Source organism: Flavonifractor sp. An52 (genome assembly GCF_002159385.1).
GTDB classification, from domain to species: Bacteria; Bacillota; Clostridia; order Oscillospirales; family Oscillospiraceae; genus Flavonifractor; species Flavonifractor avicola.
This window is the reverse complement of sequence record NZ_NFIB01000018.1, coordinates 1-57,671: the sequence shown is the minus strand read 5'-3', so window position 1 is coordinate 57,671 and position 57,671 is coordinate 1. Positions and strand designations below refer to the sequence as shown.

At 60.2% G+C, this 57,671-nt stretch carries 48 protein-coding genes, 1 tRNA gene and 1 pseudogene (1 of these 50 running past the window's edge); 25 read left to right on the top strand and 25 right to left on the bottom strand.

Annotated elements, in window-relative coordinates; genetic code table 11:
• Together B5G06_RS08625 and rlmB are read right to left on the bottom strand one after the other, a co-directional pair.
• Positions 1-1,157, bottom strand: partial view of a hypothetical protein gene (locus B5G06_RS08625; protein ID WP_087188674.1) — the 5' portion only. It extends 1,042 nt beyond the left edge of the window; the window shows 1,157 of its 2,199 coding nt (coding positions 1-1,157); the start codon lies at positions 1,155-1,157; its stop codon lies off the left edge, out of view.
• A 35-nt stretch (positions 1,158-1,192) separates the two neighbouring features.
• On the bottom strand, positions 1,193-1,960 hold the full coding sequence (gene rlmB, locus B5G06_RS08620; RefSeq protein WP_087188673.1) for a 23S rRNA (guanosine(2251)-2'-O)-methyltransferase RlmB: 768 nt from the start codon (positions 1,958-1,960) through the stop codon (positions 1,193-1,195).
• A 205-nt stretch (positions 1,961-2,165) separates the two neighbouring features.
• Here rlmB and ftsH point away from each other — a divergent pair, with 205 nt between their 5' ends.
• The 4 genes from ftsH (at position 2,166) to B5G06_RS08600 (ending at position 9,258) form a co-directional block, all read left to right on the top strand.
• A complete protein-coding gene (gene ftsH / locus B5G06_RS08615) occupies positions 2,166-4,295 on the top strand; it encodes an ATP-dependent zinc metalloprotease FtsH (RefSeq protein WP_242955417.1) in 2,130 nt (709 codons plus the stop codon).
• 262 nt (positions 4,296-4,557) lie between these two features.
• Positions 4,558-4,633 (top strand) — tRNA-Ala (locus B5G06_RS08610).
• A gap of 417 nt (positions 4,634-5,050) precedes the next feature.
• Positions 5,051-8,857, top strand: a complete 3,807-nt coding sequence (locus tag B5G06_RS08605) for an S-layer homology domain-containing protein (protein WP_087188671.1) — start codon at positions 5,051-5,053, stop codon at positions 8,855-8,857.
• A gap of 194 nt (positions 8,858-9,051) precedes the next feature.
• Positions 9,052-9,258, top strand: coding sequence for an alpha/beta-type small acid-soluble spore protein (locus B5G06_RS08600; protein ID WP_087188670.1), 207 nt, complete (start codon positions 9,052-9,054; stop codon positions 9,256-9,258).
• A 48-nt stretch (positions 9,259-9,306) separates the two neighbouring features.
• Here B5G06_RS08600 and B5G06_RS08595 read toward each other — a convergent pair whose 3' ends face one another.
• Positions 9,307-9,762 carry a hypothetical protein gene (locus B5G06_RS08595; RefSeq protein WP_087188669.1) on the bottom strand — a complete coding sequence of 152 codons (456 nt, stop codon included), beginning with the start codon at positions 9,760-9,762 and terminating at the stop codon, positions 9,307-9,309.
• A 312-nt stretch (positions 9,763-10,074) separates the two neighbouring features.
• Between B5G06_RS08595 and B5G06_RS08590 the strand changes: the two genes are divergently transcribed.
• The 13 genes from B5G06_RS08590 (at position 10,075) to B5G06_RS08525 (ending at position 21,338) form a co-directional block, all read left to right on the top strand.
• Complete coding sequence (locus tag B5G06_RS08590) at positions 10,075-11,160, top strand: iron-containing alcohol dehydrogenase (RefSeq protein WP_087188668.1); 1,086 nt, start codon at positions 10,075-10,077, stop codon at positions 11,158-11,160.
• On the top strand, positions 11,160-12,572 hold the full coding sequence (gene eutA, locus B5G06_RS08585; protein ID WP_087188667.1) for an ethanolamine ammonia-lyase reactivating factor EutA: 1,413 nt from the start codon (positions 11,160-11,162) through the stop codon (positions 12,570-12,572). The genes B5G06_RS08590 and eutA overlap by 1 nt, the downstream gene beginning before the upstream one ends.
• A 268-nt stretch (positions 12,573-12,840) precedes the next feature.
• Complete coding sequence (locus B5G06_RS08580) at positions 12,841-14,205, top strand: ethanolamine ammonia-lyase subunit EutB (protein ID WP_087188666.1); 1,365 nt, start codon at positions 12,841-12,843, stop codon at positions 14,203-14,205.
• A gap of 13 nt (positions 14,206-14,218) precedes the next feature.
• On the top strand, positions 14,219-15,091 hold the full coding sequence (eutC, locus tag B5G06_RS08575; RefSeq protein ID WP_087188665.1) for an ethanolamine ammonia-lyase subunit EutC: 873 nt from the start codon (positions 14,219-14,221) through the stop codon (positions 15,089-15,091).
• A 174-nt stretch (positions 15,092-15,265) separates the two neighbouring features.
• On the top strand, positions 15,266-15,919 hold the full coding sequence (eutL, locus tag B5G06_RS08565; RefSeq protein WP_087188663.1) for an ethanolamine utilization microcompartment protein EutL: 654 nt from the start codon (positions 15,266-15,268) through the stop codon (positions 15,917-15,919).
• 4 nt (positions 15,920-15,923) lie between these two features.
• Positions 15,924-17,378: an acetaldehyde dehydrogenase (acetylating) gene (locus B5G06_RS08560; RefSeq protein WP_087188662.1), complete on the top strand. Its 1,455-nt coding sequence runs from the start codon at positions 15,924-15,926 to the stop codon at positions 17,376-17,378.
• A gap of 313 nt (positions 17,379-17,691) precedes the next feature.
• Positions 17,692-17,988: a BMC domain-containing protein gene (locus B5G06_RS08555; RefSeq protein ID WP_087188677.1), complete on the top strand. Its 297-nt coding sequence runs from the start codon at positions 17,692-17,694 to the stop codon at positions 17,986-17,988.
• Positions 17,989-18,711 (top strand): ATP-binding protein, encoded by a 723-nt coding sequence (locus tag B5G06_RS08550; RefSeq protein ID WP_087188661.1) that lies wholly within the window; start codon positions 17,989-17,991, stop codon positions 18,709-18,711.
• Complete coding sequence (locus tag B5G06_RS08545) at positions 18,698-19,321, top strand: phosphate propanoyltransferase (protein WP_087188660.1); 624 nt, start codon at positions 18,698-18,700, stop codon at positions 19,319-19,321. Before B5G06_RS08550 ends, B5G06_RS08545 begins: the two co-directional genes overlap by 14 nt.
• On the top strand, positions 19,318-19,590 hold the full coding sequence (locus B5G06_RS08540; protein WP_087188659.1) for a hypothetical protein: 273 nt from the start codon (positions 19,318-19,320) through the stop codon (positions 19,588-19,590). The genes B5G06_RS08545 and B5G06_RS08540 overlap by 4 nt, the downstream gene beginning before the upstream one ends.
• A complete protein-coding gene (locus B5G06_RS08535) occupies positions 19,565-19,795 on the top strand; it encodes a EutN/CcmL family microcompartment protein (protein WP_087188658.1) in 231 nt (76 codons plus the stop codon). The genes B5G06_RS08540 and B5G06_RS08535 overlap by 26 nt, the downstream gene beginning before the upstream one ends.
• A gap of 48 nt (positions 19,796-19,843) precedes the next feature.
• The gene (eutH, locus tag B5G06_RS08530) at positions 19,844-20,935 is read left to right on the top strand and encodes an ethanolamine utilization protein EutH (RefSeq protein ID WP_087188657.1); all 1,092 of its coding nucleotides are present in this window, start codon (positions 19,844-19,846) and stop codon (positions 20,933-20,935) included.
• Positions 20,922-21,338: a cupin domain-containing protein gene (locus B5G06_RS08525; protein WP_087188656.1), complete on the top strand. Its 417-nt coding sequence runs from the start codon at positions 20,922-20,924 to the stop codon at positions 21,336-21,338. Before eutH ends, B5G06_RS08525 begins: the two co-directional genes overlap by 14 nt.
• A 37-nt stretch (positions 21,339-21,375) precedes the next feature.
• Here the strand turns inward: B5G06_RS08525 and B5G06_RS08520 are convergent, their stop codons facing one another.
• Positions 21,376-21,648, bottom strand: coding sequence for a hypothetical protein (locus B5G06_RS08520; RefSeq protein ID WP_087188655.1), 273 nt, complete (start codon positions 21,646-21,648; stop codon positions 21,376-21,378).
• Positions 21,649-21,788: 140 nt separating this feature from the next.
• On the opposite strand from B5G06_RS08520, the gene B5G06_RS08515 reads away from it, so the two are divergent.
• Positions 21,789-22,400: a single-stranded DNA-binding protein gene (locus B5G06_RS08515; protein WP_242955416.1), complete on the top strand. Its 612-nt coding sequence runs from the start codon at positions 21,789-21,791 to the stop codon at positions 22,398-22,400.
• Positions 22,401-22,477: 77 nt separating this feature from the next.
• Positions 22,478-23,158, top strand: coding sequence for a TIGR00266 family protein (locus B5G06_RS08510; RefSeq protein ID WP_087188653.1), 681 nt, complete (start codon positions 22,478-22,480; stop codon positions 23,156-23,158).
• Positions 23,159-23,766: 608 nt separating this feature from the next.
• Here B5G06_RS08510 and B5G06_RS08505 read toward each other — a convergent pair.
• The 9 genes from B5G06_RS08505 to B5G06_RS08455 form a co-directional block, all read right to left on the bottom strand.
• The gene (locus B5G06_RS08505; protein WP_242955415.1) at positions 23,767-25,134 is read right to left on the bottom strand and encodes a zinc ribbon domain-containing protein; all 1,368 of its coding nucleotides are present in this window, start codon (positions 25,132-25,134) and stop codon (positions 23,767-23,769) included.
• 49 nt (positions 25,135-25,183) lie between these two features.
• Positions 25,184-25,537 carry a leucine-rich repeat domain-containing protein gene (locus B5G06_RS08500; RefSeq protein WP_158094681.1) on the bottom strand — a complete coding sequence of 118 codons (354 nt, stop codon included), beginning with the start codon at positions 25,535-25,537 and terminating at the stop codon, positions 25,184-25,186.
• 537 nt (positions 25,538-26,074) lie between these two features.
• The gene (locus B5G06_RS08485; RefSeq protein ID WP_087188648.1) at positions 26,075-29,851 is read right to left on the bottom strand and encodes a UvrD-helicase domain-containing protein; all 3,777 of its coding nucleotides are present in this window, start codon (positions 29,849-29,851) and stop codon (positions 26,075-26,077) included.
• On the bottom strand, positions 29,848-32,493 hold the full coding sequence (locus B5G06_RS08480; RefSeq protein ID WP_087188647.1) for a PD-(D/E)XK nuclease family protein: 2,646 nt from the start codon (positions 32,491-32,493) through the stop codon (positions 29,848-29,850). Before B5G06_RS08480 ends, B5G06_RS08485 begins: the two co-directional genes overlap by 4 nt.
• A gap of 21 nt (positions 32,494-32,514) precedes the next feature.
• Positions 32,515-33,957 carry a dGTP triphosphohydrolase gene (gene dgt / locus B5G06_RS08475; RefSeq protein WP_087188646.1) on the bottom strand — a complete coding sequence of 481 codons (1,443 nt, stop codon included), beginning with the start codon at positions 33,955-33,957 and terminating at the stop codon, positions 32,515-32,517.
• A 154-nt stretch (positions 33,958-34,111) separates the two neighbouring features.
• The gene (locus B5G06_RS08470; RefSeq protein WP_143382726.1) at positions 34,112-34,888 is read right to left on the bottom strand and encodes a hypothetical protein; all 777 of its coding nucleotides are present in this window, start codon (positions 34,886-34,888) and stop codon (positions 34,112-34,114) included.
• 78 nt (positions 34,889-34,966) lie between these two features.
• Positions 34,967-36,364 (bottom strand): hypothetical protein, encoded by a 1,398-nt coding sequence (locus B5G06_RS08465; RefSeq protein ID WP_087188644.1) that lies wholly within the window; start codon positions 36,362-36,364, stop codon positions 34,967-34,969.
• Between the two features lie 28 nt (positions 36,365-36,392).
• Complete coding sequence (locus B5G06_RS08460) at positions 36,393-37,814, bottom strand: AAA family ATPase (protein WP_158094679.1); 1,422 nt, start codon at positions 37,812-37,814, stop codon at positions 36,393-36,395.
• 2 nt (positions 37,815-37,816) lie between these two features.
• Positions 37,817-39,121 (bottom strand): VWA-like domain-containing protein, encoded by a 1,305-nt coding sequence (locus B5G06_RS08455; protein WP_087188642.1) that lies wholly within the window; start codon positions 39,119-39,121, stop codon positions 37,817-37,819.
• A gap of 136 nt (positions 39,122-39,257) precedes the next feature.
• Between B5G06_RS08455 and B5G06_RS08450 the strand changes: the two genes are divergently transcribed.
• Positions 39,258-40,421 (top strand): helix-turn-helix transcriptional regulator, encoded by a 1,164-nt coding sequence (locus tag B5G06_RS08450; RefSeq protein WP_158094678.1) that lies wholly within the window; start codon positions 39,258-39,260, stop codon positions 40,419-40,421.
• A gap of 12 nt (positions 40,422-40,433) precedes the next feature.
• Here B5G06_RS08450 and B5G06_RS08445 read toward each other — a convergent pair whose 3' ends face one another.
• A complete protein-coding gene (locus B5G06_RS08445; RefSeq protein ID WP_087188640.1) occupies positions 40,434-42,209 on the bottom strand; it encodes an AAA family ATPase in 1,776 nt (591 codons plus the stop codon).
• 289 nt (positions 42,210-42,498) lie between these two features.
• Between B5G06_RS08445 and B5G06_RS08440 the strand changes: the two genes are divergently transcribed.
• From B5G06_RS08440 to B5G06_RS08430, 3 genes are read left to right on the top strand one after another with little or no spacing between them, the layout of a single operon-like run.
• Entirely contained in the window at positions 42,499-44,100 is a 1,602-nt protein-coding gene (locus tag B5G06_RS08440; RefSeq protein ID WP_087188639.1) for an AAA family ATPase, read from the top strand.
• A gap of 21 nt (positions 44,101-44,121) precedes the next feature.
• Positions 44,122-45,474: an McrB family protein gene (locus B5G06_RS08435; protein WP_087188638.1), complete on the top strand. Its 1,353-nt coding sequence runs from the start codon at positions 44,122-44,124 to the stop codon at positions 45,472-45,474.
• A 15-nt stretch (positions 45,475-45,489) separates the two neighbouring features.
• Positions 45,490-46,866: an McrC family protein gene (locus B5G06_RS08430; RefSeq protein WP_242955413.1), complete on the top strand. Its 1,377-nt coding sequence runs from the start codon at positions 45,490-45,492 to the stop codon at positions 46,864-46,866.
• A gap of 90 nt (positions 46,867-46,956) precedes the next feature.
• Here the strand turns inward: B5G06_RS08430 and B5G06_RS08425 are convergent, their stop codons facing one another.
• The 6 genes from B5G06_RS08425 to rplM all read right to left on the bottom strand — a co-directional run bounded on the left by B5G06_RS08425 (position 46,957) and on the right by rplM (position 53,074).
• Positions 46,957-48,519, bottom strand: a complete 1,563-nt coding sequence (locus tag B5G06_RS08425) for a hypothetical protein (RefSeq protein ID WP_087188636.1) — start codon at positions 48,517-48,519, stop codon at positions 46,957-46,959.
• Between the two features lie 48 nt (positions 48,520-48,567).
• The gene (locus B5G06_RS08420) at positions 48,568-50,346 is read right to left on the bottom strand and encodes a hypothetical protein (protein ID WP_143382725.1); all 1,779 of its coding nucleotides are present in this window, start codon (positions 50,344-50,346) and stop codon (positions 48,568-48,570) included.
• 723 nt (positions 50,347-51,069) lie between these two features.
• Positions 51,070-51,384, bottom strand: coding sequence for a plasmid mobilization protein (gene mobC / locus B5G06_RS08415; protein ID WP_143382724.1), 315 nt, complete (start codon positions 51,382-51,384; stop codon positions 51,070-51,072).
• A 228-nt stretch (positions 51,385-51,612) separates the two neighbouring features.
• On the bottom strand, positions 51,613-51,777 hold the full coding sequence (locus tag B5G06_RS14170; RefSeq protein ID WP_186336281.1) for a hypothetical protein: 165 nt from the start codon (positions 51,775-51,777) through the stop codon (positions 51,613-51,615).
• A gap of 443 nt (positions 51,778-52,220) precedes the next feature.
• Positions 52,221-52,625: a 30S ribosomal protein S9 gene (gene rpsI, locus B5G06_RS08410; RefSeq protein WP_087188633.1), complete on the bottom strand. Its 405-nt coding sequence runs from the start codon at positions 52,623-52,625 to the stop codon at positions 52,221-52,223.
• Positions 52,626-52,642: 17 nt separating this feature from the next.
• Entirely contained in the window at positions 52,643-53,074 is a 432-nt protein-coding gene (rplM, locus tag B5G06_RS08405; RefSeq protein ID WP_087188632.1) for a 50S ribosomal protein L13, read from the bottom strand.
• Between the two features lie 224 nt (positions 53,075-53,298).
• On the opposite strand from rplM, the gene B5G06_RS08400 reads away from it, so the two are divergent.
• Positions 53,299-54,054: a tRNA lysidine(34) synthetase gene (locus B5G06_RS08400; RefSeq protein ID WP_087188631.1), complete on the top strand. Its 756-nt coding sequence runs from the start codon at positions 53,299-53,301 to the stop codon at positions 54,052-54,054.
• Positions 54,055-54,107: 53 nt separating this feature from the next.
• On the opposite strand, the gene miaA is transcribed toward B5G06_RS08400, so the two are convergent.
• From miaA to B5G06_RS08390, 3 genes and pseudogenes are all read right to left on the bottom strand, one after another.
• Positions 54,108-55,052, bottom strand: a complete 945-nt coding sequence (miaA, locus tag B5G06_RS08395; protein ID WP_343286359.1) for a tRNA (adenosine(37)-N6)-dimethylallyltransferase MiaA — start codon at positions 55,050-55,052, stop codon at positions 54,108-54,110.
• Positions 55,026-55,460 (bottom strand): annotated as a pseudogene (locus tag B5G06_RS14385) (low molecular weight protein-tyrosine-phosphatase); the annotation flags it as partial. The pseudogene B5G06_RS14385 and the gene miaA, both read right to left, overlap by 27 nt.
• Positions 55,461-55,560: 100 nt before the next feature.
• On the bottom strand, positions 55,561-55,830 hold the full coding sequence (locus B5G06_RS08390; RefSeq protein ID WP_204220778.1) for a translation initiation factor 2: 270 nt from the start codon (positions 55,828-55,830) through the stop codon (positions 55,561-55,563).
• A gap of 133 nt (positions 55,831-55,963) precedes the next feature.
• Between B5G06_RS08390 and sleB the strand changes: the two genes are divergently transcribed.
• Positions 55,964-56,623 (top strand): spore cortex-lytic enzyme, encoded by a 660-nt coding sequence (gene sleB / locus B5G06_RS08385; RefSeq protein WP_087188629.1) that lies wholly within the window; start codon positions 55,964-55,966, stop codon positions 56,621-56,623.
• A 27-nt stretch (positions 56,624-56,650) separates the two neighbouring features.
• Here the strand turns inward: sleB and thpR are convergent, their stop codons facing one another.
• Both thpR and B5G06_RS08375 read right to left on the bottom strand, forming a co-directional pair.
• The gene (gene thpR / locus B5G06_RS08380; protein WP_087188628.1) at positions 56,651-57,178 is read right to left on the bottom strand and encodes an RNA 2',3'-cyclic phosphodiesterase; all 528 of its coding nucleotides are present in this window, start codon (positions 57,176-57,178) and stop codon (positions 56,651-56,653) included.
• 54 nt (positions 57,179-57,232) lie between these two features.
• The gene (locus tag B5G06_RS08375; RefSeq protein WP_242955411.1) at positions 57,233-57,670 is read right to left on the bottom strand and encodes a stage V sporulation T C-terminal domain-containing protein; all 438 of its coding nucleotides are present in this window, start codon (positions 57,668-57,670) and stop codon (positions 57,233-57,235) included.
• Position 57,671 lies beyond the last annotated feature (1 nt).

Sequence of the window (57,671 nt, the reverse complement as noted above, 5' to 3'; positions counted from 1 at the left end):
GGGCAGATCCGCCGGAAAATACGCTGGGCGCCGTCGCTGGCCTGCATCTGCCGGCCAAAGCCTACCGGATCGCCCGACCACTTGGCGTAGGTGTCCCGGCCGTTCCACTTGCCCTCATCCAGGGTGACCAGATAGGGGTGGGAGGCGGCCGCCGCCGTCTTACAGGCCAGCCGCAGACCCCGCCGCTTTCGGTAGGTGCCCCGCAGCAGCAGGGAGATGCCCAGCACAATGGCGGCGCAGTAGGGCATCTGGCCCTCCCGGGGGTCCAGCTTGAACATGGTAAGGGCGTCGGCCAGGGTGGCGGCGGAGGCAAAGAGCAGCAGGGTGTCCATGCCGAACTCCAGCCGCAGCAGGCCGAACAGACCCCGGAAGAGGACATCCAGCCCCAGCAGCATGGCCAGCACCTGGACCCCGGCCAGGGCCAGCACCCGCAGCTCAGGCGTAAGGGCCTGGGGATGGGGAAAGACCTCCAGGGTCAGATAGAGGGCGGGCAGGAACAGCAAGAGGACCAGGGTGGCCCTCAGCCGCATCCCCTTGAGACCCTTGCCGTACCGTTTGGCCAGATCCGCCGGGGGCAGATCGGGGGCGGGAGGGGGCTCCTTCCGAGGCTTGCGCTCCCGGCGGCGGGGGGAGGGCTCCTCCTCCTCGTCGGTGCCGGGGATAAATTCCTCCGCCCGGCGTACCGCCGTGTCGTCCTCCATGCCCTCCTCTTCAAACATATGCTCGGCGTAGTCGTCCGCCTTTTTCAGCAGTCGGTTGATGCCCTGGGTGAGGGGGCTTTCCTCCGGCCCGGCGGCCTCCTCCGGAAAGTCCAGCACATTGTCCTCCACCGGAGGGGCTTTGGACGGTTTTTGCGGGGTGGGTTCCGGCTTGGGCGGGGGGGCCTTCTCCACCGGCGGCTGCCGGGTGGCGGCGGCCTTGGGTTCCTTCTGAGTCTGCTCCTGACCGCCGTCGGGGAAGGTGAGCACCCGCCCCGGCTTTTTGGAGGGGGAGGAGGGACGCTGGCTTTTGGGTACTACCGGGAAGGGTATGGTATCCTCCTCATCCGGCTTTTTCTTTTTCTGCCCGCCGCCGAATTCCGCCAGAATGGATTCCAGGGAGAACTCGTCCCCGCCGGGCAGATCCTCATTCAGTTCGTCATCCCGGTCTTTTGCCATGGGAACGTGCTCCTTTTTTTGAAGATCAGTGGTTGTCAGCCCATCCGCTGCCGCACGGCCTCATAGAGGAGAATGGCGGCGGCGGCGCTGGCGTTGAGGGAGTTGAGCTTGCCCTTCATGGGGATACGGACCAGGAAGTCGCAGGTCTCAGATACCAGACGGCCCATGCCGTCCCCCTCGCTGCCGATGACAATGGCGGCGGGGCCCTTCAGGTCGGCGTCGTAGAGCAGCCGGTCCCCGTCGGCAGCGGTGCCGAACACCCATACCCCTTCGTCCTTCAGCTCCTTGAGCAGGGCGGGCAGGTTGGGCACCCGGGCCACCGGAATATGGCTCACGGCACCGGCGGAGGTCTTGGCCACCACCGCCGTCAGGCCCGCCGAACGGCGCTTGGGGATGATGACCCCGTGGGCCCCGGCGCACTCGGCGGTGCGGATCACCGCGCCCAGATTGTGGGGGTCGGAAAGCTCGTCGCACACCACGATGAGAGGGGGCTCCCCCTTCTCCCGGGCGGCGTTCAGAATGTCGTCCACGCTGGCATACTCCCGCACCGCGGCCTGGGCGATGACACCCTGGTGGGAGTGGGTGCGGCTCATAAAGTCCAGCTTCTTCCGGTCGCACTCCACCACCACGATGCCCTTGTCCCGGGCAGCGGCGGCGATGTGGGCCAGGGCAGAGTCGGTCTCTCCCCGGGCCAGGAAAATTTTATCAATGGGCGTGCCCGCCCGCAGGGCCTCAGTGACGGCGTTGCGCCCCTCGATGATGCCGTCTGCCTCGGCCTGAGGGGCCGGTCTGCGCTCCTTCATAATTGGTTCCGCCTTTCTTGTTGATCGCTACCAGTATACCACAAGACCTGCCGCAGAAAAAGATAAAAATTACCCCTTTGAACCCGGCTGGTTTCATAGAAAGTTTACAGCTTTCGGCCTTCCCTTTCTTGTTTTTTGAGGGTGCGTGTGCTATAACTATAATTACTTTCCAGATAGGAATGAATGCACTCAAGGAGGCATCCTCTTGAATTTCGATCACCAGAACAACAACCGCGGAAAGGGCGGAGGCAATAACAAGCGCAACATCACCGCCATCGTGTCCATCATCCTGTGGGCCCTGGTGCTGACGGTGCTGGTGAACTATGCCACCTCCATGTTCCGCCAGGCCAACTCGGTGGAGATCAGCTACGGCACCTTCCGGGAGTTGGTCAAGGAGGACTGCGTGGCAGGCGTGCTCATGGAGTCCAACAAGTACACCATTTATTTAAAAGACGGGGTGTCGGTGGACGCCAACGGCAACATCACCAAGACGGCCACCGCCGCCGGCCTCACCGGGGAGCAGGAGGAGACCACCGTGCCGCCCCCCTCCCAGTGGGACAAGACCAAAACCACCTACTACTGTGCCCCCATCACCCAGGCGGGGGTGCGGGACGACGGGCTGATCGACCTGCTGGAGGAGCACGACGTCACCAGCTTCGGCCCCGAGTATGTGGAGGAGCTTAACCCCATCGTCTCCATGCTCATCTCCTGGGTGCTGCCCATGGTGGTCATGGTGCTGCTCTTCTCCTTCCTGTTCCGCAGCATGGCGGGCAAGATGGGCGGCGGCCTGGGCAATCTGGGCAAGTCCAACGCCAAGGTCTATGTGGAGAAAAAGACCGGTGTCACCTTTAAAGACGTGGCCGGTCAGGACGAGGCCAAGGAGTCCCTGGTGGAGATCATTGACTTCCTCCACAACCCCCAGAAGTATACCGAGATCGGCGCCAAGCTGCCCAAGGGCGCTCTGCTGGTGGGCCCTCCCGGTACCGGTAAGACCCTGCTGGCCAAGGCCGTGGCCGGCGAGGCCAACGTGCCCTTCTTCTCCATCTCCGGCTCCGACTTTGTGGAGATGTTCGTGGGTATGGGTGCCGCCCGTGTCCGCGACCTGTTCAAGGAGGCCAACAAGATGGCCCCCTGTATCGTGTTCATCGACGAGATCGACACCATCGGTAAATCCCGCGATAACCGCATGGGCGGCAATGACGAGCGGGAGCAGACCCTGAACCAGCTGCTGGCCGAGATGGACGGCTTCGACCCCACCAAGGGCGTCATCCTGCTGGCCGCCACCAACCGGCCCGAGGTGCTGGACCAGGCCCTGCTGCGGCCCGGCCGCTTTGACCGGCGCATTACCGTGGACCGGCCAAACCTGGCCGGCCGTCTGGCTACCCTCCAGGTCCATACCCGCAAGATCAAGCTGGCGGAGGATGTGGATCTGAAGAAGGTGGCTCTGGCCACCGCCGGCGCCGTGGGTGCGGACCTGGCCAACCTGGTCAACGAGGCCGCCCTCCGTGCGGTCCGTCTGGGCCGCAAGGCGGTCAACCAGCAGGACCTGCTCACTGCCTTCGAGCTGGTCATTGCCGGCGCCGAGAAGAAGGGCAGCGTCCTCAGCGAGTTTGAGAAGAAGCTGGTGGCCTACCACGAGGTGGGTCATGCCATGGTGGCCTACCGGCAGAAGCACGCCGAGCCGGTGACGAAGATCACCATCGTTCCCCACACCCAGGGCGCTCTGGGCTACACCCTCCACCTGCCGGAGGAGGACAAGAACCTCCACACCAAGGACGAGCTGCTGGCCCAGATCTGCGTCTCCATGGGCGGCCGTGTGGCCGAGGAGCTGGTGATGCACACCATGACCAACGGTGCCGCGCAGGACATTCAGGATGCCACCAGCATCGCCCGCAATATGGTGGCCATGTTCGGTATGAGTGAGGAGTTCGGCATGATGGCTCTGGCCTCCCGCCGCAACCAGTATCTGGACGGCGGCTACGGCCTGGACTGTGCTGATGATACCGCCGCGGCCATGGATCAGGCGGTGCGCAGCATCATCGACTCCTGCTACAAGAAGGCCACCGAGATCCTCTCCGAGAGCCGGGAGGACATGGACAAGGTAGTGGCTTACCTGCTGGAGAAGGAGACCATTACCGGCGCCGAGATGGTGGCCATTCTGGAGGGCCGGGACCCTGCTCTGGCCGACCAGTACGCCGAGGCCGAGCGGCGGGAGCAGGAGAAGAACAAGCCGGAGGAGAAGACCCAGGCCATTCCCCTGTGGGGCAGCCAGGAGGAGTCCTCCGCTCCGTCCCAGCCGGATCAGCCCTCTGAGGACAAGACAACGGAAGAATAAGGAAAATCCGGGCGCGCCGTCATGGCGCGCCCGGATTCTGCTTCTAAAAAATTTTGAGAAAAATGAAAAAAAGAGTTGACAGAGCGGGTGACCCGTGCTAAAATACAATTCGTTCGGTCGACCTGACCGGCGCCAAGTGAATATGGGGGTATAGCTCAGCTGGGAGCGCCAGCAACCGCATGTGACGACCCCTCAACGCGAGGAAATGACAATTTAATCAAAACCCCGGAAACTCAGTAAAATCAAGGGTTTCCGGTTATATGGGGGTATAGCTCAGCTGGGAGAGCGCTTGAATGGCATTCAAGAGGTCAGCGGTTCGATCCCGCTTATCTCCACCAAAAAGACTTGAAACTTCGGTTTCAAGTCTTTTTTTGTTTGTCTGCCGTGGGGGTTCGGAGAAGTGCATGAAGTCTGAAAAATGAAAGCGGGGATTGCATGGTTTTGCAGTACGATGTAAAAAGAGATTCCTGCTGCCAAATATAGAAAAAAAGCAAGTTATTCGATGTTATGCACAATTTAGATGGGCTTAACTTTGGCTAGTTTATCCGTATTGTAGTATTCTGGAACCCATAGTATACTTTAAATATATCTGAAAGAACTGACGCGGGATATATGGGGATATATCCACGCGAAGCAGTGCTTTCGAACGGTACCGAATTTTTAAAAGAGGAAGGAGGACGCGGAGGTAGTTGATAAATATTCGGTATCGGGACCCGCGCAATAAGGCAATCGATTCAAAAAAGGAGGCATCATAGATGCGGCAACATCAGAAACGCTCCCATTCTTTTCTTGCATTGCTGTTGGCATTATCCATGCTCTTCTCCCTGACGATTCTGCCTGTATCAGCTGAGGAACCTGTAAAAACCGATGCTGACCAGGGGACAGCCACACTCGCGCTGGACGACGACCTGCTCACTCTGGATATGAGCGAGGAAACGTTTCATGCAACCCTGACGGTTCCGGTCTCCACTGAGCAAAGCAAATGGACAACGGATCAGTGGAATACTTGGGCAAAAGGCATTACCTGGAGCCTGACGCGAGACGATGTGGATGTGCAGGACCCTGCGCTCTACCCGTACATCTACACCGGCGATGACCTGCAGAACTGGATGAGCTGGGGCACCATCAATCAGCATGGCGCTGACGGCGTCCCCTATTTCACCCTGGAAGATCCCACGGTAACCGTGGCCGACGGCTACGCCACTGTAAAGATGACCTTCAGCCACGGCATCTTCTTCAACATGAACGACCCCAAACTGCCTCTGGTGACCAACTCCCTCCAGGCCATCGGCAGCAACACCTTCCGCTACGCCCGCAACGTGTGGCCCGGCTTCATCGGCAACTACGAGCTGTCCGCCAAGGCCGGCGATACCGTTCTGGCCACCACTCCCATGGAGATCAACGTCTATGAGAGCAACGTCCGCCAGGACGAGCTGTACGACGAGCTGATGGAGATCAAGAAGCTGGCTGAGGCCAATGGCCGCTACTTCGACGTCCAGTCCTTCGGTAAAAGCACCGACGGCTATGACCAGTGGTATGCCGTGGTGTCCGACAGTGCCCAGTCCGTGGCCGATTTCAAGGAAATGAACGCCCTGGCCCAGACCGATCCCGAGGCGGTGCTGGCCCAGATCGAAGGCGGCAAGGACTACCGCATCCCCATCATGATGAACAACGTCCACTCCGACGAGGCCGGCGGTGTGGATGCCCATGTCAATCTGCTGCGTACCCTGGCTACCGAAGATACCATCACCTGGAATACCATCACTGGTCTGACCGGTGGTAAGACTGTGGATGAGAGCCAGTACGATCCCAAGATCGTGGACTTTGAGATCACCAGCGATGACGGCGATACCGACTACGGTTTCACCGGCTACGGTCTGAAAATCAGCGCCACCACCATCAACGGTAACGGCAACGACGGCCGCACCGATGCCAGCGAGTATTATACCTTCAGTGAGGACAAGGAGCTGAAGGTGGATGAGATCCTGGATAACCTCATCATCATCGTTACTCCCGATGAGAACCCTGACGGCCGTACCTACAACACCCGTCCCAACGGCAACGGCTTTGACCTGAACCGGGACGCCTCCAACCAGACTCAGGTGGAGACCCAGAACATTGCCAAGCTCATCAGCGAGTGGAATCCCGTGGCCTTCGTGGAGTTCCACGGCTTTACCGCTCAGTTCCTGGTAGAGCCCTGTACGCCTCCTCACGAGCCCAACCTGGAGTATGACCTGTTTGTGGAGCAGTTCCTGCTGGGCGCCGAGGCCTACGGAAATGCCGCCCTGGCCACCATGTCTGTCCAGCACGCGGGCGAATTTGAGACCAAGTATCAGACCTATTACACCCCCCTGCGCGACAGCTTTGATGCTGAAACCGGCTGGGATGCCTGGGATGACCTGAGCACCAACTACACCCCCAGCTATGCCATGCTCAACTGCGGCTCCATGGGCTTTACCATTGAGACTCCCTCCGGCGGCGAGTCCAGCGTCCGTCTGCTGGAGTGCGGCGCCTACGGTCTGTGGCAGTTCCTGTCCGATTGTAAGGATACCTGCTACAAGGCCCAGCTGGAGTTCTTCCGCCGGGGCATCAACAATGAGGATCACCGGGAAGAGATGGAGCCCTGGTATGTGGATATGAGCAACCAGCAGCTGGATCCCGACACCTGGCGCGTTCCTTATGAGGGCAACAACAAGTACTTCCCCGAGTACTATGTGCTGCCTGTGGACGCCGAGTCCCAGCGCGATCCCGCTGACGCCTATGAGATGGCGGAGTTCCTCATGCGCAACGGCGTGAAGGTCTCCACCCTCACCAAGGACGTGACGGTGGACGGTGTGACCTACAAGGCCGGTTCTCTGGTGGTCAATATGTACCAGGCCAAGCGCAACTACGCAAACTGCGTGCTCAACCTGGGCTATGATGCATCTGCCTCCGGCTTCCCCTCCCTGTACTCTGAGTCCGTGGCCAGCTTCCCCAGTATGCGCGGCTTTGACTGCATTGCCATTGATACCATCGGCGCCTTTGACGGTGCCCTGAAGGAACTGACTGAGGTTACCGCTTCCGGTCAGGTCACCGGCAGCGGTTCTATCGTCATCCTGTCCAACAACGGTGACGAGACCGTCCGGGCCGTCAACGCGTTGCTGGACGCCGGCAAGGCGGTTGGTATGATCACCGAAGGCGACTACAAGGGCGATTTCGTGGTGAGTGCTTCTTCCTATAATATGGTATCCTCCGACTATGCGCTGGTGGCTACCCGCACCAATGAGATGCCTGTGGCCCATCAGATCAGCAAGCCCACCCTGTTCCTCACCGGCCGCTATGCCGACTTCGGCGACGACAAGGTGACTTCTGGGTACTATACCGAGTGGTTTGCCAATGGCTATGGCTTCATCAACTACGATAACATCCACAACAACGGTACCTCCAATTACGATGTGATGGCCTATGTGAAGCAGCTGGGCTTCACCGTAACGGATGATCCTGCCAAGGCGGATATCATCATTGGCTCGGTGGCGCTGGACAGCGGCGCCTATGGCGCTGAGGCCGTTGCGGCGGTCAAGGCCGGTACGCCCTATATTGCCACCGGTTCTGAGCCGCTCTCCTACATTCAGGAGAACCTGGTGACAGGAATTACTGCTGACTCCAGAGGTATGGAGGCCCTCCATCATGTCACTTATCCCTCCGACAGCCTCATCACTGCCAGCCAGGAGGCGGATGGTGACGACGTGATTTACACGCTGGATTGTACCGTTCTCACTGCCTATCCTGAGAATGCTGAGGTGCTGATCCAGGCCACCGATAAGGACAGCTTTATCGTGGGCTGCATGGCCGGCGGTAGCATCGACGGCGGCGTGGAGGCCATTGCGGTGGAGCAGGACGGAATGGATATTACCATCTTCGCCAACTCCATTGTCAACCGTGCCCACCAGCAGGACGACTATCTGTTTGCCACCAACACCATCTATTCCAAGATGCTGTCTGAAGATACCATGGATATTGTGGTCAGCACCCTGCCGTTTGATGATGTATATGGCGACGACTGGTTCTATAATGCGGTGAAGTATGCCTATGACAGCAAGCTGATGTCCGGCACTGCTTCCACCACCTTTGCTCCTCTCATGAGCACCAACCGTGCCATGGTGGTCACCATGCTGTGGAGGCTGGAGGGTCAGCCTGAGGCTGATGCCACCCTGTCCTTCACCGACGTGGAGAGCGGCGTGTGGTATACCGACGCTGTGAACTGGGCTGCCTCCAAGGGCATCGTCAAGGGCTACAGCGACACCGTGTTTGCCCCCAACGACACCGTGACCCGCGAGCAGCTGGCCACCATCCTGTACCGCTACGCTGAGAGCAAGGGCTACGATGTGTCCGCCAAGGGCGATCTGACCACCTTCACCGACGGCGCCAAGACCTCCTCCTGGGCCGCTGAGGCCATGGAGTGGTCGGTAGGCTCCAAGCTGCTGTCCGGCAAGGGCGGCAACGTTCTGGATCCCACCGGCACCGCCACCCGCGCGGAAGTGGCGCAGATCTTCACCAACTTTGCGCAGAACCTGAAGAAGTAAACATTCACGCCAACAGGGGCGCGCTGCATCAGCAGCGCGCCCCTGTTTTGTTATGCAGAGAAAAAAGTGCAAAAATGGATCATTTTTGGCCTCCATGGATTGGAAAGAAAAAATCCGCATAGAAAATCGGGCTGAGGCAAAGCTATGGTCGGATCACCGATCCAACAAAACGATTGCAAAGGAGATGCAACATCATGTCCAACAGCAACAGCAATCAGCCCGTGGTTTCCAGCGCTCGCGAGGCCCTGAACAAGTTCAAGATGGAGGCCGCCGCCGAGGTGGGCGTCAACCTGAAGCAGGGCTACAACGGCGATCTGACCAGCCGTGAGGCCGGCTCCGTGGGCGGCCAGATGGTCAAGAAGATGATCCAGGCCTACGAGAACGGTATGTCCGGCAAGTAAAACGCCATCAACAGAGATCCGCTCTGAACAACGTGGAAGAGCCGCCGGTCAATCGACCGACGGCTCTTCTGCGTTTTCACAGGCTGCAGCCTGCCACAGGTCCGGGGCTTCCTCCGGGCTCAACAGGCAGGCGTTTGCCAGACATCGGTACCGGGTCCCCCGGAAGGACACCACGTCCCCCATGGCATAACCGTCCCGGTCGCCTGCCGGGCGGCTCCACAGGGGTACGCCCCTGCTGTCCAGACCTACTGGCTCATAGAGCTCCGGGGTGCGCTCCGGCACCACACCGGCGCTGGCGCGATGGTCCAGGGTCACCTGGTAGAGCTGGGGGTCTCCCACAGCATTGAACCCCCGGCGGACATAGTCCCCCGTCTGGTACACCGTGCCGGGCGTAAATTCTGGATAGACCCAGGCCACCTCCATGGCCCGGGCGGGCTCCAGCTGGGCGGCAAAGAGCTGGAGCAGATGGTAAAATTGTTGGCCCTGTCCATCCATATCCCACATATGGCTACCCTCCCTTTTACCTATGGTGAAACAGGGGCATTTGTTGTACGTTTGCATACACCCAACACAAAAAAACAAGGAGACCCGCCGTTGGGCGGGTCTCCTTGTTTTGAACAGAGAGGTAAGAGAGAGGAGAATGGTTTGTCATTTGTACCTGACGCTGTTATCATATCCGTTTTTCGCCAAGGGATGGTGAACAGGCTGTGAACAGATTCTAAAGGAATGATGAAGCTTTTCTTTCGCAGGCTTTTGGTATATTCCTGACCGCCGCCGCCATACTAAGGCCATCAAGGAAGAAACAGGGGAACGCGCATGGAAACATTTAAGCTGAAAACCGCCGTCTCCTTTGGAAAGGACGCCCTGGCTGCCCTGGAGGAGCTGGCCGGGCAGCGGGTGATGGTGGTCACCGACGATTTTCTGGCCAAATCCGGCCTGCTGGACAAAGTGAAAGCCCGGCTGCCCGGCTGCACCGTGGAGACCTTTACCGGCGTGGTGCCCGACCCGCCTCTGGAGGTGGTAGCCCGGGGAGCCAGGGCTCTGGCCGACTTCAAGCCCCAGGCGGTGGTGGCCTTTGGGGGCGGCTCCGCCCTGGACTGCGCCAAGGCTATGGTGGAGTACGGCAAAAAGCTGGGGGCTACCGGGGAGATTTCCTTTTGGGCGGTGCCCACCACCGCCGGGACCGGCTCGGAGGTCACCTCCTTCGCCGTGCTCACAGACAGCCAGAAGGGAGTGAAGTACCCCCTGGTGGACGACGCCCTGCTGCCCCACCGGGCGGTGCTGGACCCCGTCTTTCTGGCTGGGGTGCCCGCCAAGGTGACGGCGGACACCGGCATGGACGTGCTCACCCACGCCGCCGAGGCCTATGTGGCCGCCGGGGCCAATGTGTATACTGACGCCCTGGCGGAAAAGGCCTTTGCTTTGGCCTGGAAGAGCCTGCCCGCCGCCTTTAACGGGGACCAGGAGGCCAAAGGGCATATGCTGCTGGCTTCCAACCTGGCGGGAATGGCCTTTAATGCCGCCGGACTGGGCCTGAGTCACAGCATGGCCCACGCTCTGGGGGGGCGGTTCCACATCCCCCACGGGCGGCTCAACGCCATGCTGCTGCCCCATGTGATCCGCTTCAACGCCGCCCGGCGGGAGACGGCGGAGCGGTACGCCGCCCTGGCAAAGGCCTGCGGCCTGACGCCCACGGCCAGAGGCTTGGCCTTTGCCATCGAGCGGCTGCGGGGGCGGCTGGAGCAGCCGGGCCGCCTGTCGGAGTGCGGAGTGGACGCAAAGACGGTACGGGACCAGGGAGACGCGATCGCCGCTGCCGCCCTGGCGGACCTGTGCGCCCCCTCCAATCCCCGGCCTGTCACCCCCCAGGACATCAAGGCCATTCTGCGGGAGCTGGCGTAATGGGGGAGCAGTTACTATCCGTTGGAATTGATATTGGAACCAGCACCACCCAACTGATTTTGTCCCGGCTGACCCTGGAGAACCGGGCCACCCCCTTCACGGTGCCCCGGGTGTCCATTGCCGGGCGGGAGGTGCTTTACCGCTCCGCCATCCACTTTACCCCGCTTTTGTCCGATACCGTCATCGACGCCGCCGGGGTGCGGGCCATTGTGGAAGAGGAGTACCGCAAGTCGGGCTTTGATAAGTCCCAGGTGGACACCGGGGCGGTCATCATCACCGGGGAGACCGCCCGAAAGGAGAACGCCCAGGAGGTGCTTTCCGCCCTGTCGGAGTTCGCCGGGGATTTCGTGGTGGCCACCGCCGGACCCGACCTGGAGTCCATCCTGGCGGCCCGTGGGGCGGGGGCGGATGAATACGCAAAGGAACATCACACCACGGTATTACACTTTGATATCGGCGGCGGCACCGCCAACCTGGCTTTGTACCAAAATGGAGAGCTGGTGCGCACCGGCTGCCTGGACGTGGGCGGGCGGCTCATTAGGCTGGACAGAGACGGGCGGGTCACCTATGTGTCGCCGGTCTTTGCACGGGCGGGGTGTCCCGCCCCGGCGGTGGGTGATCGGGTGACGCCGGAGAGCTTACAGCCCACCCTTCAAATCATGGCGGAGGCGTTAGAGCAGGCAGCGGGCCTGCGGCCCGGCCGGGACAGGCTGGACGCCTTTCTCACCCAAGGCACCCGCTGGACGGTGGAGGAGGTGCCGGTGGTGTCCTTCTCCGGCGGGGTGGCCGATTGCATCTACGACCCGCCGCCGGACTGGCTGGCCTTCGGAGATATAGGTGTGCTGCTGGGCAGAGCCATTGTCGCCTCGTCGGCCTTTCAGAAGGCGGGCCGGTTCCGGGGTGCGGAGACTATAAGGGCCACGGTGGTGGGGGCGGGGAGCCACGCCACCGATTTGTCCGGCTCTACCATCTTCTACCGGGACATCACCTTTCCCTTGAAAAATATTCCCATCCTCAAGCTGGCGAACCGGGAGGAGGGGGGAGGGCCGGAGGAACTGGCCCGAAGGATCAAAGACAAGCTGAGCTGGTACCAGGACCAGGGAGGGCTGGTGCAGCTGGCCCTGGCCCTGCGGGGGGAGAGCAATCCCTCTTACAGCCGCATCCAGGAGCTGGCCCAGGGAGTAGCGGAGGGCCTGGCCCCCCTGGTGGAAGCGGGCTTTGTCCCCATCGTGACGGTGGAGGCCGACCAGGCCAAGGTGCTGGGTCAGGCCATGGCTGCCCTGCTGTCCGGCCCCCTGCTCTGTCTGGACGGAGTGGAGATGGACAACGGGGACTATATCGACATCGGCGCCCCGGTGGCCGGGGGTGCGGTATTACCCATCGTTATCAAGACGCTTGTATTTCACAAATAGATATCGGACGCACCATGCGCATCCCTGTGCAAAACGAAAAACACTTCTTGTATGGGGATAAGCCCTCGGCGGAGTTTTGTCGCCCGCAGGCGGCAAAATAAAGTCAAAATCCGTTTTTTCTGGGGACATGAGCCTCAGAAAAAACACTTCTCAGACCGCAAGTGTGGGATCTGGCCGCCTGAGGCGGACAGATCATGCGCGCGGCGGGCTGCATCTCCTCTCAAAAATGCTTGCATTTTTGAGAAGTGCGACGTAAAGGAGCGATCACATGATACTCAAGACCAAGCTGCTGGGGCACGTCTATGAATTCAAATCGATCAAGGACGCCCTGGCCAAAGCCAATGAAGAGAAGTCGGGAGACCGGCTGGCGGGCATTGCCGCCGAAAACGCCGAGGAGCGGGTGGCGGCCAAGGTGGTGGTGGCCAACCTGACTCTGGCCGATCTGCGCAACCACCCTGCCGTCCCCTATGAGGAGGACGAGGTCACCCGGATCATTCAGGACGACGTAAACGAAAAGATCTACGACCAGATCAAGAACTGGACGGTGGCCGAGCTGCGGGAGTGGTTATTGGCGGAAAACCACGACGGCGACGCCATCCGGTGGGTGAGCCGTGGCCTGACGGCCGAGATGATCGCCGCCGTGGCCAAGCTGATGAGCAACATGGATCTCATTTACGCCGCCAAGAAGATCAAGGTCACCGCCCACTGCAACACCACCATCGGCCTGCCGGGCACCCTGTCCTGCCGTCTCCAGCCCAACCATCCCACCGACGACCCCGACGGCATCCTGGCCTCTCTGCTGGAGGGCCTGACCTACGGGGCGGGTGACGCGGTGCTGGGCCTCAACCCGGTGGACGATTCGGTGGAAAGTGTGCGCCGGGTGCTGGATCGGTTCCACGAGGTGCGCAACCGCTGGAACATTCCCACCCAGATCTGCGTGCTGGCCCACGTCACCACCCAGATGGAGGCGGTGCGCAAGGGGGCTCCCTGCGACCTGATCTTCCAGTCCATCGCCGGGTCCCAGAAGGGCAACGAGGCCTTCGGCCTGGACGGCAAGCTCATTGAGGAGGCCCGGCAGCTGGCCCTGAAGGAGGGCACCGCCGTGGGGCCCAACGTGATGTACTTCGAGACCGGCCAGGGCTCCGAGTTGTCCTCCGAGGCCCATCACGGGGCGGATCAGGTGGTGATGGAGGCCCGGTGCTATGGCTTTGCCAAGCGGTTCCAGCCCTATCTGGTGAACACGGTGGTGGGCTTCATCGGGCCGGAATATCTGTATAATTCCAAGCAGGTAATACGGGCTGGATTGGAGGACCACTTCATGGGCAAGCTGACCGGCATCCCTATGGGGTGCGACGCCTGCTACACCAACCACATGAAGGCCGACCAGAACGACATCGAGGATCTGGCGGTGCTGCTCACCGCCGCCGGGTGCAACTACTTTATGGGCATCCCCCACGGGGACGACGTGATGCTCAACTACCAGACCACCGGCTTCCACGAAACTGCCGCCCTGCGGGAGATGTTTGGCCTCACCGCCATCCCGCCCTTCCAGCGGTGGCTGGAGGACATGGGCTTTGTGGAAAACGGCAAGCTGACCCCCCTGGCGGGTGACGCGTCGGTGCTGCTGGGGTAAGGAGGTTTTGAATTTGGATGAAAAAGAACTGCGCTCCATGGTGGAGCGGATGGTGCTGGAGCTGGCGGGGAAGCCTGCCGCTGTGACCACGACCCGGCCCGCCTCCCGGCAGGAGGACGTGAGCGGGGGCTGCCTGGAGGATATCACCCAGATCGACCTGCGGCGGCAGTACCTGGTGGACAACCCCCGCAGCGGCCAGGCCTTTCAGGATTTGAAGTTAAAAACCCCGGCCCGGCTGGGGCTGGGACGGGCGGGGGCCCGATACAGGACCATCTCCATGCTGCGGATGCGGGCCGACCACGCCGCCGCTCAGGACTCGGTGTTCTCCCATGTACCCGACGAATTTGCGGTGAACAACGGCTTTGTGCCCGTCCAGACCCTGTGCCAGACCAAGGACGAGTATTTGACCCGGCCCGACCGGGGCCGCCGGTTCGACGAGGAAAACCAGGCCATCATCAAAAAGACCTTCGGGCAGAACCCGAAAATTGCCCTGGTGGTGGGGGACGGCCTCAGCTCCGCCGCCATCGAGGCCAACGCCGTGGACTGTCTCCAGGCAGTGCGGGCGGGACTGAAGGCCTACGGCCTGGAGGGCGGCCCGGTGCTCTATGTGAAGTACTGCCGGGTGGGCGCCTCTGACCACATCGGCGATCTGACGGGCGCGGAAGTGGTCTGTATGCTGGTGGGGGAGCGGCCCGGCCTGGTGACCGCCGAATCCATGTCGGCCTACCTGACCTACAAGCCCCACATCGGCATCCCCGAGTCTAAGCGGACGGTGATCTCCAACATCCACAAGGGGGGCACCACCGCCGTGGAGGCGGGGGCGCACATTGCGGAACTCATCAAGACCATGCTGGAAAGGAAGGCGAGTGGAATTGACCTGCGTTGAGGATACCAGCGGCAACGGGGCCCCGCACGGCGGGGCGCGCGTCAGCGCGTACAAGCGTTTTGCCGCCAGGCAAAACCTTGATGCCGAGCGAATTCACTTCGCCCGAGCAGATGAAAATACACTTGGGGTCCCCGCGGGGCCTGCCCCGTGGGGAAAGTTTGAAGGGGTGACGGTATGACAGGCGATCTGATCCCGGCCAAGGTACTCTCTACCCGCACCATTGCCAACGTCAGCGAGACTTTGGCCAAAAAGCTGGGCCTGCCCAAACAGTACCGCTCTATCGGCCTCATCACCGCCGACAGCGACGACATGACCTACTGCGCCCTGGACGAGGCCACCAAGGCGGCGGCGGTGGAGGTGGTGTACGGCAAGTCCCTATATGCCGGTGCGGCCAATGCCTCCACCGCCCTGGCCGGCGAGGTCATCGGCATCCTGGCCGGGCCCAACCCGGCGGAGGTTCAGTCCGGCCTGCGGGCCTGCGTGGACTTCATGAACAGCGGGGCGGGGTTCCGCTCCGCCAATCAGGATGACTCCGTCATCTACTTTGCCCACACCGTCTCCCGCACCGGCACCTACCTGTCCAAGGTGGCCGGGGTGCGGGAGGGGGAGGCCCTGGCCTACCTCATCGCCCCGCCTCTGGAGGCTATGGTGGGACTGGACGAGGCCATGAAGGCCTCCGATGTGGAGCTGGTGGCCCTCTTTGAGCCCCCCAGCGAGACCAACTTCGGCGGCGGCCTGCTCACCGGCACCCAGTCCGCCTGCGACGCGGCGGCAGCCGCCTTTGCCGAGGCGGTAAAGGCGGTGGCGGACCATCCCAAGGAGGTGTGATCCTATGGAATTTGATAAAGATCTGAGATCGGTTCAGGAGGTCCGGGACCTGCTGGCCCAGGCCAAGCAGGCCCAAAAGGCCCTGGCCGTCATGAGCCAGCAGCAGCTGGACGCCATTACGGCGGCCATCTCCCGGGCCGGGGCCCAGCACGCCAGACGACTGGCCGACATGGCGGTGGAGGAGACCGGCTTCGGCCGAAAAGAGGACAAGGAGATCAAGAACCGCTTTGCAGCGGAGACCTTGTACGAGGCCATCCGGGACCAAAAGACTCACGGCATTCTGGCCGAGGACAGGGAGCACCGGACGGTGGACATCGGTGTGCCGGTAGGTGTGGTGGCCGGCCTGGTGCCCTCCACCAACCCCACCTCCACGGTGATCTACAAGGCCATGATCTGCATGAAGGCGGGCAACCCCATCGTGTTTTCCCCCCATCCGGGCGCGGCCAACTGCATCCAGGAGACGGTAAATGTGATCCGCCGGGCGGCGGAGGAGGCGGGGGCTCCGGCGGGGGCCATCTCCTGCATTACCACCCCCACCATCGAGGCCACCAATGCCCTCATGCGCCACGACACCACCCGGCTGATCCTGGCCACCGGCGGTGCGGCCATGGTGAAGGCGGCCTACTCCTCCGGCACCCCCGCCATCGGCGTGGGCGCCGGCAACGGCCCGGCCTATATCCACCACACCGCCAATGTGGAGCGGGCGGTAAAGCGCATCCTGGACTCCAAGACCTTTGACAATGGCACCATCTGCGCCAGCGAGCAGAGCGTTATCATGACCCGGCGAATGGAACCGGCGGTAAAGGCCGCCCTCCGTGCCCAGGGGGCCTATCTGCTGGACGAGGAGGAGACCAAGCAGCTCTCCCGCTTTATTCTCCGGCCCAACGGCACCATGAACCCGGCCATCGTGGGCAAGAGCGTGGCCACCGTGGCCCAGCTGGCGGGCCTGAACCGGGTGCCCCCCTCCGCCCGGGTGCTGGTGGCCCGGGAGACCGGAGTGGGTAAGGGCCACCCCTACTCCAGCGAGAAGCTGGGCCTCATTCTGGGCTGCTTTGTGGAACCCGACGAGGAGGCGGTGCTCAACCGCTGCATCGAGATCCTGGAGTGGGAGGGGGCGGGCCACACCTTCTCCATCCACACCGAGGACGAACAGGTAGCCAAGCGCTTTGCCGCCGCTGTCCCCGCCAGCCGTGTGCTGGTGAACACCCCCTCCGCCCTGGGCGGTATCGGGGCCACCACCTGCCTGTTCCCCGCCCTCACCCTGGGCTGCGGCGCGGTGGGCGGGTCGTCCAGCTCCAACAACATCGGCCCTCTGGACCTCATTAATATCAAGCGGGTGGCCTGGGGCGTGAAGGAGCTGGAGGAGCTGCGGGGGAGCAGCTCGGCCCTTTCCTCCTGCACCGTGGACGAGACGCTGCTCAACCGCCTGGTGGAGCAGATCATGGGGAGGCTGAGATAAGATGAGCGAAGTCAACGCCGACGGCGTGCTGCTGGACCCCCATGAGGCCATCTTGCAGGAGGCCCAGAACCTGACCAACTCCCTGCTGGCCGAGCGGCCCCAGGGGCTGGAGGAGGACATGGAGCACGATGTCCAGGCCGCCAACGGGGAGGAGGCCGGCCAGGCGGGGGGAGCCCCCCATATGCCGGTGGCCGAGACGCCCCGGCAGGCCCCCAAAAAGAAGGCCCAGTCGGGCCGGGGCAGAAGAAGCAAACCGGCTCCAGCCCAACCGGCGGAGCCTATGAAACAGACAACTGACAGGAGGAAACAGAACATGGCAAATACAAACGCGCTGGGTATGGTGGAGACCAAGGGACTGGTGGGGGCCATTGAGGCCGCCGACGCCATGGTGAAGGCCGCCAATGTGCAGCTGGTGGGCAAGGAGCAGGTGGGCGGCGGTCTGGTGACCGTCATGGTCCGGGGCGACGTGGGAGCCGTCAACGCCGCCACCGATGCAGGCGCCGCCGCCGCCGAGAAGGTGGGCGAGCTGATCTCCGTCCACGTCATTCCCCGCCCCCACGCCGAGGTGGACCACATCCTGCCCCACGGCGGCGAGGGCATGAGCGAATAAATGGAGCTGCTCACCCGTGAGGACGTGCGGCGTATGTCGGACAACGGCACCCGGGGGCCGGTGGTGGTCAACAAGGACCAGAAGCTGACCCCCGGCGCCCGGGACTGGCTGGCCGCCCACAAGATCCAGGCGGTCTTTCCCCAGGGGCGGGAGGACCCGGCTGCGCCCGCCTCTGCCAAGTACCGCACGCTCTTTGGCGCAACCCTCAACGAAAAGCCGGAGCACATGACCCATCTGAAGGGCAACATCCTGGTGCGGAAGGACCACCCCCGCATCGCCTTCCGGGGCATGATCGACGCCCTGGAGGGGGAACTCATGCTGGCCCAGCAGGCCAGCCGTGATTACCCGGCTCTGGTGAAGGAGCTGGAGGAGGCCCTGGCCCTGGTGCGGAGGCTTATCCGGTGCGACGTGCTGGACGAGCCGGTGGGGGAGCTGCATCTGTGCGGCTACGATGCCGGGCAGCTGCGGGAGTACTCCCACTACCCGGACAAGTATCTGGGCCAGCCCCACTTCCTGCCCTCCTATACCGACGGGCCCGCCCTGCTGGCGGTAAACAAGGTGCGCACCCTGGTGCGGCAGGCCGAGCTTTCGGCCTACGCCGCCTTCAAGGATGTAGAGGGCAATGTGACCCGGGGGGACATCATCCTGGCCCTGAACCGGCTGTCCTCCCTCATGTGGATCATCATGATCAAGCTAAAGGCGGGACAATATGAACACGCTTAATACCATCAATATCGAAGCTCTGGCGGAGCAGATTGTCCGCCGTTTGACGGTGGAGGTGGAGGCCAGCGGCCGCCACGTCCACCTGTCCCGGGCCGATCTGGATACCCTCTTCGGCCCCGGCTTTCAGCTCACCCGGGTGAAGGACCTGTCCCAGCCGGGGCAGTTCGTGTGCGCCCAGCGGGTTACCCTGGAGGGACCCAAAGGGTCAATTCCCAACGTGGTGGTGCTGGGCCCTGAGCGGAAGGAGAGCCAGGTGGAGATCTCCCTTACCGACGGCGTGGTGCTGGGCATCACACCCCCGGTGCGGCTGTCGGGGGACATCGGGGGCACACCCGGCATCACCCTGCGCAACGGGGACCGGGTGCTGCGGCTGGACCGGGGACTGATTGCCGCCAAGCGGCACATCCACATGACTCCGGAGGACGCCGCCCGCTTCGGGGTGGAGAATGGCCGGGAGGTGCGGCTCAAGTGCCTCACCCAGCGGCCTCTGACCCTGGAAGGGGTGGAGGTGCGGGTGTCCCCCCAGTTCGCCACCTTCGCCCACATTGACTACGACGAGGCCAACGCCTGCGGGTTCAAAAAAGGGGACCGGGGACTGATTTTGCCGTGAGGCTGGAGTGGCGGGGGCGCACCCTGGTGATTACCTGGCTGCCTGTGGGGGCCATGGGGCGGCTGGCCGCCCTGGCCCCGGCCAGTCCGGGGGAGACCGAGGTGCTGGCCGCCCTGCTGGCGGGGGCCAGGGTGTGCCTGGAGCGGAAGGCGCTGGAGTACCGGCTCTACCGCCGCACCGCCCCGCCGTCAATCTATCGCCGCTGCCTGTCCCTGGAGCGGCAGCTGAGGGAGATGGGAATCTGTGTTGCTGGGACAGGTGGCCGGTAAGGTATGGGCCACAAAAAAGGCCCCCAACCTGACCGGTCAGGCCTTCCTGACGGTGGAGGTGGGGGACAGGCTGCTGGTGTGCGCCGACTGCGTGGGGGCGGGTGAGGGCGAGCGGGTCCTCATCGCCACCGGCGGGGCGGCCCGCATCGCTGCCGGGGCAAATGTGCCGGTGGACGCCGCCATCATCGGGATCATTGATCCATAAGGGGGCGGCCCACCTGCCGCCCCGTTTCACAAAAGGGAGGGACAGTTTATGTCCATCAACGAGATCATCGTCTATCTGATGGTGCTCTTTATGGCCCTGGGGGCCATCGACCGCATATTGGGCAACCGCTTCGGGCTGGGCGAAAAGTTTGAGGAGGGCATTATGGCCATGGGTTCTCTGGCCCTGGCCATGATCGGTATCATCTGCCTGGCCCCTGTGCTGGCCAACCTGCTGCGGCCGGTGGTGGTGCCTTTCTATCAGGCCCTGGGGGCCGACCCGGCTATGTTCGCCGGTACCATCCTGGCCAACGATATGGGGGGCGCCCCCCTGGCTCAGGAGCTGGCCCTGACGGAGGAGGCGGGCCAGTTCGGCGGCCTCATCGTAGGGGCAATGCTGGGCCCCACCATCGTCTTTACTATTCCGGTGGGCCTGGGCATCATCAAGGCGGAAGACCGGCCCGCTCTGGCCACCGGCGTGTTGGCCGGCGTCATCACTATCCCCATCGGCAGCTTTGTGGGCGGCCTGGTGGCGGGATTCCCGGTGATGATGGTGCTGCGTAACCTGCTGCCCATCGTGCTCTTTGCGGTGCTCATCGCCCTGGGGCTGGCCTTTGTGCCTAACGGCATGGTGAAGGGCTTCCAGGTCTTTGGCCGCATCATTGTCATCATCATCACCATCGGTCTGGCCGCCGCCATCATTGAGGCCCTGACGCCCCTGACTATTATCCCTGGCCTCAACTCCATTGAGGAGGGCATTGGCATCGTAGGCGACATCGCCATTGTGCTGGCGGGCGCCTTCCCCCTGGTGTACGTCATCACCAAGGTGTTCAAAAAGCCCCTGATGAAGCTGGGCAGCCTGCTGGGCATGAACGACGTGGCGGCCGCGGGTATGGTGGCCACCCTGGCCAACAATATCCCCATGTTTCAGATGATGGGCGACATGGACCGCCGGGGCAAGATCATCAACGTGGCTTTCGCCGTGTCAGCGGCCTTTGTGTTCGGTGACCACCTGGGCTTTACCGCCGGCTTTGATTCCACCATGATCTTCCCCATGATCGTGGGCAAGCTGGTGGGCGGCGTCACCGCCGTGGCGGTGGCCATGTTCCTCACCCGAAAGGAGACCAGTCATGGACAAGCGTAAGCTGGAAGAGATCATCCGCCAGGTGTTGCTGGAGCACCTGGGGGGCGGGGTGCAGGCGGTGAAGGTGCCTGCCCTCACCGTCACCGAGGATCACCGGATGAACACCGGTAACCCCGGTGACAAGGTGTATACCCGGGACCTGTTCACCCTGGAGCAGTCTCCCAGGCTGGGGGTGGGCATCATGGAGATGACCGACACCACCTTCCCCTGGACCCTGAACTACGACGAGATGGACTATGTGGTGGAGGGGCGGCTGGACATCCTGTGCAATGGGCAGAAGGTGTCCGCCGGGCCGGGGGAGCTGATCCACATTCCCAAGGGAAGCGAAATTCAGTTTTCCGTCACCGGCCATACCCGGTTCCTCTACTTCGTCTACCCCGCCGACTGGCAAAATCAGCAGTAAAAAAGGTCCAGCCCATACAATGGGCTGGACCTTCTGTTTAGAATTGCGCTTTGGAAATAAACGATATCACAATAATGGCCACAGCCAGGACACGGGTGACATGGACAGCACGCTCCTTGCCGTAGCGGCGCTGGAAGGAGTGGGGCGGGACGGGGAAGATCAGCAGGAATACGCCCAGGGCAGCCCCGGTGATGCTGACCAGCAGGCTATTCTGCACCGTCTGCATATTGATCATGAGCAGCAAAAAGAAGAGGGCGAACCAGATAAAGAACACCTTGGTGAATGTCACATCTTTCAAAAACTTGTTCATGTATGCTGCACTCCTTTTCCCTATCATACTCCATAGTGGACAGAATCGTCAACCACTGTCTGTATCGGGTGGGCATAGCGGGGGACAAACCCGCATATAGATGCCACAGCTACCCAAAACAGGCAGGAGTGTGGATGGATATGCAGACAGGATGGAATGAGAATCGGGCAATGCTCCGGGGGACCGTCACGGCGGACCCGGTGTGGTCCCATGAGACCCACGGGGTCGTGTACGAGACCTTTCCCCTTACGGTGCTCCGGCTGTCCGGCTCGGAGGACACCATCAACGTCATCGCCCCCAGGGAACTGCTGGAGGAGTATCCGGTAAAGGCGGGGACGCCGGTGGAGGTGGAGGGGGAGGTGCGCTCCTTTAACAACAAAAGCGGAACCGGCAGCAAGCTGGTCATCACCCTGCACGCCAAGAGCATCAAGCCGGGGGAGGGCCCCAACGAAAACCGGCTTACCCTGGCGGGGGTGCTGTGCAAGCCGCCGGTGTTCCGGCGCACCCCTCTGGGCCGGGAGATCTGCGATCTCATGCTGGCGGTAAATCGGAAGTATGGCCGGGCGGACTATCTGCCCTGCATCTCCTGGGGGGCGCTGGCCCGCTGCTGCGGCGAGTTGGAAGTGGGGGACGGGGTGCGGCTGGAGGGCCGCCTCCAGAGCCGGGCCTACACCAAGCTGGAGAATGGCGAAAGCTGTCAGCGCACCGCCTTTGAGGTGTCGGTCATGCGGTTGGAGGGGGTGGAGACATAAAAGGGAAAGAGACTTGCATACCGGTACGGCCTATCGTATACTTTCCTTAGAGACCCATTTTATAAGGAGGCGATGGTATGCAGTATGAGATCAAGGGCGAGCCCATGCCGGTAGTGATCTGTCAGGTGGCCGCCGGTGAGTCCATGATCACCGAGCGGGGTTCCATGGTGTGGATGTCCCCCAATATGGAGATGTCTACCGGCGCAGGTGGCATTGGCAAGGCCTTTGGGCGGATGTTTTCCGGCGACTCCATCTTCCAGAATACATACACGGCGGTGGGCGGTCCGGGTATGATCGCATTTGGTTCCAGCCTGCCGGGCACCATTCGGGCCATTCCCATCGATCCTGCCCACCCGGTCATCGTGCAGAAGCGGGGCTTTCTGGCCTCGGAGCAGGGGGTGGAGTTGTCCATCCACTTCCAGAAAAAGATGAAAACCGGCTTTTTCGGCGGCGAGGGCTTTATCATGCAGAAGCTGTCCGGCTATGGCATGGCCTTTGTGGAACTGGACGGCTCGGTGGTGGAATATGAGCTGAAGCCGGGCCAGAGCATTGTGGTGGATACCGGCAACCTGGCCATGATGGACGCCACCTGCTCCATCGATGTGCAGATGATCAAGGGCGTGAAAAACGTCCTCTTTGGCGGGGAGGGCCTGTTCAATACGGTGATCACCGGCCCCGGCAAGGTGACCCTTCAGACCATGCCGGTCACCGGCCTGGCCGACGCCCTGCTCCCCTTCCTGCCCAAGGGCAGCAACTAAATAGAAAAGGGACGCTGCCTTTGGCAGCGTCTCTTTTTAGTGGTATAAGGACAGTTCCACAGGCAAGAAAAATGCCGCCCGAAAGGGCGGCATTTTTTGATTGCTCTGCAATAAAATCAGCGCTTGCTGAACTTCAAGGGCCTGGTGCTGGCTCTGCCAAACATCTGTAATTTCTTCGCTTTCCACTGGATTTTTGGATTAGATCGGCGGTTTTCTTCTGTAATGATTTCGATTTTCGTTCCACGGTACGGCGCACAAAATCAGATTTTGCGTCTTATGTGTGCCTTGCGTATCGCTGCCCAGGGCGACGCAGGGCACAATAATCCTGCATTGCTTCATTTTTCCGAAATGACTGCTCCCATGGCCGTCCACCATGCTTCTCCCACGCTGGCGTCAAACAGAATCACCAAGATGCAGGGTAGATTTAGCAGAACGAGCTTTTGCTGTGCAGGAGGTTCTGCACATATTACTTACAGAAATAGTGTTAAACAAGTAGTTGTGATAGAGGGAATAACAGCTCAGAAAGCGGTATTCCTATGAGCAATGTACAACAACGCCATGGGGGGCAGTAATCGGACTAACATCTGCTGGAGCCATATTTGCTGGTGTTACGAGTTTTCTTTTGGGGGTGTTACATTTTCCGCGTTCAGAGCCACACCGGGATTGTGTTCATTTCGCTCAAACTCCATGCGGTAGACCTTAAGCCTGTAGTCATCCTCTAAATCGGAAATCAGATGTCCATTCCACCCCATGGTGTGCGATCCGAAGCCATTGGGAGACCTGCGCCAATCGGAAGAGATCTGTTCACCCCCAATGGCATACATATCGTGACTGCCCGGCTTGAAATAAATAAAGTCATGTTTTGTATCAAAATAGCAAATGTCATAAGATTGCTTCGGAGCCATTGGATAAATGCGGTAATTCGCTAAAATAGGGCTGTCTTTTTTCAGCTTGCGTGGAACAAGGGGGAGCATATCGCCCCATTTTGTGCTTGTGGCCTCCCAGTTGCGGCGTTTCATTTCCATTTTGCGGGGGAATGTCCACATGACCTGCTTCTCAAAATCATAAATGCAAGGTTTGCCATAGTCATAACGTTGGAGGGCCTCATCTGCCAGCCATAAGAGTTCAAATTGTCCGGTCAGCAGATCGAATCGGAATTCAGCGTCATAGTTATCCGGTTTACCGTCCTCGTCTTTGCCCAAGACAAATCCGGACAGGTAGAGGAAGTTTTTATCGATCAATATACTATAATTTCCTATACTTCCGATTTTCTTTCCTTCCACCTCTGGATACTCTATCTCCCAGTCCCATCTCTCTCCGCTTTCCAGATCCGCACAGCGGATGATAAAATCCCGCTCGATCACACCAAACGGATCATCATCCACATAGCAGCGGCCTATTCCCACTGCCCAGCGTGCATTCATGGCATAATCGTACATGGAGGCGTCGGAAATATCAAACAGCGGTTGTTTGGATATGGTCTGCAGCCGGTCGTCCAGCGTATGCAGGACTGTCTGCTTGGCATCACGGTCTTTTGTCAGCACCAAAATACCATCTTTGGTTTGTGTAAGCGCGCAAGCGCGCAGATCCTTCCGGTAGATCCCGTTCATCTCTTTACCCACACGATAATATTGGCTGCCGCATTCAAATACAATCGCGCGGTCGCTGACACTGATTAGATGGGAACCATAAGGGTGCAGCCCGCGTACATCGGGATAAACGATGGTTTTGGAGGCCTCCTTTTTTGCGTTTCCGGAACCTGTATTCTTGTGCACGCCGCCCCGGGCGAGGGGGGCGGGATGAGCCGGCGGCGTTTCCTGCACAGAGGCACCGCAGGCATAGCAGAATTGATCCTCCCCATTCAGTTCTGCCCCACACTGATGACAGAACAGGGTCTTCTGTACGGGCGTACCGCATCTGCTGCAAAACTTTGCATCTTCGCGCAAATTTGCGCCACATTTATGACAAGTATCCATGTTTCTTCCTCCTGAATTTTTACTGTGAATCTTGATATTCATTTGTATCCTACAGTTTGACATGAGGGCAACCGGTAAACGCATTTTCACCGATATGGATCACGCTATCCGGTATTGTAATATGGGTAAGGTTGTCGCAATTTGTAAACGCTTCTCTTCCAATGCTGGTAACACCATATGGTATCTTGATATCCTTTAGATTCGTACAATCGGCAAATGCTTCGGCTCCTATGCCGACAAGTCCTTCCGGTAAGGTGACCCCAATCAGATTCTCACAGCAGGCAAAAACACCTTCCTCTATATGGGTCAGTTCCTGCGGCAGAGCAATGCTGGTAAGGCTGCTGCAGTTACAGAAGGCCAAAGCAGCAATGCTGCTTACATTGCTTGGCAACACAAGTTCCAACAGATTTTCCACCAGCAAAATGCTTTTGACCCAATCTCCGCAATACCGTCCGGCAGTTCTATACGTGTAAGATTTTCACAGCAGAAGAAAGTCTCTTCTTGAATATCGGTAACACCGTCGGGGATGACAATCATTGTCAGGTTGCTGCAATTAGCAAACGTTCCTGGGCCAATATGAGATATGCTGCCCGGAAGCACAATCTCAGCAAGGCTGCTGCAGTTGGCAAACGCATCGGCTCCGATGCTGGTGACACCATCCGGCAGTAAATTTGGACGAGTTTGCCGCAGTCCGAAAAGGTCATATCTTCAATGTGCGTGATATGGGAAGGAAGGACAACACACCGCAAATTGCAGCAGCTGTCAAAAGCAGCCGTTCCGATACTGGTGACACTGTCAGGAATAGAAATGCTTTCAAGCATTGTACAATTAACAAAAGCGCTTTCCTCGATTCTCGTCACATAGTCGGGGATGGTAACACTGACAAGCTGATGGCACTGAAAGAACGCATCCTCCCCGATGGCACTTACACCATCGGGGATTACAACATGGTGGTCCGTTCCCATGTGGGGATCAATTTTCCGCCCAGGGGTATGGAGCACAGCCATGCCTGGGACACCTTGCCCAGGCCCAGCCGCTCCAGCACCAGCACATAAGATTGAATTTGAGGTGTATATTCCGCACACAGGCGCTGGCTATATGCTGCTTCCGCTTCCTCCTGCCGCAGACGGTCGGTCTTGTAATCCACCACGATCCAGCCCTGGGGCGTTTGAATGGCCAGGTCGATGATGCCCTGGACGTCCAATGCCGCCTGCTGCACTCCCTGGCTGCCGTCACCCTTCCCCTTGCGGTACATCATCAGATGGCCGTAGAGGGGATCCTCCGGGTCATCCACCCGCAGGAAAAAGGGCAGTTCTGTCCACGCCCTGCCCTGTTCCAGACAGCTGCGCAGCATGCCGTCCGGATCAGCGAGAAATCCGCTGGCCGCCGCCGCCGCTGCACTCAGATACGCCACCTGCTCCTGATACGATGCCGGCACCTGCTGCCGGAACAGCTGCGCCCTCTGCAGGGCGGTCAGGGGGACGTTGGGGGAGAGGGTCTCTTCCACCGCCTGTCGGGCGAAGCGGGCGCGTGCATGCTCGTCCCATGCCTGGCAGCGTACCATCAGTTCCAGAGTGCGGTGCATCATGGTACCCCAATCAGCGCCGCAGGGGGAACCGTCTGCGCCACCGGCCGCCGCGTCGTCAGACACCCCCGCCTCATCCCGATTGGACTCTACCAGCGCCGTTTCTTCCTCCATCATACGTGCGGGGGGCGCGGGATGGTTCAGTCCGCTGGGCGTGATGGCCTGCCATGCAGGCGGCTGCAGCTGTGTTACCTGCTGCTTCTGGGCCTGATCCCATGCCGCATCCGCCAGCCGAACCGGGCTGTCCTCAACTGCCGCCGACGGGCTCAGACTCTCCAGCAGGGGCGCGGCATCGCAGTCCGCAACCTGGTCGTTCACTGTGACCAGCGGCAGCTTCAGATCAGCCCAGTAATCTTTTTCCTGTCCATCGCCGCCCTCATTCTTTTTCCCGGGGGGCACATGACCGACCAGCAGCGCCCGGGCCGGCCGGGTGGCCGCAACGTAGAGCAGCCGCAGCCGCTCCTGCTCCGCCTGCCGTTCCTGCTCCGCCAGCGCCGTCTCCCAGCTCCGGGGGCGGGCAAACAGCGTCCACCCATTGCCCTGCTCATCGTAGCACTTGCGCCGTACGGAAAAACAGAGCGTATTCCTGTACACAATGGACCCTGGTTCCTTTGCCTCCCAGGCCGTGCTGGCCAGGATCACGATATTTCCTTCCAGCCCCTTTGCCTTGTGGAGGTTCATCACGCGTACGCAGTCGCCGGTCTCCTTCAGCGTCAGCTGCCGGTCCACAGTCTTTTTTTCCGCCATTTCCACGGCCTTTTGCAGCAGCCCCTGCAAGGTCTGACAGGGGCTGCTGCGCAGCAGCTCCAGATATTGACAGACCAGGCCGTATCCCTCCACATCGGGCTGTCCGGCCGGCCAAACACCATAGCTGCCCCGGGCGAGCTCATCCAGAATAGCCATCGGAGGCAGCTTGATGGGCAGTTTCAGCGCTCGCTGCACGGTCTGCAACGCCTGCACCGTCATTTGGTGCCGGGCAGATGGGAGCGCGAACGACAGCTCTTCCAACTCCTCCGGTCTCCTCGAAAATAGCCCGGGCATGGAAAGGCCGGTCTGCTGTCCCAGGGCAAACAGTCCCGCCGGTCGAACCCCGAGGCATTGCTGCAGCACATGCATACGGGCGATATCGTTGCCCGGCTCCAGCAGCAGCCTGCACCAGATGGCCAGACGCCGGATGGGCTCCTGCATGCGAAACCTGGCCTTGCCGGTGACCTGCGCCGGAATCCCGGCCTGGCGCAGCCACCCATAGATGGAATCGGCCTCCTCACGCCGGTATGTCAGCACAAGAAAATCCTCCGGTTTCGCCTTTTTGTCCTTGACCGCCTGGCTGATGAAGGCTGCGATCTGCTGCGGACACTGCTCGGCTGAGGTGTTCCATCCATATATGCTGTCGGCATGATTCAAGGCAGGCTGCTCTGCCTCCATAGTCAGAAAATCGGCCTGCCCATCTTTTCCGTCCAGCTTGCTTCCAAACAGCTCGGTCACCTTGTGGCAGATGGCTGCCGTACTGCGGAAGTTGGTTTGCAGCTGCGCGATGGCAAAGGCCTCCGGGTGGGCTGCGCTCTCCTGCGCAAAGATGTTGCGCACTGTTTCATAGATGGACAAGTCCGCACCCCGGAACCGATAGATGGACTGCTTGGGGTCGCCCACCAGAAACAGGCTGCCCGCCTCCGGGCGGCATCGGGTCCAGTCTGCGGAAAAGGATGCTTCCGTTGCGGTCAGATAGAACAGCAGCTGCGCCTGCACCGGGTCGGTATCCTGAAACTCATCCACATAGATCACGCGGTACCGCTGATGAAAGCGCTCCCTGGCTTCCGGACAGTCCCGCAGCAGATCCCGGGCACGCAGCAGCAGATCGTCAAAGGTCAGCAGGTTGTGCTGCGCCTTGTCGGCTCTGGCCCACTGGAGGCACTGTGTCAGCAGTTCCATGAGCATGGTGTACTGGATGGGGGCGGCCGCTTCAAGAAGCGGATTTTTTGCCTTTTTCCCGCCCAGTTCCAGCACAAGCTCCAGTGCAGCGCTGACCATCTTCCATGCGGGCTGCGTCCTTGCATTGTCAAGACGCTCCTGTAGGCCGTCTATCTCCTGCTGGAGGGTCAAAAGCGATTTATCCACCCTTGCCGTGGACTTTCCGCCCCGCGCCAGTTCCACTTTTTGCTGCTTTTTTTCTTCTCTGCGCTTTTCCTTATCCCGCAGCGCCTTCCAGTCCGTCCGGTACTGTTCCCAGAGCGCCAGCAGAGCGGCGGTGTTTGCGCCATCTTTGGGCACTAGGCCAGACAGTGGATACTCTGTCCTGTCAGGCTTTCCGGTGTCCTTGAGCTGCGCGTGCTTCACACGCAGGCCGTCCTTTTGGGACAGGAGCCTGATGAGCCCGTCCACCCGGAGAAGAAAGGCCTGGGCATCGTCGGCAGTCCGGATCTCACCGATATGTAAAGCCTCCCGCAGCCAGTCGTCGCAGTAGGGCTCCAGCCCGGGGTCCCCGAAGTCCTGCTGCAGCCTGCGGCGCAGCGCTTCGCTCCGCAATACGAATACCCGTTCAGATTCCTGATAAGCCGGCGAATCCTTTTTGTCGTAGGGGATCTCCTGTTCAGGATGGCGAATGGCCACTCCAAAGGGCTTTTCCAGAATCTCGGCCTGGATGCCGCGCTGCTCCAGGGGGGCAAACAGGGCCTCGTGCGCCCGATAGGCCCGGCGGAACAGCTTCTGGTAATAGGCCGTTGTTTCATCCTCATCCAGCAGCCTGGGCTCCAGATCCAGACCGGCCTGCATTGGCATTTCCATCAGCATGGTCTGACAGAAAGAATGGATGGTGCTCAGGTGCATCTCGCCCACACCGTGATACAGCCCATCCAAGCGCCGCCGCTCGTCCGCGTCCTGACACTGGTCCCGCAGCTTGCGTAGCTGCCGGGTCACCCGGTCGCGCAGCTCATCTGTGGCTTTATTGGTGAAGGTAATGGCCACCAGGTGCTCCGGCGCACAGTGTCCCGTAGTCAGCTGGCGGACGATGCGCTGTACGATAGTATATGTCTTGCCTGCGCCCGCGCCGGCCTCCACAATCCAGTTTTTCTTAAAGCTCTCCGTGCCGCCCTCCCCGGTCAGTGCAGCACGCAGCGCCTTTTCCCTTGCGTTCATGACGATTCCCCTTCCGCGCCCTCACAAAGCAGCTTATATGGACAATACGTGCCGCATTTACTGTGGTCATTTTGTTTCCTTGGGTCCGTTGTCGGCTTCAGCGTATTGGTGCTGCTATCCCACTCATAGCAGGGATTGCACACCGGATCCCTGTCCAGCTGGCTGATCTCATGGAGCAGGGCCTCCAGACGCTTCAGGCCGTCCTCCCGCACCTGGTCCATAGACTGCATCCACTGGTTGTCCGACGTCTCCTGCAGAAAGAGATAGCCTGCCTGCTCCACCTTCGCACCTTCACCCAGCAGCGTTTCTGCCGCCAGGGTATAGAGCAGCGGCTGGAGATAGTGGTCGGGGTGCTCCCGGTACTTGCGGCTCTGTCCGGTCTTATAGTCCACAACGGCATAGCCGCCGGAGGGCAGCCGGTCAATGCGGTCGATCCGCCCCTTCAGCCGGAGCCGGTAGGTGCCGACGGGTATCACCAGCCCATCCTCACCGAAGGCACATTCGGTGGCCACTACGGTGCGGCTGTCATCAAATTGCGCGATGGCACGCCGGATATACTGCCGGGCCCGCTCGATGTCCCGCTGCATCAGCGCATCGGAGGCGGGGGGCTCGGTTTTCTTCATCTGAAGCACGCACTGCGCCAGCAGTTCCTCCGGGTCGGGAGTCTGTCCGTCCTGTCCCGGCTTGAAGTACAGCTCCAGCACATCATGCACCAGCGTACCGAAAGGGCCGGTCTCCAGCCAGCGATTCTCTCGCCGTTCCACCACATCCGGCTGGCAGATGCCAAGGACGTATTGCAGGTAAAATCGGTAGGGACATTGCAGCGCCGTCTCCAGAGAGGTGGAGGAAAAAACATACTGCTCCACCCAGGCCTTGCCATCCACAGGTTTTTCAGCCTTTGCCGCCGTCACTTCACCCCCCGCCGGCTGGGATGGGACAGACGGCGCTGCCTGCTTCTGTTGGTCTGCCGTCTGCTCCGGCAGCGGTATGGTAAAGTCAACTGCCTCTTCTGACGCCCCGCACTGCTTCAACAGCTCTTCGTAAAGGGGGGCTGCCGCCTGCTCCCGCATCTCCGCCACCACAAAAGCGGGACGCAGCAGCACCACTTCGCCCTCCCAGACTGTCAGCAGCCGCTGCAGCTGCTCCAGCGGGGATGCGCTCCGCCGTTCCGGCAGGCCCAGCTTTTTTCTCTCCTCGCAGCCCAACAGCGGCGAGGGCACCTTGTCCGGTTCCAGGCTGTACTGTCCAAGTCCCGGTATAAAGAGCACATCGCCAGATACCGCTGCACACTGCTCCAGACTGGCGCAGTACAGCATCCCGGGCGCAGGGCGGCCGCCGAGGTAACGGCTCTCTCCCACAACCTGCAGCAGCTGCTGCAGGTTGGAGACCCCGTCCTGCGGTTCCAGCTGCTCCAGGATGCTGCGCAGCTGCCAGGATGCAGCGGCGTTATCCGCCGATTTTATCTTACAGCCCTCCTGCAGCAGCTGGCTCAGGGCCTGTTTCTGCGCTTCTGACACCTCTACAGCCGGGAACAACCGGTCAAAAAATGCCTTCCACGCCCTGCGGCGCTCCTGCATCTCCGCCTTGTCATCCTCCCGCTGGCTCCAAACCAGGGCGTAACGCTCTTTTGTCCAGCCCACCTTCCATCTTCGGAGTTCCTGGGAGAGTTTTACTGGAAAAGGCACGTCCAAGCCGGTGTTGCGCAGCAGCGGGATCAGTTTTTCCACCTCATAGCCGCTCTCCCACCAGTCATGCAGCCCTTCCAGCAGGCCGTACAGCGTACTGTGGCGCAGGGGAATGCCGCCGTCTACCGCCACGGGCACCCCCAGCCGCTTTCCCTCCTGCCACAGCCGGAACCCATACTCAGGGTTGGGCACCGCCACAGCTGCCGTATCGGGCGATTTCCCCTGCCGCAGCACCTCATCCAGTATGAAGTGGACCTCATTCTCCACCCCCCGACAGCGTACAAACCGGCAACGCCCCTGCAGCTGTGCGGCAAGGGCGTTGCCGTCCAGTATCGGCATCGTCAATAGTTCTGCCCCGGATTGCTGCGTCAGCGCCTGCCACAGCTCTTTCTCCAAAGGGGTCAGGGATACCGACGACAGCATGGCATACCGCTGCGCTGGCAGGGACACTGCCTGCTGCCGGATGAGCTCCAGTGCCAGGCGGTACAGATCCGGCCGAGTCAGCAGGCGCTCTGCCTCGCATATCTGGCGGAGCCGCTTGCGGACCTCCATAAGTCCGTTCCAGAGCTGATACTGGCCCTTACGCTTCAGCTTTGCGGGAATCTGATACAGGTCCAGCTCCTCCAGCAGGCGCCAGACGGCCTTTGCGCCTCCTGCCGTATTCAGTGCGCCATGCTGCTGGGCCAGCCTGGAGCCATGCAGCAGATGTGCTACCCGCTCCTCGGTCTCCAGCCGGGACAAAAAGCGCCAGCCGTTCTCTCCGGTCATGGCGCCGCTGCACAGCTCCATGGCCAAGGTAAAGATGGAGTGGGTCTCCACCCCCACTACCGTCTGTCCCCGGCGGGCACAGCCCATCAGCAGCTGCCGCCCCATGCTGCGCGACGGGGTCAGGATAAGTCGGCGGCACAGGGGACCATCCTGCATGAATTGTTCCATCTGCGCCCAGAATAGCTCCATTGACGTTATCTCCCTTCTCCGTCACTCGATCCCGATGGCCTGACGATACAGCGTCCGCGCAAAGCTGTCGGTCATACCGCTCAGGAAATCCGTCGCCATGAGGATACGCAGATAGAGATCCATACCCTCCTCCCCGGTGCGGGTATTGTCATAGTCCGCCTGATAGTCCCGGGGCAGCTCAAAGAGGTATTTCTGATCCACGCTGCTGGGCACATATCCGGCGCTGCGGTCCTGATAGGCCTCGTCGCAATAGAGCACCGCATGCACCAGCTTGTCCAGCAGGAAGGTGACCACGGACTCCGCCGCCATCTCCAGCCGCAGAACGCCCACGGAGTCATAGGCGAACTCCGCCATGATCTGCTTGAGGATGCGGATTGTCTCGCTGTGGTTGGTCTGGTAGAACAGGTCCTCCCGGAAGGTGCCGGCCATGATCTCGTCATAGCTGGCCACAAACCGGTAGACCGCCGTATACATGAACCAGCTGCGCAGCTCCGACAGCCAGCTGCGGAACACGGCAGCGTCTCTTTCCGGGGTGGACTGCCCGCCCCGCAGCTCAAGCAGACGCCGGATCATGCGGTCGGTGTAATCCAGCGGCTGCTTTTCCTGCACATCTTCCGGCCGGTAGCAGCTCTGGTAGTACTGGATGAACACGTCCAGCGTAAACAGGCCCTTGTTCAGCGCGTCTTCCAGATCGGCCGTAGCGTAGGCAATGTCGTCGGCGGCCTCCAGCAAATAGGTCAACGGGTGGCGGCAGATTTCCCCATTCTCATTCCGCATACCCAGCGTGTCCGCGATGGTCCGGAATACCTCCGCCTCGGCGGTATAGAACCCCAGCTTGTGCTTTTTGATGTCCGGATCCCGGCGGTCAAAGGAGAGGGAGTCTGTGGGATATTTGATCAGGGTGGCCATGACCGGCATGGTCAGGTTGATATCCCGGCGGTGGCGGGCCTTGGTCACCATGCGCAGCGCCTGGGCGTTGCCCTCAAAGTGCTCCAGGTCGGCCGCCATCTGCCCGGTCAGCCAGCTGCGTAGGGGCCGCCCCTTGTATTCAATGCGGTCCAGCACCGTGCGGAACCACTCGCCGATCAGCGCTTCCCCAAAGTGACCGAAGGGTGGATTGCCCAGGTCATGCAGCAGGGCAGCACACATGAGAATAGGCGGGATCTGTTCCCGGTATTGGGCCAGCTCCTCCTTGCGGTACTGACCCTGGTCATCTGCCAGCATCATACCCAGCTGCCTGGCCACGGTGGACACCTCAATGGAGTGGGTCAGACGGGTGCGGACAAAGTCCCCTTTGTCCAGGGGAAAGACCTGTGTCTTGTCCTGCAGGCGGCGGAAAGCGGCGCCGGTTACGAGTTGTGCATAGTCCTTCTCAAAGGCGTTGATGGGGAACCGGTCAAAGACCTTCGGCAATTCCTCATCCTCTGCCAGCTTTTTGGTGGAAAGCAGCTGCTCCCAGTTCATATACGGACTCCTCCCTGATGATTTTATCGGCGGCGGCACACCGCTGTTGGCGCGTTTCATCAAAAGCACGCCCGGCGGGTTTTACCAGACCGTGTATTTCAAATGCGTATGTATCTTTGCAAAGGGGCATTGCAGGAAGGAATCCCGGCCGGGCTCACTGCCGCTCCAGCCACAGCTTGTCGAACCGGTACAGCAGCTCCGCCGTGCGCAGGGGATTTGAAAGGACATCCTGCCGCTGAATGCACCACAGGAGCAGCGCTTCCAGATCGCTCTCACAGAACCGTCTGCCCCGGCACTGCCGCAGCCGCTCTACCACCAGGGGCACGTCCACCTCACGCAGTTCCAGTTTCAGATCGGCCGCCAGATCGGTCATCACCCGGCACAGGTAGGCCGTGTCAGGCGCCATCACCCGGCACAGCTGGAACCCATAGAGAAATTGCAGATCTTCCAGCCAGATCCGGTCCACCGACTGCGAGGATACGGTGAGAAAGATCCCTGTTTTTCTCCAAGACGGGTCCCACAGCAGATCCTGCAGCTGCTGGGGCAGCTCCGGCGCCTCGGCCGGAAGGATCAGACCTGCGGCATCCCGCCAGGGTTCTGTTCCCCACTGGGCCACCGCCGGGGCAGACAGTGCCGTCAGCTCCCCAGGCGTGTATTCTCCCCGCTCCAGGCACTCCAGCGTGGCCAGGTGGACAGCAGCCTGATGGGCCGCATACCAGTCCTCTGTCAGAAGGATGACCTGCAGCCGGCCGCGCTGCTGTCCCAGCAGCCGGTCAGGCCGTACCATGGACAGATGGGGCGCAGCGGCCAGAGAGGCCCGCAGCTCTTCCGAAGTGTGGTGCAACAGCAAGGGATACCGCCCCACCGCGTCGGCAGGATAGCCCTGTACCGGTCTCCGGCGCAGAGGATAACAGCTTGATGGTTGCAGCATGGATGGGAAACCCTCCCTACTTGGAAGTATTATACTATTCAGGTCAAAAAAACACAATCCAAATCAGCCCCCAAGCGGTCACAGCTCACACAGTCCGTCCCGATGGGGCAGCAGGGTCAGCGCCAGAGGAATCAGGGCGTGGGCGTCCTGCTCCCGCAGCTCCTTCAGCAATGGTCCCAGTGGCTCGTCCTCCAGATAGCCTGCGGCAATGGCTTTTTTGAACTCTGCCGCCTGCCCATATCTGGCCAACAAACCAGCGAGCAGGCTACAGGAATCAGGCCTGCTCCCGTTCTGAATCCGCACATATCGCAGCAGATCGGGGAGCATTTTTAGAGGTGCGAACATCTCCCTGAAGTTCAATCCGGTCAGGGTGACACATACGCCGCAGGTATCGTGGAGCAGATGCAGGAGCCGCTTCCGCACTGGTGCCGGCTGGAACAGCAGTCGTTCCAGCAGAGCCGGCACCCCCAACTCTACAGGCTCACCACGCTGGCCAAAACACCGGGAAAGGATCGTAAGCTCCTCAGAGCTGTATTCAAACAGGAACAGCCACTCCATCACCTCCGTTTTCCGGCATAGTCCCGGGCAGCGGCGCAGCAGCTCCAGAAGAAAGCCCTTCCAATCCTCCTGGGATGAGAACAGCCTGCGCACATCCATCATTTTCCCAACCGCCGGCTTGGGCAAAAAATATAGATTTTCCTCCTGTTTCGATCGGGACAGCAGCAGCGGACCATACCGCTCCACGACCTTCTGGTCATACACATCTTCCCGAAACCACGCCGTCAGCTGCCTCACGGGAGCGATGCGGCACTGCGCCTGTACCCATTCCGGAAAAGACTCCCCCCTCAGCTTTCCATCATCCAGTCCCCAGCAGGAGAGCACACGACGGGCACATACACACGAGTCCCGCCCTTCTCCATAGTACAGCCCAAACAGCACGGCACAGCGCAGGGTTTCATTGTCCGGCTCCGCCACTTCCTTTTGCTCTATCAGCCAGGAAAGGGGGCCCTCAGCGCCGCTCAGCATGGCGGCGGCCAGAGGGGAAATCTCCTCCATGCGAACCCCCGTGGAGCGCAGCTCGATCCAGCTCCCCACGGAGGCCGCCGGATCCAGACCCCGCCGCCGCAGCAACGCCATGTTTTCCCGAGTGCCAGCGATGGCAGCAACGTGCATCAGCGTTCCGTAGCACACAATGGAAATGCTGTCACGTTCTCTGTCCATGTATTTCCGTTTCACGGTCAGATCGATCTCATCCTCCAGCGCTTCCAGCAGCATTCCGAACAGGCGGGGAGGTGCGGATACGGCCTGGGTCAGCAGAATCCATACGGCCCGCTCGTCTCTGGGATACTCCCCCCGCCGCAGCAGCGTATAGACCCTGTGGTATGACCGTTCCTGAATGGCCTCCAGAAGAGGATCCCCCCACATGGTATCCAACCAGATGTCCATCTCCTCCACGCCGCTCCACGTCTCCTCCATGCCCCATACCTCCTTATACCGTACCGCCTTATACCGCCTTGCGGGCGGGTGTTTTGGGCTTGCGAACGTACAGCTCCCGCCCAGCCGCCGTGAACAGCGGTGTTTCCCTCAGACTCACAATGGACTGGCAGGTCTTGTCCCGCGCGATGCTCTCCACCAGATATTCCATCTGGGGCTGCTCCGGATAGCAACGCCGGCAGAAATCAATGGTGTGTTCCAGCATAGCGCACGCCCGATCTACCAATGCCCCCCGCCGGGCCAGCGGCCCGGTCTGGTAGGCCGTGCGCAGGCCGTCGCCGCTGGGATCCTCCTCGACCTGTTCCAGGTAGGACTGCACGAACGTCCAGGTAGAAGACGGATGCTCCCCAGACAGACCGCGCAGGTAAGCCACACAGTCTCCGCTGCCTAACGCCTCCTGCAGCACCCCGTGCAGCGTTTCCAGGGCCTGCTCCTCCTCTGCTGCCTGGCGGCACATCCGTTGGATACGATCCGCCAAGAAGGCCGTCAGCGCCCAGACATCCTGCTTCTGCAGGGCCCGCAGCCGCTCCCACTGCTGGTTCAGCGGCAGCCCCTGCTCCAGTTGGCTGGCCGTTTTACGGTAAAGAGCCTGTTCCTTTTTCTTATAGTGCAGCCAGAAGCGCTTTGCGACGGCCTCATTCTGGATCACCTGTCCAATCACCGTCTCCCCCACGGCGGCCCCCTCCTGTTCATAGAAATAGAGCTGCAGCGAGAGATCTTCCCACGCCCGGGGGGTCACAATGGTAACGACACCATCCTCTGTCCCCAGCTGGTGCAGATCCTCCGAATAGCACTCCAGATAAGCAAGCACAAGTGGGTGAATACCTCGGGGCATCATGTATTCCTTCCATGCGGCCAGATCCGGCCGCAGGCGGAGCATACGCAGACGGTCAGCCGTCACCGCATCCAGCCGCTCGGCCGAGCGGTTGCTGTCCGAGGGGTTGCCGGCGACCACCAGCATCCATCCATCGGGAATGGCGTGCTGTCCCAGCGCCTTGTTCTGTAGCAGCTGCAGCATGACCGGGTGCAGGCTGGCCGCCGCCGCATTGAATTCGTCCAGAAAGAGGATGCCCTCTTTTCGCCCGGTGCGCTCCATCTCCTGCCAGATGTCGGTGATGATCTCGCTCATGGTGTAGCGGGTGGCGGTGACAGTCTCACCTCCCAGCTGTACTTCCCGCAGTTGGGGCAGTCCCAGCAGCGACTGTCTCGTATGGTGGGTGATGGAGTAGGAGACAAAACCCAGTCCCTGCTCCTCTGCCACCTGTCGCACCACCTCAGTCTTGCCCAACCCCGCCGGACCCATCAGGCAGATAGGGCGGGCCCTGCGGCGGTCCAGCCGGTAAGCGCCGCAGGCGTCCTTGGAAAAATACTGCTTTGCCGCCAGTACCAGCTGGTCCTTGGCCTGTTTTATGGTAATCGTTGTCCGACTCATGTTCATTTCTCCTCATTATACTCCAAATGGTGGATGCGGGCCCATGACGGCACATGGCCGCCCGCCACATCTCCGTATTCAACGTTCTCCTCCGGCGGGAGCAGCAGATGCACCGGGTAGTCCGGCGCTTTCCGCGGAAAGCTGCCCCAGCCGTCCGTCAGCAGGAGCAGTCCGCGCAGCGGACGCCCCCGCTTCTTTTGCCACCGCTCCGCCCAACGGAACAGGGCATGAAAGTCTGTGCCGCCTCCGCCGCGAAAGCGGTACGACCGCATAAGTGCTTCCCCGTCGATAGGAAACTGTTCCAGCACCTCTGCGGATCGGATCCGGGTGTCGCACTGTACCAGCGCCACCGCTCCCTTCCACCGTCCGTCCAGCTGGCCCAGGCACTGCAGGCACGCGCCGAGAAACTGTCTGGCCGTATCGTCACTGCACGAGCCGGAGGTGTCCACCGCCAGTACCACATCCCCCCGGCAGGCGGTTTCCCGCTCCTCCAGCGGTTCCACAATCGGGCAGTCATCCAACAGCTCCAAGCCCAACTGATAGAGGATTGGGTCATGCTCCTCCAGATTCTCTTCCGACGCATCGCTGACGGTACAGAGCTGTTCCATCAGTTCCCGATAGGGAAAGGCCTTTCCGTGGATCGGTAAGACAGACCGCTCCATAGCGACAGCCGCGGAAGCCCATTGACTGTTGCCGCTGTTTTGAAGATGTTCCATCATAGAGCGGCGCGCAAACTCCCATCGCTCCTCCAGCTCATCCTCCCGGCCCGCTTCCACAGGCTCCGGGATTCCACCCGTTTCCTCCGGAAGCCAGAGGCTGTGGTCATCCAGCGCCAGCGCTCCGCCATCCACCGCCCCATACCGCTCCATCAGCTCCTCCAGTCCCTTCGCTTTGGACAGCTCAAATTTCCCCGGCTTTTTATATATGGAAGCCGGCAGCTGAAGATGCTGAAGAATTTGATGTACCTGCAAGTCGGCAGCAACATCAAACCGCCGCCTTTGCGTCCGGTAGGCTCGGGCCTTGGTCACGTGCCCCATAACACAGTGCATCGTGATGTGCAGCAGTTGACGGATGGGTTGATTCTGCCCCGCCCGGTACTGCTCCACCAGCCAGGCTGGATCGTAATAGAGATTCCGTCCGTCGGTGGCCATCCCTCCTGTTCCTTCCACCGGGCAGTCTTCCAACAGATACAGCGCCGGCAAAAGGGGCGCTACCTTACCGAAAAGACGGCGGCGCAGATACTGGAGGATCTGCCGGGCGCTCTCCTCCACCGAAGGGGCGGTCAGGCCCTCTGTTTTCTTTGACATGCTGCACTTCCTCTCCCTTCTGTGCCTCCATCATACCAGGACGGCACGTCCAATTTCTGCGAGCCGGCACATTGCTGAACCATTTTTTCTATGCTATACTAAAATTCAATTCCCACCTTGCAAAGGAGATCTTGCCATGTCAGGCCACATGGATGCCCCCGCGGGTCCCGTCCGGCGCCGGGGCGATTACCATAAAAAATACGACACCATCGATGAAATCTACTGGGTATTGGAGCAGCAGGCCAAAGCCTTTTCACCGGAGACCGCCGTCAGTGTGAAAGAGCTTGCCGCACTGATGAAGCGCAGCGGCAATCTTGACAAGCCCCCGGCAGAACGGACCCTGTCCGAGCTGCTGGGACGCCTCTATCGTGACAACCTTTACGTCTGCTCAGATACCACCGCTGACCGCCACTTTCCGTGGAAACTGGAATGTGTCCTGCAGCGTACCTCCGGCAACGCCGTTTTTTATCAATCCTACGCCCAGTGGGAGCAGCACCACGCCGAGGGTCAGTCACCCAACCGGGCCCTGCGCTACTACCTCCAAAACGTGCTGACCCCCAGCGAGTGGAAGCTGTTCGCCGATATGGTGCAGGTCTATCCCTACATCAGCAGTGAGCAGTCCAAAAAATTCCTGCGGGTCCTTAACCGCATGAGCCACCATCCCGTGCTCCTGCTGGAAGATCAGCGCTATGCCTTCCGGCGCGACGGCACCTTGGACTTTTCCATTTTGGAGCAGCTGGACGACGCCATTCGCCGCAGTCGCCGCGTCAGCGTGGTCTATGGAGAATACCGCCTGCAGACCCATGGGGGGCGGCCGACCCCCCGCCTCCTTCCCCGGACGGAGTACAATCCCATGCAGCTGGAACCGTATGCCATGGTCTGGAGCAATGGCTACTACTACCTGGTGGGCCACCACCAGAAGCTGGGCCTGATGAATCTGCGGGTGGACCGCATGGTCTCCGTCACCGTCCTGGCGGAGCAGGCCAAACGTCCCCCTTCCTTTGACCCCACCCGGTACCGTGACAGCACCCCGGTGATGTACGCCGGTGTCCCGGAACACATTGTGTTGCGCTGCCGCACCAAGCTGCTCAACGTGGTGGTGGATTTTTTCGGCGCCTCCGTGCCCTTTTTCGACGTGACGGACGACCACTTTTCCGTTCACCTCCACATCGTTTCCGCGGGGGCAAAGCTGTTTATCCGGCAGTACCTTGACGGGGTGGAAGTATTGGAGCCGGCCTCCCTCCGGGCTGAGCTGGCGTGGGAACTGCGGGACGCCGCGGCCCGTCTGGAGGAGGACTGACCGCCCGGCCGTTCATCGAAAGCCGATGATCCCCTTGGTGCCACTCGTACCGCACGTTTCCGCACGCAGCTCTTCAATGGCGCCCCGGATGTCCTCGCTTTCCACCTGGCACAGGCTTTCCCGGTCCAGATGCTGGGCCTGGGCCAGCCGGCGTGCCATATGGACCTTGGTCCGGTCGGCCAGATTGCGGGCCTCCCGGCAGTTGCCGAAGGCCGGACTGCCCACCCTCTGTTCGAAATAGGCCGCAACCTGCCTGTTGGCCTCCTCCGGCAGACGATACCGCCCCTCCTCCAGAATAACACGGTACACCTGAGCCAGCTCCTCCGGCTGGAAATCTTCAAAAAAGATCTGGAACCCCACCCGGCTGCGGATGCCTGGATTGGACTCAAAAAAGGCCTCCATGGGACTGTACCGGCCCTTTTCGCCATAACCGCAAAAGATCACCAGCCGGTCCTCTCCATGCTCCTCCAGCTCCACACAGAGCTGGGCCAGCACCTCACTGGAATAGCTGTCGCCGCCCCGCACGCCGTCGGCCAGGGCGTAGGCCTCGTCGATCAGGAGTATCCCGTACTCCTGGAACAGCTTGTGTACCTTGGGCGCGGTATGGCCCACATATTCCCCTTTGAGTTGAACCGCACTGATGCTGAGCATCTCGGTTTTGTGCAGCAGTCCGGCCGTCTCCATCTGCGCACCCAGCCACTTGGCCCAGGTGGTTTTGCCCGTGCCGGGCGCCCCCAGAAAGGCCATGCAGTAGTGCAGCTTGTCCCGGGGCAAGCCAAACTCCTGCCGCCGCTTCTGCATGGTCATCTGCTGCACAATGCTCTCCAGCTGACGGCGCACCCGGTCCTGTCCCACCATCTGATGCTCCGTATCCTCCTCCCACTGCCGCCTCTCCCTGCATTGCATGGAGGAGAGAAAGGCAAAATCCTGGGGGCGCAGGGTCTTTCTCTTCCCGATATCCGCTGCGGCACAGACGGCATAGGACACCGCCTTGTGCAGCGTGGTATTCTCTGCGTCGCCCCGTACATGCTGGATTCTGCGGAGCAGCTCGGCCGGCTTCAGCCCGCGGCTCAGGCGGAGCCCCCGCTCCCACAGCAGCTGCTCCAGTACCTGCTGCTTATAGGGCGCATCGGGCGCCGGCGTCTCCACACAGATGGGGTGGCTTTCCAGCAGGAAGCCCATCTCCTCCATATGTGCCCTGCGCCTTTCCGCACTCATATTGTCCTGCCGCTCCAGATACCAGCAGATCAGAAGCCGCTCCCCCCGCATGCTCTCAATGCTGGAGACGATGCTTTTGCTGATATAGTCTATGCGGACGCAGAGTGGTGCCTGCCGGCAGAGCTGCCACCATGGCTCTTTGACGTCCTGGGCCCGCACCTGCTGATAGTGGAACACGCTAAAGGCATCCTCTTCTTCGTCGTTATCCAGCTGGTCGGCATCGATCACAGGCAGCCGCCATGTAAAATCCATCTGATCTCCGTCGGAGAAAAGCAGGGGCCGGTCCTCCTCTTCGTCATCATCCTCCAGCTCTGCCAGGCTCCGGTGGTAGGCGCCGATATAGAGGCAGGCCAGCTTGAGCTGCTCCTCGCTGGCGCCGTACAGCAGATAAAAACGCCGGTCCGGATCCAGCTCTTTCCGCAGCTGTGCCAGATGGGGCTGCCGTGCCAGCTCTCCCAGCACCTCTTCTGTTGTCATCTCCCCACCGTACTCCAGATAACTCACCTTTTGCTGCATCCAGACCTCATTTCCCTCTCTGGGGCAGAGCAGGCGAAAGGATTTGCGCACCATATCCACCGCACCTTTCTTTCTCTTGTTGTCCCCATTTTATCCATCGTACTGTGCGAACTTCTGCCAGCAGACAAATTTTGCACATTTTTCTGTGCCGCCGGTCTGATTGCCCTTGTACCGGAAAGCCAGCGCCCTCAATCCGAAAAATAGAAACGCCCTTTCATCGCCTGCATAAACCCAACTTTGCGCCAATAAAAAGTACTGGTTTCCCTGCCTTTGTGCCCAACTGATGCCGCAGACACCCGTTCCCGTCACCCACAGGGAAACCGCCTGAGGAGGAGAGTAAAACATGCGTCCGGAAGAGATTAGCCGCCAATATAGCGCTCTGATCCACAACCTGTGCGCCGATATAACCGATCCGATCCTGCTGAAAAAAATATGGGAGACATCGGACGACTATTTCCGCACTCTGGCACTGAGCATCTGGAAGAGCATCGGCATCGCTCCGTCGGCAGCCTGTGCGGAAACCTATGCTCTGCTGCATCTGGACAGGAATCCGTCGCCGGCGGTGCCCAGCCTGGCCCAGCTGCATGAGATGATATCGGCCGCTCCCACGCTGCAGGAACTGACGCCGCCCTATCTGGGGGAGCTGATCACGCTGGATCTGAAGGCCCTCTCCGGGCAGGAGCTATCCTCGGATGACCGCTTCACTCTGGAAAACCTCCTTGCACAGCTTGGGGAATCATCCGATACACACTCTCCCGCCAGTCTTACCTTCGTGACCAATTGCTCCACGCTGGCCCAAGGGCTGGCCGCCGTGCTCCAGGATCCATGCCCCGTCAGCGCCTTCAGCCAGATCGAAAACTATTGGGAGAAATTTTACACGTTCTGCCAGAACATGGGCGTCCAGGTCACACCTGAACATGAGCTGGAGCTGCTGATCCACTCCATGAACCGGCTGACAGAAGAGGATGTGGAGCGGACCATACGCCTGGTGCGCGGCGAAGAGTCCCCGGAGGAGGAGGAGACCCGCACCCTGCTGAACACGCGCAACAAAACGGCCATGGCCAGGGAGGCGGCAGAACAGGCAGCGGACAGGACTCCCACGCTGGAGGAGCTTCTGGCCCAGCTCCACGGCCTTTGCGGTATGGAGCGGGTAAAAAACGAGGTTCAGAACCAAATCGCCCGCACCAGGATGCAGAAACTCCGCCGGGAGCGTGGGAAACATGTGGACCCCAGCACACTGCACATGGCCTTCCTGGGCAACCCCGGCACCGGAAAAACCACCGTGGCCCGGCTGATCGGTCAGCTCTACCACGCCATTGGTGTGCTGCCCCAGGGCCAGCTGGTAGAGGTGGACCGTTCCGGTCTGGTGGCGGAATACATCGGCCACACAGAGCGAAAGACCCAGACCGCCATCAACCGCGCCATCGGCGGCGTGTTGTTCGTGGACGAGGCCTATGCGCTGGCCAGCCGCGGGGACAATGACTTTGGGCAGGAGGCCATCGAGGTCATCCTCAAAAATATGGAGGATCACCGTGAGGATCTGCTGGTCATCGTGGCCGGATATCCGGATAAAATGAAACAGTTTCTCCACTCCAATCCAGGCCTGGAAAGCCGCTTTAAAACCATTGTCCCCTTTGATGACTACACCGGCCCGGAACTGTTGGAGATCTTCTGCTCCTTCTGTGAGAAAGGCGAGTACATCCTCACGCCTCAGGCGTGGGAGCATGCCCGCTCATATTTCGAGCAGATGTACGCGGGCCGTGGCCCGAACTTCGGAAATGCCCGGGACGTGCGTAATTTCTTCGACTACGTACAGGATGCCAAGGCCCGGCGGGAATTCACCCTGCCGCCGGAGGCGTGCAACGACGAGATCACAGGAGAGGATATCCTGGCTGCTGTGACCAAAATGACAGCAGGCAGCAGATTCGTCGAGAGACACATTTAAAAGAAACCGGAGGCGTCATATATGGCAGACAGAGAAATATCCATCAGCAGTGCGGCAAAAAAATATGCCCAGTGCCTGCGCAGCTCCAGAAATATAATTTTTCATGGTGCGCCCGGCACCGGCAAAACCTACCTGGCCCGGCAGATCGCCGCCTTTATGATCTCCAACGGCAGACACTGCGACTATGATGCGCTCTCCGCGGAGCAGCAAAAACAGGTCGGCTTCGTGCAGTTTCACCCGGGCTACGATTATGTGGATTTTGTGGGCGGTCTGCGGCCCTGCATGGGCAAGGACGGCAGTTCCATGGCCTTTGTGCCCAGAGACGGCGTTTTCACCCGCTTTGTGAAGCAGGCCCAGGAGCATCCCTTTGCCCTCGGCGGCTCCATGGAGCGCCCCGAAATGAAGCGGCTGATGGTCCAATATCTGAAGGCTGCCCAACAGGATGGGCGTGTCCTGGAAACAAAGCAAAAACGGCCCTTTACCATTTGCCAGGTGGATGAGACCGCGGGCACCTTCGTGGTGGAACCCCGGTCAAACCAGGACGAAAAAACACTCCAGCCTGTGGCTCCACTTCAGTTTTCCGAACTGCTTACACTTCTGTTTGAGTATTTCAACCTTCCGGAAGACGACGACAAGAAGCAGAAGGAGTTCACAACGGTCAACTATATTGCCTCGCTCCTGCACCAAACCACAGCCAAAGGGAGCGGCTATCAGAAGCATTCCTACTATCTGCCCCTGCTGCAGCCCATCAAGGCCTATATAAACGACGAACAAAAGGCCGGCCGGACCACGATGCGGGAAAACCCCTTTGTCTTTATCATCGACGAGATCAACCGGGGGGAGATCTCCAAGATCTTCGGCGAGCTGTTTTTTGCCATTGATCCCGGCTACCGCGGCAAGGCCGGCGGCGTCATCACCCAGTATTCCACCCTCCTGCAGCCTGACGGAGAAACGGATGCCCCGCCAAAGAAATTTTACCTCCCTGAAAATCTCTATATCATCGGTACCATGAACGACATTGACCGCTCGGTGGACACCTTCGATTTTGCCATGCGCCGCCGCTTCCGCTTTCTGGAACTGAAGGCAGACGAGCACACGGAAATGCTGGACCAGCTGGAGCCCGCACAGGCTCAGACTGCCAGAGCGTGCATGAGAGCACTCAATACCGCCATTTCCCAGGTGGAAAATCTGAATGACCACTATCAGATCGGCGCTGCCTATTTTCTGAAGCTCAAGGAGTTGTCCTACGACTACGACGCCCTCTGGTCGGACTATCTGGCCCCGCTGCTCCAGGAATATGTCCATGGCCTGAACAATGAGGCAGAGATCCTGGGGGAGTTGAAGCGCCAGTATGATTCCGCCAGAACGGCCTGAGCCCGGTGAATGACCATGCTGCGCATCCAGGATAATTCAGCCCTCAGTGCCTCTGACGTTGAGTCACAGATCGGCACCCTTGCCGGGAAGATCTGCGGCAAAACCCTGCAGCAGCTGTCCGAAGAAGGGATTCTGATCTATCCGCATACCCTTAAAAAGTCTGATGAGCTCAAAGGGGCGTCCCATGTGCTGACCTACAGGGACGGCAAATACCAGACGGAAAACGTGATGGGATTTTTAGGCTGCGGAAGGGAGCGCCTGAACATTGTCTCCCGCTTTTCACCAAAGGTGGGCGCCGCTCCGGATGCCCCCGATCATTTCCTCCACTATCTGCTGGAGCGGGTGCTGGACATTCCCAGTGCGGTCACTCTGGAAACCAGCGCCAACCCGGATCAGCAAATCCTCCGTCTGCTGGCCCTTCTCTTTCCTGTCTATCTGCAGGCCGCTGTGCGCAAGGGTGTATTCAAAACCTACATCCACCGCACATACAACGACATGAATTTCAAAGGCTCCATGGACATTCCCCGCCACATCAGGCAGAATACCCCCTTTGTCGGCAACGTGGCCTATCATCGCCGGGAGCACTCCCACGACAACGCCGTCACCGAACTGGTACGCCATACCATTGAGTACATCCGCGCCAAGCCCTACGGCGGCGCCGTTCTCTCCGCCGTCCGCCCGGAGGTGGAACAGATTGTCTCGGCTACGCCGGGGTATCGGTTCCACGACCGGCAAAAGGTCATGACGGAAAACCGGAAAAAACCCCTGCGTCACGCCTACTATCACGAATATGGCGGCCTGCAGGCGCTCTGCCTGATGCTTCTCTCTGATCAGAAGACCGCCATCTCCAGCGGCTCCCGGCAGATGTACGGCATCCTCTTTGACGGTGCCTGGCTGTGGGAGGAATACGTCCACACCCTGATCCGCGATCATTTTTATCATCCCAGAAACACCGGCACCCACGGCGGTGGCCAGTGGCTCTTCCACCGGGATGGGGAGGACCAGCGGGACATCGGCCTGATCTACCCCGATTTCATCGGCAAGGACGCCGCCCATCCCGTCATCGCCGATGCCAAGTACAAGCCCATGAAAAATATCAGCAACAAGGACTATCTGCAGGTCCTCGCCTACATGTTCCGCTTTGACGCCAGGACCGGCTTCTTCCTCTACCCCCAGGCCACCTCCGCCGAGCCCGATCAGGTGCTCCGGCTCAACAAGGGATGCAGCTTTGTGCCGGGCTCGGTGGCGCCCAGAAAGGACATCTCCCTCACCAAGCACGGGCTGAAAATTGCGGTGGATGCCACCTCCTACCAAGATTTTTCCGAGAAAATGCGGGAACATGAGCGGGTGTTCCGGGAACTGCTGTGCCGGACCGGAACAGCAACGTCATAACATCAAGAGCATGAAAAAAGCCGGGCTTTGCCCGGCTTTTTTCATGCTCTTCACAGCTGCGCAAAATGGTGAGGGGTGTCTGACGTGGGCTCACCTGCCAAAGAGCCCACGCAGCAGTCCCTGTACGATGTCCCTGCCCTGGGGAACAAAGGTCTCAAAGATCCACTCGTCGTGGTGGTCACAGTACCAGTGGCAGTCCATCCCGTCGTCCAGCCCTACGCAGCTGCGCCATCCGCTTCCGAAATAGCGGCTGTAAAAGGTGCTGCCGGGGATACGCCCGGAGAGATAATCCTTGGCCAGGGACAGATCCCGCCGTATCTGCGGGGTATCGTGGATAGACAGCAGATCTTCCTCATAGCCGTAATACACCAAAGCATCCAGGGGACGGGGCTCCGTCTGCATGGCTAGAAACGCTTGCCAGTAGCACAGCACATCAATGGGCTCTTCCCCCATCTCATAGCAGCACTTGCCCGCCTGTGCGTAAAGATCATAGGCAGCGTCAAAAATATCATAGGTCTCTTCAATGCGCCGATACACCTGAAGCGCCTCGTCGTAGCACTCCTGTTCCATGAAAATATAGGCGCAGTCCAGCAGCAGCTCCCTGTTGTCGTCCTCCCTATTCCAGGCCAGCACAGCCCGGGCCACCGCCTCCGCGAAAGGAAGGTCGTCAAGCTGGTAGTCCGGACAGCGGCGGACTCCGCCCTGACACTCGATCATGCCGGAAAAAAGTCTGGAGGCCAGCTGTTGGATTCCGTTCGCGCTCAGCTCGCCCAGGCGACCCTGCTCGCACAGCGCCCGCCCGCAGGAGAGCGTACATTGGCCGGCGTGCTCAACGCAGATCCGGCAGAGTTCCAGATATTGCTGCGCATCGATGTCCTTATACGCTTCTACTACATCGTCCGCCCATTCCGCAGCCTTCCGGCCCTCTCCCAGCCGGTCATAGGCGCAGGCAAAAATATAGGACAATCCGTACATGGGCGACAGTGCCCACGCCTGTTCCGCCTTCCGGATGGCCGTCCGATTGTCTCCCGCATTCAGGGCGGCGAAGGCCTCGTTCATCAACGCCAGGTGGTCTCCCCGGTCAATCGCAGCCTGGCGGCGGGCCTCCTCCTGCCGCCGGGCCTGCTCCGCCGCAGCCCTGCGCCGGGCCTCTTCCTCCTGTCGGGCGCGCTCCGCCGCGGCCCTGCGCCGGGTCTCTTCCTCCTGCCTGGCACGCTCCGCCGCAGCCCTGCGCCGCTCCTCTTCCTGAAGCCGGGCTTCTTCCTGCCGTGCCTGCTCCGCGGCGGCGCGGCGGCGGGCTTCCGCCTGCCACTCCCGCTCGAGCTGCTCCCGGCAGGAGCGGATATACCAGTCGAAGCTCCCCTCGTCCAGTCCTCCGTCATACTCCTCCGGCGCATAGCGCTCCACAAATCCCCGGATCACGTCCCTGGACAGGGAGGGATAGCCCCGCCGGCCCCTCCCGTTGTGGAACCCGTAGCTGCGGGTCACCACCGAAATGGTCTGGGAGGCAAAGTCGTCGTAGTCGTCATAGATTTCTATGGCGATGTCCTTCTGTGTGGCTCCTTTGACCAGATATAAATATAAGATATCGGTCCTGTCCCGGTCACTGATGGATTGCAGCACCCGGCTGTCGTTTTCCGTCATACGGCCCATGTCTTCTCCTCCGTCCTTCTCTCAGCATTCAGCCTTCCGTATCTGCCTTTACTCCAGGGGGATCCGCCATATGAGATCAACGTCATTCGGACTGATTTCCACCATGCCCTGTCGGTCCAGATGCTCCACATACCAGCAGTTTTCCGGCAATACCCTGTTGAACCTCTTTTCTACCCAATCGAACGCACGCTGCCCATGTTCCACGGACACCTGCCCGGTCAGGAGCTTGTCATAGGCACAGGGCAGAACAAAGCGGTGCTTCTCCACGGAATACAGCCCCCACAGTCCCCCCAGGCAGACCTTGAACCGTTCTGAGTCGGCAGAGTCGATTTTATCATATTGCACCGCAAGGACATATTGCTCCCTTACCGGGTCATACACGCCTGTACGTCCGTACTGCTCCACGATCAGACAGTGGACGTCCGTGCGCCAACAGTGCAGAACGGTATGGCGCACATCGGTGAACGACGCAGGGGTAAGCATACTCTCCATCGCCCCCGGCCAGGAGGATATGCCGCTGATATAAAAGAAGTGATCCCCAAACGTTCGTTGTGCATAATAATGGATGTGCTCACGTTCAAAGAGCCACACCACTTTTCTCTTCCATTCCACCCCATGGGGAAAAAGCATGTCACTGATCATGGTCTCAGCCAGGTACTCCGCCCCCCATAGAACATAGGGTATGGCGGTATTGCTGCTTTGCAGCACGTGTCCATCCCATGTAAAGTTGAAACAGGAGGCCTCCCCGTCGTTCTCTTCATCCGGAGCGGCGACATCCACCCACTGGATCGACACCGTGGGCTTTGTGATGTCCAGCACATAGCACAGCCGATAAAGCTCCGTGCCCGTCAGCCACACCGCGATCTGGGCGTGAGGCGACAGAGGCGGAAGCGCATCAAAAATGGCGGGAGGACATTCCTGAAGGCCAAGGAGACGCAGCGTACGGGCATACAGACGCTCCATGGAATAGAGCACCCATTGCTTATTCTCCTCGGCGGCTGTCCACGGCATAAAGGGATCTTCCTCCTTGCTCTGCATCAGGGAGCCCAATACCCAAAGATCGTCACAGCGCCGCTCCCATCTGTCCTCATCCTCCTGCACCACGCTCTCATGGGCCAGCAGCCTGCCTTCCTTGGTAAAGAGGATCTCATCCATACGGGGAGAAAGGACCTGGCTGAAGTCGGGGTTGATATAGCCCCACTTATCCCCGTCCGCCTCCAGCTTGTAGCGGTAGCCGCCGTGGAACGCGGTCTTCTCAGACGGTTCCTCCCAGTCATCGTCTTCCTGCTCCGGAGAGAAGGTCAGCTTTTCACAGACCGCCAGCTCACGAATGCTCAGACTGGGATCATCGCTGCAGAGCAATTCGATACATTTTCCCTGCGCTTCACTATAAATACGCCATATATTGCCACCATCCACCTGTATCATTACACACTTTCCCGGCGGCTGCGACAGCCTTCCGCACGCGCAAAAAACCAGATCCTCTTCCTCCTGCACCTCGTCGGCCGGGCCGGCGGGATCTGCTTCTTTCATAACTTCTGCATCGCTGCCGTCCAACTCCTTCAGCACAACGCCAGCCGGATCAAAGTCCTCTGCGGCGTTGGTCCACCCGGCAATTCCCGCAAGGATGGACAGCAGCACCGTGGGAGCGCCGTTGTTGGTCTTGAGGTAAAACCGCTGGGTGCCGGCGATAGGGCGCACCCCCTGCTTGGCCGCCTTGGGGTCCTCGGTGAGACAGGTCTGCCCCGTCTCCAGCAGCTCGGCCAGCAGTTCTTCTCCTCCCAGCTGATACAGGCGGTCATACAGGGCGCGATGGTTTTTGAGCATGGTCTCCTGTTCAAAATCCAAAAAATTGAACACACCATTGTTGTCTCGCAGGGAAAAGCCGTGATTTGCCAGTGCAATGCGCAGTTTTTTATCTTTTAAAACAGTTTGTAGTGGGAATTCCATAAATTCTCCTCCATTGATCAGACTAGATTGAGCTTACTTCCCGCAGAATCCGGCAGCGGTCTGTTGTACATAGCTTCATTATATCCAATGTCAAAATATGTGGCAAGCATTACACCGTCAGTTAAACTTCGGAATTTACACCAATGCCTTTCTAATTCAATTGTACCCTTCATCGACATGATTGAACAAACTTCCAAAAAATTTGACAGCAATGATCCAGCCAATCCTTACAATGCGGACCTGTATCAATTTCTGGAGCAATACGCTTTGCAGCGACATGGCCCAGAGACACAAAAAAGCAGGAGATACGCTCCTTGGGGAACGATCTCCTGCTTTATTTTCGCTTGCAATTTTTGTTCCTTGCATACTTCTTACAGAACAAAATGGAACACGTTTCTGGAACGCTTGGTAGTGTCAAGAATTTTTCGCACTTTAGTTCGCAGACTCTTTTGTAAATGAAGTCAGACAGCAATGGAGATATCCTCAACGGCGGCCTCCACCTTCTTGGTGGATTCCTTCGGCTTCATAGCGTGCAGTTCTTCCACCATAGTTTACAAGTGGGTATGATTTGTACCTATCTTGCTGTATTGCTAAATATTTTCAGCGTGTTTCAGGCGGATTAGGATCAAACTTTGCCCAGCACCAGAGACGATTCAGATCCCGGTGAAGTTCTGCCAGTTGCTCCACACTGACTGGCGTACCCCGATTGGCGGCCCAGGTCAGTTGATTCAGATTATTGCCAATGGCGTTCAGCTCCCGGTAAACCTGTAACACTGCCTCAGTGGGGCGCTCCCTGACCTCCAGGCCGGCAATCAAGGAACGGATCAATGCACTGGTGGAAAGGCCGCTGCGCCGCTGCTGCTCCTTCATGTGGGCGTAGTCTTTCTCGCTCAACATCACGTGCAGTTGATGCAAAAATATTCACCTTCTTCCTGCTGCTATGCACCGGGGTTTCAGGGGTATCCCCTGACAAGTGCGTTTTTGTACAAAAATGCTATGCTTGCAAAAACAGCGGCGCAGCCGCTGTGTATCACTACCGGGCCGAGAAAAGAATTCATGAAAGCGGTAGGTTAGGCATGAAAAAAAGCCGTCTACTCTATGAAAGAATAAACGGCTTGATTCAGACGGAACAATATGTAGTTTTCAAATTCTCTTGACAGGGGCGCACATGACTTTGAGCAAAAGATCATCCACGCAGCCGGTGTCCCGATTTTCCCGCAGCAGAGTGTTCCGCAGACGATTCAGGCTCTGGATCACAATGCTGTTTTCAGCAGGGGTGAGGGTTATCTTGAACTTCTGTTTCCACATAGTGCAGTCCTCCTTTTCGCCTTCATTGTATCTGCTCAAAGATGTGCAGCGCAAATGTGCGAGCATTCGCCAGCCTCAGGGGGGTTGGATACTGTGAGGGAAGGAAAGATAAACTGTATTCGGTTTGGTCAAATCCTGACAAATCAGGCCAGCTCTTTCAAAAGGAAAACCATAAAGAAAGGCTCCTAAAACGAGGGACAAAAGGCAAGGCAAAAGCACCTCGAAAACGGCTCGATTCGGGCTCCTGATTATCCTATTTTTTAATCATAAAGGGGGGCAAAATGCTCAATTATCCTATTTTTAATCAAGAAAAACAGGGTCAGAACAGTTCAAATCCTGCCAGAAACAGACAAAGGGAAACAGAAGATGCGAAATAGAAAAACCCCGAAAAACCGCAGTTTTTCGGGGTTTTTGAGCATCTTTGAACCAGTTTGAAACGCCAATCAGCGCTTGCTGAACTGGGGAGCCCGGCGGGCAGCCTTCAGGCCGTATTTCTTACGCTCCTTCATACGAGGATCGCGGGTCAGGAAGCCGGCGGCCTTCAGGGCAGCGCGGTACTCGGGGTTGACCTGCAGCAGGGCACGGGCGATGCCGTGACGGATGGCGCCGGCTTGGCCGGTCACGCCGCCGCCGGTAACGGTGGTCTCGATGTCCACCTTGCCCAGGGTGTCGGTGGTGGCCAGAGGCTGACGCACGATCAGCTTCAGGGTCTCCAGGCCGAAGTAATCGTCGATATCACGGCCGTTGATGGTGATAGCACCAGTGCCGTTGGGGAACAGATGCACGCGGGCCACGGAGGACTTCCGGCGGCCGGTGCCATACAGATAAGGCTTCTTGCTCTTATACATTCCTTTGTACCTCCTGCTTAGTTGGCCGCCCAGGCTTCGGGCTTCTGGGCGTTGTGGGGATGCTCGGCGCCGCGGTAGATGTGCAGGCGGGACAGAGAATCCTTGGTGATGATGTTGCGGGGCATCATGCCGCGGATGGCCACACGCATGGCCAGCTCGGGCTTCTGCTGCATCAGCAGGCGGTAGGGGGTCTCCTTCAGGCCGCCCACCCAACCGGAGTGGGTGCGGTAGTACTTCTGCTCCAGCTTCTTGCCGGTCAGAACGGCCTTCTCGGCGTTGACGACCACGACGAAGTCGCCGCAGTCAGCGTGAGGAGTATACTCGGGCTTGTGCTTGCCGCGCAGCAGGTTGGCCGCGGTAGCGGCAGTCTTGCCCAGGGGCTTACCAGCCGCATCGAGGATATACCACTTGCGGACGATGTTCCCCTTGTTGGCCATAAAAGTGGACATGGTGAAACCTCCAATTTTGATGATATCTTAAAAAATATGTCTAAACAGAATACAGGCCCCAATCTTTACGATTGGAGCGTTTTGTATTATAATACCTTGACTGCAGAGTGTCAACACGTTTTCCGATTTTTTTAAATAGAAAAAGTGTATGCTCTTGAAATCACGCGATATCTCTTGTTTTCTCTTGAATACTCCATTTCGATTTTCAATTTTTTGAGGTGCCTATGAACAAGATTTTGAGCTATGTCCGCCGCTGTGTGGAGGATTACGACATGATCCAGGCCGGAGACCGCATTGCCGTAGGGGTGTCCGGCGGCAAGGATTCCCTGGTGCTGCTCACCGCTTTGGCCCGGTTGCGGGAGTTCTATCCCAAGCCCTTTACTGTGGAGGCCTACACTCTGGATATGGGCCATGTGGACGGAGGCGAGGGGATGGACTTTGCCCCGGTGGCCGCCTACTGTGAGCAAATTGGCGTGCCCTTTACTCTGCTGCCCTCCGAGATCCACCACATCATCTTTGACCTGCGGAAGGAGAAGAACCCCTGCTCCATGTGCGCCAAGATGCGCCGGGGCGCCCTCCATAACGCCATCAAGGAGCGGGGCATCAGCAAGATCGCCCTGGGCCACCACTTTGACGATGCGGTGGAGACCTTCTTCCTGTCTCTGTTCTACGAGGGACGGCTGTCATGCTTCCAGCCGGTGACCTGGCTGGACCGGATGGGCATCAGCCAGATCCGGCCCATGCTCTACTGTGGGGAGGGGCTTATCCGCAACGCCGCCGAGCGCAACCACCTGCCGGTGGTGTTCAACCCCTGCCCCGCCGACGGCTACACCAAGCGGCAGGAGGTCAAGGAGCTGATCCACACTCTGGACCAGCAGTACCCCGGCCTGAAGAGCCGGGTGTTCGGGGCTATGCAGGGCCTGCCCCTGCCCGCCTGGGGGCCGGTGGAGCACCGCCGGGTACCCCTGCCCGAGGGATAAGATCCAAACGTAAAACAGCCGCTGCGGAAGCTTCCGCAGCGGCTGTTCTGTTGTTACGGCTCGTTTAAAAATTGTTCCACCGCCCGGACGGCCTGGGTGAGGAAATCCCCCTCCATGTCCAGCCACAGCACGTCGCGGTCCCGGTTGAACCACTGGACCTGCCGCTTGGCAAAGCGCTTGATGGCCCGGCCCAGCTCGTCCTTCAGAGCCTCCAGAGAGGGGATCTCCCCCTTCAGGTAGCGGAGGATGTAGCGGTACTCCAGCCCCAAGCCCTCCAGGAATTCGTCGGTGGCTCCAGCTTGGCGCAGACCGGCCACCTCCTCGATCATACCCGCGTCAATGCGGGCCTGGAGCCGGTCGTCAATGCGCTGGCACACTTTGTCCCGGGGGAAGTTTACCCCCAGCAGCAGGCAGCGGTAGCGGGGATGGGCCTGAGGTGCCTCCCAGCCGTCGGCCAGAGCCTTCTCCACTGAGCGCACCAACCGCTGGTGGTTGTTCTCCTCCCCGTTGGCCAGGGTGACCCCCGTCTTCTCCCGCAGGATAGCGTACAGTTCCGCGGCGGTCTTGCCCTCCAGCTCCGCCCGCAGGGCGGGGTCGGGGGTGGCATCGGTGAAGGCAAAGCCCTCGGTTACAGCCCGGACGTACAGCCCGGAGCCTCCCACCAGGAAGGGCACCTTCCCCCGCGACAGAATGTCGTCGATAGCGGCGTAGGCCCCCACCTGGAAGTCGGCCACCGAGTAGGGCTGGTTGGGGGCCACCACGTCCAGCATATGGTGGGGCACACCGTCCATCTCCTCCTTGGTCACCTTGCCCGTGCCCAGGTCCAGGCCGGTGTACACCTGCCGGGAGTCGGCGGACACGATTTCACCGCCAAAGCGCTTGGCCAGCTCCACCCCCAGGCCGCTCTTGCCGCAGGCGGTGGTGCCCAGCACTACCACCAGCTTGGGCAGCTTCTCCCTGGTCAGGGCGGCCAGCAGGGCGGAGCAGCCGGCGTGCACATCCCGCCAGGTGGCCTCAAAGTCGCCGGAGTACCAGGGATCGGAGATGTCACGGTCCTCCCCAATATAGGACAGCAGGGCCTTGACCTTGCCGTCCGGATCGCCGCCAAAGAGCCGGCGCATATTCCGCAGGTTGGCGCTGTCCATGCCCAGGAACAGGTCCCATCGGCCGTAATCCGCCGCCGTCAGCTGGCGGGCGGCGTGGCCGGAGCAGCTGATGCCATGTTCGGCCAACTTCCGCCGGGCGGGGGGGTAGACCGGGTTGCCGATCTCCTCGGCGCTGGTGGCGGCAGAGGCAATGGTGAACTGATCCTCCAGCCCCGCCTTTTTGACCAGATCCTTCATGACAAACTCAGCCATAGGGCTGCGGCAGATGTTGCCGTGACATACAAAAAGCAGTTTTTTCATGCTGTCCTCCCGGGGGCGGCGTAACTGCGCCGCAATGTAAACCCATTCTACCACATTTTCGGCCTGAAAAAAAGCAGGCGCGTTTCCGCGCCTGCCGTGTTTACAGCAGAATAGCCAGCAGCCAGCATACCGTGGCCCCCAGGGCACCGCCGGCGGCATACACCGGGGCGGGGATCTTCCGGCATACCCGCCGCCAGCCGGAGGAGCGCTTGAGGTAGCCGTCGGCCGCCCGGCGGGCCTCCTGGAGCACCGCCTCGGCGGAGGCCCCCTTGCCGAAGGCGTCCTCCTTCACGATAAAAATGGCCTGTTCAAAAAATCGGGGGTCGGGGGATTTTACCACAATGACCTGCCGGGATACGCCCTGTACCACCTGCCCACATCCTTTCCTGTTTTGTACCAGTATTTCCAAAAACCACTGGCCCTATGCAGGCAGGAAGGGATTGGCGTACATAACCGGCCCGCTGCCGCCGTACACTACCTCCAGTGAGATTGGAGGGGTAGGTATGAACAGACGCAGGCGCATCGCGGCACTGGCTCTGGTGTTCGCGGTCAACATTTCCCTCATCGCCTTTGCCCAGCAGGCCCAGGCGGCCACCTACCGGCAGGGCTCCAGCGGGGAGCAGGTGCGGGTGATCCAGACCAAACTGAAGAACTGGGGCTACTACGACGGGGCGGTGGACGGGGTATTCGGCAGTCAGACCACCCAGGCGGTGAAGTATTTTCAGCGGAAAAACGGCCTGACCGCCGACGGCATCGTGGGACCCGCCACCCTGAAGGCCCTGGGGATGTCGGGCGGGGGTTCGCCTGCCCAGGATACCAGCGTGGATCTGCTGGCCCGGGTGATCTCGGCGGAGGCCCGGGGGGAGCCCTACAGCGGCCAGGTGGCGGTGGGGGCGGTGATCCTCAACCGGGTGGAGCACCCCTCCTTCCCCAACACCATTGCCGGGGTGGTGTACCAGCCGGGGGCATTCACCTGCATGGTGGACGGCCAGTTCAATGAGCCGGTGGCGGAATCGGCAGTGCGAGCGGCCCGGGACGCCCTTAACGGGGTGGACCCCAGCGGCGGGGCCATCTATTATTTCAACCCCGCCACCGCCACCAGCAGCTGGATCTGGAGCCGGCCTCTCATCCTCCAGATCGGCAACCATCGATTCTGTGCCTGAGCGCGGGCGGCCTCCGCCCGCTACATATCAAAGGGCCGCCCGGTACAGAGGCAAGTAGCGCAGCACGCCGTCCACCCGCTCCGAGGAGAAGAGGGTGAGCCGGTTTACCTCTGTTTCCAGGGTGGGGAAAAGTCCGGGGATGGTAAGGGGCTCCAGCCCGGCGGGAGAGCGCACCTTCCGGGCCAGGGTGATGTGGGGGCGATAGGGCCGCCGTTCCGGGGAAAAACCGGCCTCTCTCAGGGCGGCCTCCAGCTGCCGCTGGGCGGTCATCAGGCCGGGGAGGGGCTCCGCTCCCAGCCACCAGATATCCCCGCCCTTTTTGGAAAAACAGCCGGGAGAGGCGGAGCGGAGGGCAAAGGGGGGCGCGTCCACCTGGTCCAGGGCGGCGGCAGCTGCCTCCGCCCGGTCGGTCTCCCCCAGAAAGACCAGTGTGAGATGATAGTTGTCCCGCCGGGTGAAATTGGCCCGCACCCCGGCCTTCTTCAGCGCGGCGGCCCCCCGGTCCAGCGCTTCGCGCCAGACGGTTGGCAGCTCCACGCCCAGAAACAGACGCATAAAGACCGCCTCCTTTGCCCACAGTATAGCAAAGGAGGCGGTCTGTTACAAGGGTCAGGGCTCCATGTGGCGGCCCAGGAAGCCGGCGATGGTCTGAACCAGCTTGTACTGGGTTTCGCTGCCGTGGAGAGCTCCCTCGGTACCGGCAAAGAGTACGCAGCCCAGCACATCCCCTTCCGAGAGGATAGGGGCGGCGCAGGACACCAGATAGGCGTCGTTGCCCTCGCACACGGGGATGGGAGCGGAGCCCTCCTTGTGTTGGTAGATCTGGCGGCCCTCCATGATCTGCTCCAGGGCGGGAGAGATCTGCTTGTCGGCCAGATCCCGCCGTCCGCTGCCGGCCACGGCGATGCAGCTGTCCCGGTCGGTGATGACAGCAATCTCGCCGGTGGTCTTGTTCAGGGTCTCGCACATATGGCCGGCAAAGTCCCCCAGCCCGCCCATGAGGGAGTACTTTTTAAAGATGACGCCGCCGTCCTTGTCGGTGTAGATC

Bases quoted from the DNA above. Each gene is read 5' to 3' on its own strand.
- eutH (WP_087188657.1), top strand. From the start codon at position 19,844: ATGTCCATCAACGAGATCATCGTCTATCTGATGGTGCTCTTTATGGCC.
- B5G06_RS08435 (WP_087188638.1), top strand. From the start codon at position 44,122: ATGGCAGACAGAGAAATATCCATCAGCAGTGCGGCAAAAAAATATGCC.
- B5G06_RS08580 (WP_087188666.1), top strand. From the start codon at position 12,841: ATGATACTCAAGACCAAGCTGCTGGGGCACGTCTATGAATTCAAATCG.
- B5G06_RS08470 (WP_143382726.1), bottom strand. From the start codon at position 34,888: ATGCTGCAACCATCAAGCTGTTATCCTCTGCGCCGGAGACCGGTACAG.
- eutL (WP_087188663.1), top strand. From the start codon at position 15,266: ATGACAGGCGATCTGATCCCGGCCAAGGTACTCTCTACCCGCACCATT.
- thpR (WP_087188628.1), bottom strand. From the start codon at position 57,178: ATGCGTCTGTTTCTGGGCGTGGAGCTGCCAACCGTCTGGCGCGAAGCG.
- sleB (WP_087188629.1), top strand. From the start codon at position 55,964: ATGAACAGACGCAGGCGCATCGCGGCACTGGCTCTGGTGTTCGCGGTC.
- B5G06_RS08505 (WP_242955415.1), bottom strand. From the start codon at position 25,134: ATGGATACTTGTCATAAATGTGGCGCAAATTTGCGCGAAGATGCAAAG.
- B5G06_RS08400 (WP_087188631.1), top strand. From the start codon at position 53,299: ATGAACAAGATTTTGAGCTATGTCCGCCGCTGTGTGGAGGATTACGAC.
- B5G06_RS08590 (WP_087188668.1), top strand. From the start codon at position 10,075: ATGGAAACATTTAAGCTGAAAACCGCCGTCTCCTTTGGAAAGGACGCC.
- B5G06_RS08550 (WP_087188661.1), top strand. From the start codon at position 17,989: ATGGAGCTGCTCACCCGTGAGGACGTGCGGCGTATGTCGGACAACGGC.
- rplM (WP_087188632.1), bottom strand. From the start codon at position 53,074: ATGTCCACTTTTATGGCCAACAAGGGGAACATCGTCCGCAAGTGGTAT.
- B5G06_RS08520 (WP_087188655.1), bottom strand. From the start codon at position 21,648: ATGAACAAGTTTTTGAAAGATGTGACATTCACCAAGGTGTTCTTTATC.
- rpsI (WP_087188633.1), bottom strand. From the start codon at position 52,625: ATGTATAAGAGCAAGAAGCCTTATCTGTATGGCACCGGCCGCCGGAAG.
- eutA (WP_087188667.1), top strand. From the start codon at position 11,160: ATGGGGGAGCAGTTACTATCCGTTGGAATTGATATTGGAACCAGCACC.
- B5G06_RS08560 (WP_087188662.1), top strand. From the start codon at position 15,924: ATGGAATTTGATAAAGATCTGAGATCGGTTCAGGAGGTCCGGGACCTG.
- B5G06_RS08605 (WP_087188671.1), top strand. From the start codon at position 5,051: ATGCGGCAACATCAGAAACGCTCCCATTCTTTTCTTGCATTGCTGTTG.
- B5G06_RS08595 (WP_087188669.1), bottom strand. From the start codon at position 9,762: ATGTGGGATATGGATGGACAGGGCCAACAATTTTACCATCTGCTCCAG.
- B5G06_RS08425 (WP_087188636.1), bottom strand. From the start codon at position 48,519: ATGGGCCGTATGACGGAAAACGACAGCCGGGTGCTGCAATCCATCAGT.
- B5G06_RS08465 (WP_087188644.1), bottom strand. From the start codon at position 36,364: ATGGAGGAGACGTGGAGCGGCGTGGAGGAGATGGACATCTGGTTGGAT.
- B5G06_RS08485 (WP_087188648.1), bottom strand. From the start codon at position 29,851: ATGAACGCAAGGGAAAAGGCGCTGCGTGCTGCACTGACCGGGGAGGGC.
- B5G06_RS08450 (WP_158094678.1), top strand. From the start codon at position 39,258: ATGTCAGGCCACATGGATGCCCCCGCGGGTCCCGTCCGGCGCCGGGGC.
- B5G06_RS08480 (WP_087188647.1), bottom strand. From the start codon at position 32,493: ATGGAGCTATTCTGGGCGCAGATGGAACAATTCATGCAGGATGGTCCC.
- B5G06_RS08515 (WP_242955416.1), top strand. From the start codon at position 21,789: ATGCAGACAGGATGGAATGAGAATCGGGCAATGCTCCGGGGGACCGTC.
- B5G06_RS08430 (WP_242955413.1), top strand. From the start codon at position 45,490: ATGCTGCGCATCCAGGATAATTCAGCCCTCAGTGCCTCTGACGTTGAG.
- B5G06_RS14170 (WP_186336281.1), bottom strand. From the start codon at position 51,777: ATGTGGAAACAGAAGTTCAAGATAACCCTCACCCCTGCTGAAAACAGC.
- B5G06_RS08445 (WP_087188640.1), bottom strand. From the start codon at position 42,209: ATGGTGCGCAAATCCTTTCGCCTGCTCTGCCCCAGAGAGGGAAATGAG.
- B5G06_RS08420 (WP_143382725.1), bottom strand. From the start codon at position 50,346: ATGCTCAAAAACCATCGCGCCCTGTATGACCGCCTGTATCAGCTGGGA.
- B5G06_RS08555 (WP_087188677.1), top strand. From the start codon at position 17,692: ATGGCAAATACAAACGCGCTGGGTATGGTGGAGACCAAGGGACTGGTG.
- B5G06_RS08460 (WP_158094679.1), bottom strand. From the start codon at position 37,814: ATGAGTCGGACAACGATTACCATAAAACAGGCCAAGGACCAGCTGGTA.
- rlmB (WP_087188673.1), bottom strand. From the start codon at position 1,960: ATGAAGGAGCGCAGACCGGCCCCTCAGGCCGAGGCAGACGGCATCATC.
- B5G06_RS08600 (WP_087188670.1), top strand. From the start codon at position 9,052: ATGTCCAACAGCAACAGCAATCAGCCCGTGGTTTCCAGCGCTCGCGAG.
- B5G06_RS08440 (WP_087188639.1), top strand. From the start codon at position 42,499: ATGCGTCCGGAAGAGATTAGCCGCCAATATAGCGCTCTGATCCACAAC.
- B5G06_RS08455 (WP_087188642.1), bottom strand. From the start codon at position 39,121: ATGTCAAAGAAAACAGAGGGCCTGACCGCCCCTTCGGTGGAGGAGAGC.
- B5G06_RS08525 (WP_087188656.1), top strand. From the start codon at position 20,922: ATGGACAAGCGTAAGCTGGAAGAGATCATCCGCCAGGTGTTGCTGGAG.
- B5G06_RS08545 (WP_087188660.1), top strand. From the start codon at position 18,698: ATGAACACGCTTAATACCATCAATATCGAAGCTCTGGCGGAGCAGATT.
- dgt (WP_087188646.1), bottom strand. From the start codon at position 33,957: ATGAACTGGGAGCAGCTGCTTTCCACCAAAAAGCTGGCAGAGGATGAG.
- B5G06_RS08510 (WP_087188653.1), top strand. From the start codon at position 22,478: ATGCAGTATGAGATCAAGGGCGAGCCCATGCCGGTAGTGATCTGTCAG.